This window comes from Micromonospora sp. DT228 (genome assembly GCF_049841595.1).
GTDB lineage: Bacteria > Actinomycetota > Actinomycetes > Mycobacteriales > Micromonosporaceae > Micromonospora.
In genome coordinates this window covers 405,069-460,999 of the sequence record NZ_JBNCKO010000003.1, presented here as the reverse complement: position 1 = coordinate 460,999, position 55,931 = coordinate 405,069, and the positions used below count along the sequence as shown (strand labels likewise).

Here is a 55,931-nt window from a genome sequence, read left to right as displayed (position 1 = left end):
TGGGATGGGACATCGGTTGGTAGGTGGCCATCGGCTGCCCGCCACTGAGCTGCGCGGTGATGTTCCGCGCCACGACCTCGGCGTGCTGCAACGCGTACGCGGCCATCTTGTCCTCTGCGACATCGGTGAGGTCGCCGATCGCGTAGACGTGTTCGAGGACGTCGTCGGGCCCACGCACATTGAGGGTCTCCGTGACGGCCACCTGCCCCTGCGGGGTGAGCGTCGTCAGTCGGCCGTCGCCGAGATAGTCACTGTTGGTCCGCAGACCAAAGGCACGGAACCAGATGTCGGCGGTGATCTCGTCGCCGTCGGTGGTGGTGGCCGTGACGGTCGCGGCCCGACTGGCCTCGGTCGTCAACGGTGCGGCCAGGCTGGTGCCCAGCCGCACCTGGATGCCCAGCTCGTCGAGCTGCCGGTGCAGGTCTTCGCGCAGTTCAGGCTCGAAGCCGGGCAGCAGCTGCTCGGCCGGATCGACGAGGGTGACGTGCTTGTCCGGCCAGACCTCCTTGATCTCACCGGCCAGTTCCAGTCCGACCGGCCCGGCGCCGAGGATCAGGACCCGTTCGGCGCAGGCCAACTCCTTGTTGGTCTGATGCAGGTCGTCGAGCGCCGCGTCGATGGAGTCGGCGTTGAGCCTGGCCGGGTAGGCGTAACTGGAACCGGTGGCCAGCACCAGATAATCCGCCGCTACCCGCTGACCCGAGGCCAGCGTGACACCACCGGAATCCACCGAGACCGCTCGGTCCCGGATCACCGTGCCCCGCGTGAGCACGGTGTCGAAGGGAAAGAAGATATTGCCTGCCCACTCGGGCCGGACCAGCGCCCGCAGCGCCCCGGCGACGTTGACGAACGCGTCCCGAGGATCGATGAGGACGACGTCGGCCACCGACTCCAGCGCCTTGGCGACCGCCGTACCCCCGTAACCGCCGCCGACGACCGCAACCGTACGACTCATGACTCAACTCCAACCGACAGGAACTTCCGCTCGACAGCTGTCGAGCGCCTCCCTTCACGGTCGTCAGTTGGCCGGGGCCCAGGGAGTCCGGACCGAGGCTGGTAGTGGCAGGGTCACCATCCGATCGGCCGGCATTGTTACCTTCGGATGGTGAGCAACAACGAGCTTGGGTTGTTCCTGCGCCTCCACCGGGAAGCGGTGACACCGGCCGAGGTGGGGCTTCCCGCTGGGCCGCGCCGTCGCGCACCGGGGCTACGCCGATCCGAGGTGGCGGCCCTCGCCGACGTGAGCGTCGAGTACGTCACGAGACTCGAACAGGGCCGCGACCGTCGACCGTCCCCGCAGGTGCTCGCCGCGCTCGCGAACGCACTCGGATTGAACGGGCACGAACGCGCCCACCTGCACCACCTCACCAAGGCGGCCGATCCCAGTTACAACTGCCGGGGCCGCAGCACCCCGAGCGGCGAGGTACGTCCGACCGTGCGGGCGCTGCTCGACCGTCTCGAACCCGCACCGGCGGTGCTGCTCAACCAGCTCAGCGACGTCCTCGCCCACACCGCCGGGTACGTGCGGCTGGTCGGTCCGATCGGTCTGCTGGACGCGACGCCGGCCAACCTCGCCCGGTTCATCCTCGGCGACCCCCGGGCTCGCGGCGCGTACCCCGACTGGGACCACCTGGCCGACGAACAGGTCGCCGCCCTCAAACAAGGCCCGTTCCGGGCCTACCCGCCGATGGCCGCCCTGGCCGACGAGCTGACCATCACGGCGGGCGACGCCTTCACCCGGCGCGTCGACACCGTGCCCAGCCTGCCGAAGGCCAGCGGCACCTTCCGGCTGGCCCATCCCGAGGCGGGTCTGCTCCGGCTCACGTACGAGACCCTCGATCTCCCGGCGGACGATGACCAGCGTCTGATCGTGTACCTGCCCGCCGATGCGGCGACCTCCGACGCGCTCGACCGCCTCGACAGTCGACACCCGCAGCCGCTCCGCCTCGTGGCCGGCTGACGCCGACCGCCCCGGAGCAGTCCGGGGCGGCCGGTGTCGAGACGCTCAGATCATCGTCTGGGACTTGGCCTCCATGTCGGCGGCGGCCTCCTCCTTGGACTCGCGGGTCAGCGGCTTGCCGCCCGGGGCCGGGGCCTCACCGCCGAGCGGGTCGGCGCCGCCGGTGGCACCCTGCGGGCCGGCACCCCGTAGCTGCGTGTTGGGCAGCGTCAGGGTGACCACCACCGCCACGATCGCGATCAGGCCGGCGGTCAGGAAGACCATGTCCAACGCGTCGACGAAGGCGCCCTGGATGGCCGCGCGGACCGGCCCCGGCAGGGCCAGGATGGTGGCCGGGTCGTTGATCGAGATGTTGGTGCCGCCACTCGCCGCCACCGCGGCCTGCTCCTGCGGCGGGAGCTGCGCGATCGCGCCGGGCAGCCGGTCGCCGAGCCCGCTGGCCAGCCGGGACGAGAGCACCGTGCCGAGGATCGCGACTCCGAACGAACCACCGAGTGACCGGAAGAAGGTCGCCGAGGACGTGCCGGCGCCCAGGTCGCGGACGGAGACCGCGTTCTGCACCGCCAGGATCAGCGACTGCATGCACAGACCCAGACCGATGCCGATCACCACCATGAAACCGAACGCCACCCAGAGGGAGGTGCTCACCTCCAGCCGGGTGAACAGGAACATGCCGACCAGCAGGGTCACCGAGCCGGCCACCGGGAACCACTTGTACCGGCCGATCCGGGTCATCGCTCGACCGGTCAGGATCGAGGTGATGATGATGCCGGCCATCATCGGCAGCATCAGCAGACCGCTGCGGGTCGGCGAGGCGCCCTTGACGATCTGCAGGTACAGCGGAATGAAGATGATCGAACCGAACATCACCAGACCGATGACGAGAAGTGCCGAGTTGGCCAGGGCGAAGGTGGCGCTGCGAAACAGCCGCAGCGGCAGGATCGGCTCGGCCACCCGGGCCTCCTGGAGGACGAAGAGCACCCCCAGCACCGCACCGACGACGAAGAGCGTGATGATCACACCCGATCCCCAGGCGTACTCGTTGCCGCCCCAGCTCAGCGCGAGCAGCAGCGAACTCACCCCGGCGACCAGCAGGCCGGCGCCGAGCCAGTCGATCGAGTGGTCCCTCCGTTCGAACGGGATCAACCGCATCACGTGGTAGCAGACCACGATGGCCAGGATCGCCAGCGGCACGTTGATGTAGAAGATCCACCGCCAGTCGGTCTCCGCGAAGTAACCACCGACCAGCGGTCCGGCCACCGACGAGATCCCGAAGACCGCGCCGAAAAGACCCTGGTAGCGCCCGCGCTCCCGGGGTGACACCACGTCCGAGATGATGGTGAACGCGAGCGTCAGCAGACCGCCGGCGCCGAGACCCTGGATGCCCCGGGTGATGATCAACTGGGTCATGTTCTGCGACAGCCCGGCCAGCAGCGACCCCACCAGGAACGTGCCGATCGAGAAGAGGAAGACCGGGCGGCGCCCGTACAGGTCGGCCATCTTGCCGTACAGCGGCGTCGACGCCGTCGAGGCGAGCAGGTACGCGGTGACCACCCACGAGTAGTGGTTGATCCCGCCCAACTCCCCGACGATCGTCGGCAGGGCCGTACCGACGATCGTCTGGTCGAGTGCGGCCAACAGCATGCCGGTCATCAGGCCGAACATGAGCAGCCGGATCTGCTGACGATTCAGCACCGGCGCGGCGGAGGCTTCGGTGGTCATGTGGCCTTCTATCCCGCACACCGCAGAACATGCGCCCAACCCCCAAAAAAACCCCTGCCCACACCCGCCCAGTCCCACCCCACCCCCACCCCACCCCACCCCCCACTGCGGGCGTTGATCATGAGGTTATAGCCACGACAGGAGGGCTATAACCTCATGATCAACGGGGGTCTCCGGGGGGAGTGGGGAGGGAGTCGTACGTCTTCGACTGGTCCAGGTGGTTGAAGGACTGGATGGTCCCGGGCTCGGTACCTCTCCTTTCCGGGGTTCTTCCGATTTCCCTCCCGCCTCCGAACGCCCGAAACGGCCCTCCCGGGCAGGAACGGCACGGTGCCGACAAAGCCGCAGGTCAGGCACCGGACAGGTTTGTCCCGGGGGGCGCTGGGGACCCGGGGAGGCATGGCAGGAGCAGCAGCGGAACAGCGCCGGCTCGCCACCGTCGTGGAGAGCTGGCTCGAACGCCCGGTCCTGATCGTCGGTGACGCCATGTTGGACGAGTGGCGGTTCGCCGACTCCGACCGCCTCTGTCGGGAGGCGCCCGCACCGGTCCTCACCCTGCGCCGACGGATCTCCGCCGCCGGCGGGGCCGCGAACACCGCGGTAAACGTCGCCGCCCTCGGCGGTCGGGCGGTGCTCGTGGCACCTGTCGGCGCCGACGTGGCCGGCGACGAGTTGCACGACTGTCTGGACCGCGCGGGCGTCTGGGACCGCACTGTCAACCAGCCCGGACGGCCCACGCCGGTGAAGCGGCGGATGCTGGCCGGCAACCAGATCCTGCTCCGCGAGGACTCCGGCGACCCGGACGACGCGCTCGACCCGGAGGGCGTGACCCGGCTGCTCACCGCCCTGAGCTGCGCCACCGAGGAGTTGCGCGCCGCCGCCGGTGGGGAGGCGCCAACCCTGGTGGTCTGCGACTACGGCCTGGGGGCGCTGCCCGCGCCGGTCCGCGCGTGGCTCGTCGAGCAACGCGAGCGGTACGCCACTGTCGCGTTGGACGCCCACGACCTGGCCGACTGGCGGGGCCTCGCGCCGACAGTGGTCACGCCCAGCTTCGCCGAGGCGACCCGGCTGCTCGCCCGCGCCGCCGGCACGACCCGACCGACCGCCGGCACCGAGCTGCACCTGGAGCACCCGCACGGTGATCCGGCCGATGGCCCGTCCGAGCTGACCGTGGGCGCGGCCCCCGGCGGGGTACGCGCCGACAACGTCAGCGAGAGCGCCGCCGACTGCCCGGGACCTGTCGGTGAGCCCACCCCGGGTGAGGACCGGGTGGCCCTCACCGGCGACGGGCTCAGCGTCACCGGCACCGGCGTCACCGTGAACACCCGGGCCGGGGAGGGCGTCGACCGGGCCGTCCTGGCGGAGTCACGCCTGGCTGAGCTGCGTGCCCACACGGGCGCCGACGTGGTCGCGGTGACCCTGGACACCGAGGGGGCGGTGGTGGGTGGCGCCGACGGGGAGCCGCGGCGCAGTCACAGCACACCGGTCCCGGCGAGCCACGCCGTGGGCGCCGGTGACGCGTACCTGGCGGCAATGACGTTGGCCCTGGCCGCCGACGCGCCACTGCCCACCGCCGCCCAGCTCGCCCAGTTGGCGGCCACCATCACCGTCTCCGACACCGGCACCTGCGTGTGCCGGCGGGAGGACCTGCTCACCGCGCTCGGCCAGCCGATCGAGACCAGGAACCATCCCGCCCTTGTCGGCAGCGACGAGTTGGACGCGATCGTCGCCGAGTACCGCGAGGCGGGACGGTCGGTGGTCTTCACCAACGGCTGCTTCGACGTGCTGCACCGGGGGCACGTGCGCTACCTGGAACAGGCCCGCGCGTTGGGTGACCTGCTGATCGTGGCGGTCAACTCGGACGGCAGCGTACGCCGGCTGAAGGGCCCGGACCGGCCGGTCAACCCGGTCGAGGACCGGGGCGCGCTGCTCGCCGCGCTCGCCTGTGTGGACCATGTGGTGGTGTTCGAGGAGGACTCACCCGCCGCGCTGATCGAGGCGGTCCGGCCGGACATCTACGTCAAGGGCGGGGACTACCCGCCGGAGCTGGTGCCGGAGGCGCCGCTGGTGCGCCGGCTGGGTGGCCAGGTGCACACCCTGGGGTACGTGCCGGACCGGTCCACCTCGGCGATCATCGAGCGGATCCGGTCACACAGCCAGGACCCGTCGCCGACCACAGGTGAGCGCAAACCCGACCCGTCGCCGACCACAAGCGAGCGGGAGCCCGACCCGTCGCTCAGCTCCCGTACCCAGGCGTCGTGAACCGCCCCCTGGACCTCGGCACCCCGGCGGAGTTCCGCACCGACCGGCTTGTCGACGTGCTGATCCCGACCCGGAACCGGCCCGCCGAGTTGGCTGTCACCCTGGCCGGTCTCGCCGCCCAGGACGGGGTGCCCGGCTTCGGGGTGGTGGTCAGCGACCAGTCCGACGGGGACCCGGCGTACGCGCATCCCGCCGCGGCCACAATGGTCCGGGCGCTGCGCCAGCGGGGTCACCCGGTGCTGCTGACCCGCCGGTTGCCCCGCCGGGGGTTGGCCGAACACCGGGCGTACCTGCTCGCCGCCTCGAGCGCCCGGTACGTCCTCAGCCTCGACGACGATGTCTGGCTGGAACCGGGGGCGCTGCACCGGCTGGTGACGGCGATCGGCGAGCTGGGCTGCGGCTTCGTCGGCAACGGCGTGCACGGGCTGTCGTACGCCGACGACAGGCGTCCGGACTCGCACGGGCACTACGAGGAGTGGGCCGGACCGCCGACGCCGGAGCGGATCCGACCCGACACCCCGGAGTGGAATCGCGCCCGCATCCACTCGGCGGCCAACCTGCTGCACATCACCGAGCAGTTGGCGTTGCCGCCGGGTGCGTGGCGGGCGTACAAGGTGTCCTGGATCGGCGGGTGCGTGCTCTACGACCGGGCCAAGCTCGTCGACGCCGGCGGCTTCGACTTCTGGCGTCGGGTGCAGGAGAAGCACCAGGGCGAGGACGTGGCCGCGCAGCTCGCGGTGCTGGCCCGCAACGGCGGTGCGGGCATCCTGCCCAGCGGCGCGTACCACCTGGAGTCCCCGACCACGGTCACGGACCGGGACGTGGAGGCGTGGGAGGTCGTCCTCGCCGACGAGGACACCCCGCAGCCGGCCTGAGACTAAGGGGTGAGCAGCTCCCGGGCCGCTTCCAGCACCTCGATCACCGGAATGTCGGCGACGAAGGAATCCCGGTGCGGGCACTCACCGTCGCCGGGCCGGTGCGGGTAGATGCCCGGTGTGCAGTCGACCCCGCAGACCGGGCAGCGCACGGTCCACGAGCTGATCGGCCGGTGCCGGCCGCGCAGCGGGCTGGCCCCGTTGATCAGGTTGCCCACCCAGAAGATGCCCACCGTGGGCGCGCCCACCGCGGCGGCCACGTGCAACGGTCCGGTGTCGTTGGAGATCACCAACGCGCAGTCGGCGTAGCAACCGACCAGCCCACCCAGGCTGAGGGTGCCCACCTGTGGGCGTACCGGCACCTGAGCCGCGGCGACCACCCGGTCCACCACCTCCCGCTCGGCGGGCGTGCCGGTGACCAGCACCTCGTAGCCGTCCTCGTGCAGCGCACGCGCCACCTCGGCGAAGTGCTCGGCGGGCCAGCGGCGGCGGTTGTCGGTGGCACCCGGGTGCAGCGCCACCCGGGGCCGGCCGGCCGGGCCGAGCACCTGGGCGGCCTCGGTCCGATCGGCGTCGGTCACCGCGAGCGTCGGCGTGATGGTGGTCGCCGGCGCTCCCACCAGCCCCACCACCTCCAGGTAGCGGATCACCTCGTGCTGGTAGTAGACGTAGCGCAGCCACCGGTCCAGCGGCGGCGCGTCGTCGGCGCGCAGGCCGACGGTCACCCGGGCGCCGAGGCGACTGATCAGCGGGTTGGAGTTGGCGCCGCCGCCGTGGATCTGCACCGCCAGGTCGAACCCGGTCGCGGCGGCCAGGAAGTCGTCGATCGACGACTCCGGCTCGCCCGGCTCGGGAGCACGGATGCCGGGCGCGGGCGGCACCACGAGCACCTGGTCCACCGGGCCGGGCCGGTCGCGCCAGAGCTTCGCGTGCCACGGCGCTCCGAGCAGCACGATCTCCGCCGCGGGGTACGCGGCACGCAACGCGTCCAACGCCGGCAGGGCGAAGATGAAGTCGCCAAGGGCGTTGGCGCGCAGCACCGCGATGCGCCGCACGTCGTCGACGCGCCCGGCCGTCGGGCCGAGCATGGACGGAGTGACCACGCAGCCCGCTACGTCCGGTCGACCTCGCCGGCGGTGTCCGGGCGGTGCAGCTCCCGGTCCGCGGCGGGGTCGGCCGCCATCGGCGTACCCGTGGAGAGGTCGCCGGAGCGCGGCCCGGTGCGGCCGACGGTGATGGTGCGCGGCGCGGGTCGGGTCGCCCGGGGCAGGCGGACCCGGAGCAGGCCGTGGTCCATGACCGCGTCGATGGCCTCCGGGTCGGCGCGCGACGGCAGGTTGATGCGGTATTCGAAGCCGCGGGTCTCGAAGCCGCCCGAGATGCCCTGGTCGGCGTTGACCTCCGCCTCGGAGCGGGCCCGTACGCACAACTCGAGGTCGTCCAGCTCGACCGCCACCTCCTCCGGCGCTACCCCGGGCAGCCGGACGACGACCTCCCAGCCGTCGGCGGTCTCGGTCAGCTCGACGTCGGCCGCATTGGCCCGGCCACCGACGAGTCGGCTCAGCTCGGCGCGCAGCGACTGCAACTCGCCCATCGGGTCCCAGCCCTGCTGCCGGCCGCCGCGCCAGCCCCGACCGAATCCGCCGGCCTGCTGCTCGCTCATCGCACCTCTCCGATCCGCTGGGTGGCCGTTGGCGGCCGTAGTGAGCTGGGCGCGTCCAGGCCGGCGTCGGCGTCGACGCCCACACCGAGCCGGTCGACCAGCTCGCCGCCCAGCCAGGCGCTGATGCCGAGGATCCCCACCGCGACCACCTCGATGGCGACGAGGGCGCCGCCCGCGGCCCGGGAGTCGGCATTGAGCCGCACGGCCCACACGGCGGCGAAGAGCAGGATCACCGCGACGTTGGCGGCGGCGTGCAGCAGACCCACCCGCTTGGCCCGGGTGCCGGTCGGGATGGCCAGCAGGTCGAAGGAGCCGGCCGCCGCCGCGAGGAGACCGCCGATCAGGCCGACGGTGATGTTCCAGTACGCGACCTCGCCGAGGAGGTCGGGGCCGCCGACGGTATCGACCACGTCGAACAGCACCGCCGTGGCCAGCAGCGCGACCGGGAACATGACGAGCATCGGATGGACTGGATGACCCAGTACCTTGAGTCGGCTCTCCATCTCCCGGCCTCCACTTGTCGGCGTCCTGCGGAACGGTCTCGTGCGGCGGGCGCGTCGGGTGAGGCCCTACCCCCGGCAACCGGGCACAAACCTCACCCTGGTCACGGCGGCCTAGGCTGACACCTGGCGGTGCCCGCCAACGGGTCAACGCCTGAGGGAGGATCACGTGACGGTGGAGATCACTTCGCACGAGGAACTGCGCGAGTTGCTCGGGGCACCAACCGCGCGGGCCGCCAACAAGGAACGCCAACGCCTGCACGAGCGGGACCGTGAGTGGCTCGCCGCGTCGCCGTTCTGCCTGCTGGCCACCGCCGGTGCGGACGGTAGTTGCGACGTCTCCCCCAAGGGCGACCCGGCCGGGTTCGCCCTGGTGCTGGACGACACGACAATCGCGCTGCCCGAGCGGCCGGGCAACCGGCGGGCCGACGGTTACCGCAACATCCTGGACAACCCACACGTCGGGTTGCTCTTCCTCATCCCGGGGCGCACCGACACGCTGCGGATCAACGGGCGGGCGCGCCTGCTCAGCGACGCGCCCTGGTTCGACGACATGGTGGTCAAGGGGCACCGGCCGGTGCTCGCCGTGGTGGTGGAGATCGAGCAGATCTTCTACCACTGCGCGAAGGCTTTCCTGCGGTCCGCGCTGTGGCAGCCGGAGACCTGGCAGCCGGACCTGCTGCCGTCCCGCCCCCGCCTGATCAAGGAGGTCGAGGCGCCGGTGGTGAGCCTGGAGGATCTGGAGCGGCACTACGGCCCGGAGTACGCCAAGAACATCTACACCTGATCCCGCCGCAGGACAGGAAGATCGTGCTCGACCTCAGTAGCCGATTCTCATCAGGTCGGGGCTGTCGTCGTCGCCCTGGCCCGACGGGGCTACGCGACTCCGGTTCGCGTGCCACGATCTCGGCCATGCGTCTTCCGTTCGGCCTGCTCGTCGCATCCGTCGCGGCCGGTCTGCTCTCGGCCGCGGCGGCGCTGCTCGCCACGCCAGCCGCGTCGATGCAGTTCGGCCTGGTCATGCTGCTCGCACTGCTCGGCTACGTCCTGCTCGATCGCGGTGCGCGCCGGGTGCGGTGGGCCGTCGCCGCCGGCATCGGGCTCCTTGCCGTGGTGGCAGCCATGAGACTGCACTGGCATCAGGAGCAGACCGTCGACGTGGGCTGGGTGGCGTATGGGCCAGCGGCGGCGGAGACGTCGATATTGGGGCCGTGGCGGGACTCGATCGACAGGCAACGGCTCGCCGCGCTGGGCCTGGCGCTCGGCGCTGTCTGTCTCGCGGCCGGCGTGTTGGCGCTGCCGTCCCGCGGCAGGCGACGGGGTGTGGCGACGGCAGTCCTCGCACTGCTGCTGATCGCCTGGTTCGGGTTGGACTCCATCCCCGAGTTCGTCGACCATCCACTGCCGGACCTGCTCGCGACGGTGTGGCCGGCGCTGCTCGCTGCCCTCGTGACCATGGGGGCGCTCGCGCTGTCCGGGTGGCGGACGGACCGCCGTTGGCTGCTCCCGGTGGGGTTGTTCCTGCTGTCCCTCGCAGCGGCCGACGCGTACTCGAATCTCGCCGGGTTGTGGTCGGGCTGGTGGGAGATGGCCAACCCGGGCCGGGACGCCTTCCTGCAACTGGGGATGGCGGTGAGCAGGTCCACGGAGGACACCCTCCAGGTGTCGTCGGCCGTGGAGACGGCGATCCCGCTCGCCGGGGTGGGATTGGCGGCCGTCGGCGCGCTACGCAGCTCCCGCGAGGTCACGGACCGGACGGGCTCCCTGCTGGAGGGCGACGAAGGCAACAAGCGCGAGGAGTAACTTCTTGCTTCTCCTCCCACCGCCGGTAACATCTCCATGTTTTGATCTACAACGGGGAGGAAGATCTACATGCGATGGAAGTTCCCGGCCGGCGCCCTGATAGCGCTGGCCTTTCTGGTTCCGGCGGCACCGGCGGTGGCTCAGGCTGGCTCGCCCGGGCTGAACGCGACCTGCCAGACGGTCGAACGCAAGGCGTACACGGATATTCGCAAGGCTGTCACCATCGATCTGGATACCGCCGACCTCGGGAAGCTGCGGCTGTTGGCCTATCAGATCCTGGACACGGCAAAGAAGGAGGAGCTGCCCGCCCTGCCGGACGCCATCGAGAAGGCGCTGGGCGGCACAACGGAAGAGCTCCGGGCCTTCCTCAAGTCGCGCATGCAGGATCTGTGGTGGGCAGCTCTGCGGATCTCGGTGGGCCAGTCGATGACGGGTGCTGGCGCCAACGTGAAGGACGCCGCGCAGACGACGCTCGACGCCGACTCCATCGACGCCCTCCTGGCTTACCTGAACGACGGCCTGTACGCCGCACGTGTGCGTGACTGCGCGGCGCAGCCCACGTCGACGCCGAGCGCGACGCCCAGTGCGACGCCGAGCGCGACGGCCAGCGCTACGACGTCAGTTGCACCGACCCCCACCTCCTCCGCCAGCCTGGGCGCCTCCGGCGGTGACGGTGGCGGGCTGCCTGTCACCGGTGCCAACACCATGACGGTGGCCAGCATCGGCGGCGCGCTTCTGCTCCTCGGCGGCGTGGGTTACCTGATCGGACGCCGACGCCGTTCCCGCTTCGTGGCATAGCTCGCTCGACGCGCCCGGCTCGACGCCTCGTCGGGCCGGGCGCGATCAGCGCCGGCGGATCGATCTGCCCGGATAGTCGGAAGCGCTGATTGATAGCGGCGGCGACCATCCGGTGAGCGATGGCCCATCCGCACAGTCCGTGGGTGCCGCTCCGATCAGTCGCGGTCGACGGCGGCGCGACTCCACTGCTCGCGCAATTCACCGAAGACCTGGTGGAATGCGGGGAACGTCTTCTTCACACATTCCGGATCGTCGAATTCGATGCCATCGGCACGGAGCCCGGTGACGCTGAAAGCCATGGCGATCCGGTGATCCGCATGACAATCGATAAGCGCGGGCCTGGGGCGGCCGGGCTGAATTTCGATCCAGTCGCGGCCCGTTGCCACCTCGATGCCCATCGCACTCAAATTCTTGGCGCAGGCTTCGAGGCGGTCGCACTCTTTCACGCGGGTGTTGTAGACGTCCTCGATTCGCACCGGGCCGTCGGCGAAGGGTGCGATTGCCGCCAGGGTCGGCATGGTGTCGGAGATGTCACGCATGTTCACTGTCGTCCCGGTGATCCGGCCGGTGCCGGTGACGGTTGTCCGGTCGCTGTCGATGGTCACGTCGGCGCCCATCCGGCGAAGGATGTCGACGAATCCGATGTCGCCCTGCATGACCTCGGTGCCGAGGCCTGCAACGGTGACGGAATTGCCGGTCAGGGCCGCGGCCGCGAAGAAGTAACTGGCCGTCGAGGCGTCCGGCTCGACGCGGTAGTCGCGCGCCGCGTACCGCTGCGGGGGCACCGTGAAGGTGTCGTCGTCCCACTCGACCGACACGCCGAAGTCGCGCATCATCCGGACCGTCATCTCCACGTACGGCCGCGACACCATGCCGGTGACCTGCACCGTCAGACCCTCGGTCATGGCCGGCGCGGCCATCAGGAGCGCGGTCAGGAACTGCGAGGAGATCGACGAGTCGAGGCGGAGCCGGCCACCGCGCAGCCGGCGGGCGTCGATGACGACCGGCAGGTGATCGTCACGGTCCTCGAATCGGAGATCGGCGCCGAGCTCCCGCAGCGCGGTGGTCATCGGCCCGACCGGACGCCGACGCATCTGCGGCGAGGCGTCGAACCGGAACTCGCCGTTGCCGAGGGCGCCGAGGGCGGGAAGGAAGCGGGCCGCGGTGCCGGCGTCGCGACAGTAGACATCTGCGGAACGGGAGGGCGGACCGTCGGGGTCGCCGTCGATGCTCCAGACCTCGTCGGTGTCGGAGACCCGGTAACCGAGCGCACGCAATCCGGAGCGGAACGCCTGCGTGTCGTCGGAATCCAACGCACCGGTCAGCCGCGAGGCGCCCTCCGCCATGGCCGCGAGGAAAAGCGCTCGAGCCGTGACGGACTTCGAGCCGGGAATCGGTACGTTCGTCAAAATTTTCTACCTCTACCCTCTCCCGCCGCCGGGAGAACGGCCACAGTCTACTTGCCCGTCGTCGTTCCCGGGGGCAGCGGGAGGGCGGAGAAGGCGGCAGTAAGAGCGGTTGCGGCATTGTCGGCATGAATACGAAACGGCGTGAGAGTTCGTGGAAATCGCGCTTGATTCAGGAGCCGGCGGCTCGCTGGCGCGCGACAAGAGACGCCATCATCCAGCGTTGTCTCCGGCGTGATCGGTCACTCCCCACACAGATGTGCGCGTGCGGAATGCCTGGCGCTCGTCATCGGCCGTGCCGGGACGAGCAAGCGGTGCTCAGGCGGGACGCCAATCGTCGTGGGCGTCGAACTCGCCGAAGGAAATCCTCGGTCCAGCCCAGGTCATGATCGGCGATCAGGCCGGTGACCTGGGCCTTTCAGTGGAGCCGCCTGACGGGATCGAACCGTCGACCTACGCATTACGAGATCAAGACGAGCGACCGGCGAACTGGGCGGTTGGGCTGCTGGCAGCGGAAACGGCACTCGACATCTCTCACCGCTCCCCGCCGTCCGTCGACCTCTTACGGACCAGACGCGGACCGCCTGCCCCGCTCGACGTTCATGCCGGGCCGATCCTCGTGGCTGTTGCTGGCGGATCGCGCTCAATCGGCCCGGACCCGGCCTCTGGCCCCGCCCTATCCTGAGTCTCGCGCTGCCTTCGCCGCAGCAGAACGGCTGACACCAGGTAGCCCACACCGACGACCGCCCACAGTGCGGCAAATGCCCAACGCCACGGCGTGGGGTCTCCGACGGCCACGACCACCCACCCGACGGCCAGGAGAAGCCAGACGCTTCCCCTTATGAAACCCTGCTTCGGCGTCTTTGCTGTCTGCCACCACGGGTTCTTGGCTGGCTTCATACAGGAGATTTTCGCACTCATCACGGGACCACGCCGCTCTGACCGGCCTCGGAATCAGAAGAAGATCGTAGATGGCTGGTCGGTTGGTTGCGGCCCTGGCCAGTTCGTCTGCTGCTGTCGCGTGGCGTCGGTGTGAAGGGACCGTCTTGGCTGTACGGATGGCTGTACAGCTACAGGCCGGAGTCCTCGCCTCGCAGTACCTCGACAGCGGCCACGACGTCCGTGACGGTGCGGTCGGGCGGCGTGAGTTCCGCCGGCCAGTCCTTCCCTCGGCTGACCCATAGCGTGGCAAGCCCTGGGCGGTGCAGCGGATGCTCGGGCACGCGTCGGCGTCGATGACGTTTGACGTGCACGCCGGGCCCTTCGGTGACGATCTGGACGCGGTCGCCAACCGGCTGGACGAGGCGGTCGCAGCACGGGATGCGGACTGTTTGCGGACTGGCACGTCCGGCGGCACTGTCGTGGACCTTGGGAAACGGCGAAGCCCAGGCCAATGACCTGGGCTTCCGTGCCGAGCCGCCTGACGGAATCGAACCGTCGACCTACGCATTACGAGTGCGTCGCTCTAGCCGACTGAGCTAAGGCGGCAACGATCAGCAAGTGTACGGCACCCCGTTGCCCGGCACCGAACGGGATACCCTCGCGCTCCCAGCGGCCATCAACCGGACAACGGGGACCAACCGGCCTGTTACCGGACAGCGTCTCGCCGAATCCGGTACTACGCTGCGGCGGGTGAGCGACGAACGCGACGACCACCGGGCTCCGGCGGCCGACGATCACCCCGACGGCGAGCGTGCCCGACCCCGGCCACGCTCCACCGATCCGCTGGAGCTGGGCTTCACCCCACGCAAGCCGGTGCCGTGGCTGGCGCCGTTCCTGCTGATCAGCACCGGCATCCGGACGCTGCTGGCGGTCCTCTTCGGCGCCTACCTGGACAAGCGCGAGTTGCAGAACGCCTTCGGCGACGACATCTTCCGCCAGGCGGGACCGGACGGCGGCCTCTGGCTCGACTACGTGGCCGACCTCGGTGACGGCTTCAATGCCACCTACTCGGTCGCGTACCTGCTGGCGCAGCCGGAGCTGACCGTGGACGGGCGCCGGCTGCCCCGGGCGCAGACCCTGGTGATGGGCGGCGACCAGGTGTATCCGTCGGCGGCCTACGAGGAGTACGAGAACCGGTGCAAGGGGCCCTACCAGGCCGCGCTGCCGTTGACCCCGCCCGACCGTCCCACGCTGTTCGCGGTGCCGGGCAACCACGACTGGTACGACGGACTCACCGCTTTCCTGCGGCTGTTCGTCCGCTCCCGGGACCGCAACTTCGCCGGCTGGCGTACCGGGCAGTCGCGGTCGTACTTCGCCGTGGAGTTGCCGGCCGGCTGGTGGCTGCTCGGCGTGGACGACCAGTCCGGCTCGTACCTGGACGACCCGCAGTTGGCGTACTTCGACGAGGTGGCCCGCCGGCTCGGCCCGGAGTCGAAGGTGATCCTGGCCGCGCCGTCGCCGACCTGGATAAAGGCCGCCGACAGTCCGGCGGCGTACGACTCGATCGACTACTTCATCCGAACGATCATCGACCCGACCGGGGCACGGGTGCGGCTGCTGCTCTCCGGCGACCTGCACCACTACGCCCGCTACGCCAGCCCGGACCGGCAGTTGATCACCTGTGGCGGCGGTGGGGCCTACCTGTACCCCACCCACAAGCTGCCGGAGCGCATCGAGGTGCCGCCGCGCGACACGCTGGCCCGGCGGGCCAGCCGCACCCAGCCGTACGACCTGGTGGCCCGCTATCCGGACGCGGCCCGCTCCCGCCGCTACGGCTGGGGCATCTTCGCCCGGCTGCCGTTTCGCAACCCTGGCTTCACCACGCTGCTCGGCATCCTGCACACCCTGCTGATGTTGGCGATGGCGGGCGCGACAGCGAACTGGGGCGACAGCAGCGACCAGCGGCTGTTCAGCGTCCCGCTGGTGTTGATGGTGCTCGTGACGGTGGTGGCGGCGGTGCTGTTCGCCAGGCCGCCCAACGCCAGCGGCAAGCGGCACGCCCGGCACTGGCTTCTCGGCGTCGGCCACGGGGTGGCCCAGGTGGCGCTGGCCGCCGGCGGCACCTGGGTCTGGTTGGCGCTGCCGTTCTACGAATGGCCGTGGCCGCTGCCGGCAGCCGCCGCGGCGGTGGTCTACGGGCCGGTGATCGGCCTGGTCGCCAGCCAGTTGGTGGCGGTCTACCTGCTGGTGGCGGGCTCGTTCGGGGTGAACGTCAACGAACTGTTCGCCGGGCAGGGCATCGAGGACTCCAAGTCGTTCCTGCGGTTGCGCATCGACCCGGACGGCACGCTGACCATCTACCCGATCGCGGTGGACCGGGTTTCCCGCGACTGGCGGGTGAACCCCGACCAGTCCCCCACGGCAAGCTGGCTGACCCCGGAAATCGCCCTGACCGCCCGCCTGTCCGAACCCCCGATAGTCCTGCCCTGATCGACGCCCGACCGGGATCAGGGGGTGTAGTGCTGGTCGTGGGCTTGGCGGGGGGCGCAGACGGAGGCGCGGGAGCAGGAGCAGCGCGAGCCGTCCGCGTCCAGGCGGACCGTCACCGCGTCGCGAGGGACGCTGTGGCCGACGACCCGGCCGTCGCCCTCCGGCGTGGAGACCCGGCTGCCGACCGCCGGGGCGGTCTCCTGGAACCTGGCGTACAACGGGTGCTCGTATTTGAGGCAGCACATCAACCGGCCACACGCACCGGAGATGCGCAGCGGGTTCAGTGGCAGGTCCTGGTCCTTGGCCATCCGGATGGTCACCGGCTCGAAGTCGGTGAGGAACGTCGCGCAGCACAGGTCGCGACCGCAGGAGCCGATGCCGCCCTGCACCCGCGCCGAGTCGCGCGCGGAGAGCTGGCGTAGCTCGACCCGGCAGTGCAGGGTGGCGCCCAGGTCACGGACCAGGGAGCGGAAGTCCACCCGGTGCGGGGCGGTGAAGTAGACGGTGCTGCGCTCGCCGCCGCCCTCGGCGGAGCCGAGCACGTGGTCGACCGCCACCACCTTCATCGGCAGGCCGTGTGAGCGGATCAGCCGTTTCGCGGCCACCTTCGCCTCGGCCTTACGACGCCGCAGCGCCTCGTCCCGGAGCAGGTCGTCGTCGCCGGCGAGCCCCACCAGCCGGGGAAAACCGTCGGTCTCCTCGGTGACCCACTGCGCGGCCCACACGCACTCCGCCACCTCGGGCCCGTCGTCGGTGGGCACCAGCACCTTGTCGCCCACCTGCGGACGCAACTCGCCGGGGTCGAGGTAGTAGAGACGCCCGTACCTGTTGAAGCTGACTGCGCAGAGCATCCCCATCCCCCCACCCTACGACGGATCACCGCAAAGAACGCGCCAGCCGATCCGTCGACTGCCATCCATGACCGTCGACTCGACCGATGGCGGGGCGGCCCGTCGTGCCGGTGCGCCTCGCCCGGACGGTTGAATCCGGACCCGGGCAGCAGACAAGCACGCCCCCGGCGGCGTTGAGTGAAGGCAGACCTGCGGGGGTGCAGGGGGAAGACCACGGCGTCGCCGTGGGCGCCGGCTCCGGTCCGACGCCCGTGCGCGACGCCGTGGCCTGTCCGAGCGGCTACCAGCCGACGCGGGTGGGTTGGTCGTAGTGCGGCCGGCCGTCCGCCGGCGGTCGCCACGCGGTCTCGGCGAGGCTCGGCGCCCACTGACGCAGCAACGTCTCCGCGCCGTCGTACGCGACGCAGAGCACCGCCAGCACCCGCGCGGCGATCTCCGCCGCGTCGGCCACACCCGGCCCGACCGGCCCGGGGCCTGTCGACGGGCCCGTGGCGGTGGCGGCGACCACGGCCACCGCCTCGGCCGAGCGCAGCACGTCGGCCAACGTCCGGGCCAGCGCGAGACGGCTGCCCTCCACCCAGTCGGCGAGCGCGTCGGCGTAACCGGCTGTGGATTCGAGTCGCCCGACCAGGCTGTCCGGCCCCTCGTCGAGGTGACGCAGCAGCGCGGCCCGTTGTTGCCCGTACGCGGTGGCGGCCGGGCCGGACCAGAGCACCGGGTCGGTGAGCGCGGCGGAGACGTCGTCGTACCCCCGGACCAGCCGGCGCACCGCGTGCCCGGCGCCGGCGAGCGGCGCGGGGTGCAGGTCGAGGAAGCCGCGGACCGCGTCGCCCGGTAGCACCTGCATCCGGCGCAGCAGCGGCCAGACGCGATGCCCCTCTCCGACGCCGGCGGCGATCAGCCGGTCCACCCGGCGCAGCAGGTCGAGGCCGGGTTCGGCGAGCCGGTCCAGCGCGTCCATCAGGGCTCCCCGGCGAGCCGGCGGCGGGCTGCCCGGTCGACCTCGGCATAGCGGTCGGCGGCTTCCCGCACCGCCGAGGCGGCGGTGGCGAGCCGACCGGCGGCGGTGCGGGCCTCCCGGGCCCGTTCGTCGGTGGCGATGACCCACTGCCGGTGCAGCGCGCGACCGATCTCGCCGGGGCGGCCCGGAGCGTCGGCGCCGAACGCGGCCTGAGCCGGGTCGCTGGCCGTGACGGTGTGCGCGATTGTGGTGAGCGTGGCGCTCGCCTCGTCCAGTCGGGCGGAGAGCGCGCGCAGTGTGTCCATCTCAGGCCCCCGCGAGCGGTCGGTAGGCGGCGAACGTCTCGTTGTGCAGCTTTTCCCGCGCCCACTCGGCGGCGTCGGCGGCCGCGGTGACCGCGGCCTGCACGGAGCCGGCGACGTCGCGTGGGTTGCGGGTGTGCAGTGGGCCGAGGAACCGGACGTGGGTGATCCGCCCCCCGGCGGTGACGACGACCTCGACCAGACCGTCCGGCGACCGGACGGTCACCTCGACGGTGGACACCGCCTGGTCGAACTCGGCCTGGAGCTGCTCGATCCGGCGGTATCGCCGCACCGCCTCCTCGATCCAGGCTTCGTCGATCTCCCCCCGTGGCATCGGCCGACTCCTCCCGGATGAGCCATAACTGAGCGTGCCGCCACCGTCACCACGGCACACCGGACCGTACCGCACCACAATCGGGCCTGTCGATGCCTGTGGACAACGCCGGTAGCTGCGGGTCAGCCCTTCCAGAGGGCGAGCATCATCGCCTCGACCGCGATCCGCGGCTTGACGTTCGCCTCGATCGCCGCCCGGCAGGCGAGCACGGCCTCCAGCCGGCGCAGCGACCCTTCGGCGTCCCATTTCTGCGCACCGGCGCCAGCCAGTGCGGCGGTGTCGGTGTGCACCGGGGCGACGGGCGCGCGCAGCGCCATGGTGAGCGCATCCCGGTAGAAGCCGGCCAGGTCGACGAGCGCTCGGTCGAGCGCGTCCCGCTGGGCGCGGGTGGCCCGCGACTTCTGCCGCTTCTCCAGCTCCTTGAGCTGGCCGGCGGCCCCCCGGATCGCGCCGGACGCGCCCCGGCCGGTGCCGCCCGCGCCGAGCGCGGTCTCCAGTGCCGCCCGCTCGGTCGTGTCGGCCTCGGTGACCGACGCCTCGGCTTCCGCTTCGGCCGCCTCGATCAGCGCCGACGCCGCGTCGAACGCCGCGCCGACGCCTGTCAACCGGCGCGGCACCGCGAGCACCGCCTCGCGCCGTTTGCGGGCCTCCGGGTCGCGGGCCAGCCGGCGGGCCCGACCCACGTGCCCCTGCGCAGCCGCCGCCGCCCACTGCGCCACGTCGGGCGCGATCCCGTCCCGACGGGCCAGCACCTCGGCCACCGCGTCGGCCGGCGGCTGCCGCAGGGGTACGACCCGACAGCGGGACCGGATGGTCACCGAGATGTCGTCCGGGTGGGTGGACGGGGCGCAGAGCAGGAAGACCGTACGCGGTGGTGGCTCCTCGATCGCCTTGAGCAGCGCGTTGCCGGCGGCCTCGGTGAGCCGGTCGGCGTCCTCGATGACCACCACCTGCCAGCGCCCGCCGGACGGGGTGCTGGCCGCCCGGAGCACAAGCGCGCGCATCTCACCGACGCCGATGGACAGCCCCTCCGGCACCACGAGTCGGACGTCGGCGTGGGTGCCGCCCATCGTGGTGCGGCAGCCGGGGCACTCGCCGCAGCCGGTGCCGTGCACGCACTGCAGGGCGGCGGCGAACGCCCGCGCGGCGACCGAGCGGCCGGAGCCGGGCGGGCCGGTGAAGATCCAGGCGTGCGTCATCCCGGTGGAGGGGTCCACCCCGCCGGAGGCGTCAGCGTCGGCGGACTCGGCCGGGTCGGCGGTGCGCGGCGCGGGTGCCCGGTCGGCCGCGCCGGCGCGCAGCACGGCCGCCGCGGCGGCCGCGGCCCGGCGCAGCTCGACGACCGCCTCGTCCTGACCGACCAGGTCGGCGAAGACGTCCGGCATCAGGTCTTGTGCTCCATCGTCACCAACTCCGCGTCGGATAACTCAGGTTGCACCGAGGTGTCCGGGCCCTGCGCCGGCCGCGGGTGCACGATGCCCCCCGGCTTGCCGAGCATCTCCTCGACCCGGCGGACGACCTGCCGGTTGATCTCGTCGACCGACCGGGACGCGTCGAGCACCAGGTAGCGCTTCGGATCGGCGGCGGCGAGGTCCAGGAACGCGTACCGGACCCGCTCGTGGAAGGCGACCGACTCGGCCTCCAGCCGGTCGGTGCCGGTGTTGCGCGAGGCCACCCGGGACAGGCCGGTCTTCGGCTCGACGTCCAGCAGCACCACCAGGTCGGGCTTGAGCCCACCGGTGGCCCAGGAGGAGAGCCAGGAGACCTCGTCGACGGGCAGCGTCCGGCCGGCGCCCTGGTACGCCAGGGACGAGTCGACGTACCTGTCGCTGATCACCACGCCACCGCGGACCAGCGCGGGCCGGACGACGGTGGCCACGTGGTGTGCCCGGTCGGCGGCGTAGAGCAGCGCCTCGGCGCGTGGTGACGGCGCGTCGTCGCCGGAGGTGTCCAGCACGAGCGACCGGATCCGTCGACCGACCCCTGTCGCCCCTGGCTCGCGGGTGACCACGACCTCGCGGCCGTGACCGCGCAGCCGCTCGGCGAGCGCGGTGAGTTGGGTGGACTTGCCCGCGCCCTCGCCACCCTCGAACACCACGAACAGCCCGGCGGAGACGAACGGCTCGGCCGGCATCAGCGGCCGACCCCGGATGGATCCCCACAGGTCGGCGAGGACCGGCACGCCCTTCTTGTCGTCCATCTGGCCGAAGGCGCTGATGCCGGCGAAGATGCCGGCGGCACCCGCGGCGAGCAGCAGCAGACGGGTGGAGGAGACGGAGATGCCGAGGTCGGCGATCGTCAGCTTGCGGGAGCCGCCGACGCCGACCAGCAGGCTGCTCAGCCCGATGGCCAGGATCAGCACCAGCCGGGTGCCGATCTGCACCACGGCGAAGACCCGGCCACGCACCTCGTCCTTGATCTCGCCGCCGAGCAGGGTGGTGCCGGCCAGGAAGGCCATGCCGGCACCGGTACCGACAAGCACCGCGCCGACGATCGCCATGGACAGGTGGATGGCGAAGGCGAGGGTCATCACGGCGGCGCTGGCCAGCACGATGCTCATGCCGAACCACCGCCGCCGGGACATCTCCTTGACGACCATCGGGCCGAGGCCGATGCCGAGGGCGAGGCCGATGAAGATGGCGCCGAAGAGCAGGAAGAAGGCGGCGTCGCCGGCGCCGAGCGAGGCGGCGAAGAACTTGGCCGTGCCGATCACGATGCCGCCGCCGGCGAACGCGCCGAAGATGCCGAGCACCAGGCCGCGGACGAGCCGGGTCTGGCCGATGTACTTCCAGCCCTCGGCGAACTGCCGGAACATGCTCTTTTCGGCACGCTCGGCCTCACCGCGTTGCGCCTGGCTGATCTCCTTGATCCCGAACGCCACCACGAGGGCGGTGGCCAGCCGGGAGAAGGAGTTGACCCAGAGTGCGAGTTGGGCGGGCTCCGCCCAGCCGAGGTCACCGCCGGGGACGAGGGCCCGGACGCTGCGGTCGAGCGCCGCGGCCACCAGCGCCGCGAGGATCGGGGTGAGGCCGTACGTGGTGATCAGCGTGAGCTGGTTGGCCGCCTCCAGCCGGGCGCGCGGGATCAGGTTGGGAACCGCGGCCTCCTTGGCCGGGATCCAGATCAGGGTGATCGACTCGATCAGGAAGGTGGCGACGGTCGCCCACAGGACCACGAGGCCGCCATTGGCGCCGGCCAGCGCCACGATCGGGATCGAGGCGAAGAGCACGAAGCGGAGCAGGTCGCAGATGACCATCGTCCAGCGCCTGTCGAACCGGTCGGCCAGCACACCGGCGATCGGCCCGAGCACCAGCGCGGGGAGCAGGCGGATCGCGATGACGACACCGAAGGCGGCACCCTTGGCGGTGCTGCCCTGGACCTGGGACGCGGCGAAGACCGACGTGGCCAGCAGGCCGAGCCAGTCGCCGAAGGAGGCGGCGCCGAGCACGATCCAGAGCCGCCGGAACGGCCTGATCCGCAGAACCGAGCGAATCGCCGCGTAACCGGACGGATCGACCTGGCCCGAGCTGGACTGGTTGGCGGCGTTCTCCGACTGCTCTCCCGAGCGCGACACGCCGTGCGACTCGCCGTCGTTCTGGCTTTCGATGGCCGTACCTCCACGTGCCGGCCCATCGCTGGGCGCCTCCGGTGGAACACTCTAGACCGGGTGGGAGCGGCCCCACCGATGACATTCTCCTGCTCGCTGAGCCTAGGCCGCCGGAGGCACCGGCCGCAGCCCGGACGTACGCGAGGGTATTTCGCATTTACCGCCGGACAGTTAGCGTGCACACGTGGCCATCGAAAGCGACAAACTTCGCGAGCGCCTGGATCGGGCGACCGCCCACCTTGACCCGCCCTACGCCGTGGTCGACCTCACCGCCTTCGACGCCAATTCGGCCGCGCTGGCCGATCGCGCCGCCGGCAAACCGGTCCGCCTGGCCAGCAAGTCGGTCCGCAGCCGGGACTTGATCAGTCGCGCCCTCGCCCGGCCCGGCTGGCAGGGTGTGATGGCGTTCACCCTCCCCGAGGCGATCTGGCTGGTCCGCTCCGGCGTCAGCGACGACGTGCTGCTCGCGTACCCGAGCGTGGACCGGGCGGCACTCGCCGAACTCGGCGCCGACCCGGCGCTCGCCGCCGCGATCACTCTGATGATCGACGGCACCGGCCAACTCGACCTGATCGACGACGTCCGCGCCCCCGGGCAACGTGCCGAACTGCGCCTCTGCCTGGACCTGGACGCCTCCTGGCGACCGCTGCGCGGGGTGCACGTCGGTGTCCGCCGCTCGCCCGTGCACAGCGCGCGGGCGGCCGGCGCGCTCGCCGCCACCGTCGCCGACCGGGCCGGCTTCCGGCTGGTCGGGCTCATGTCGTACGAGGCGCAGATCGCCGGCCTGGGCGACGCGCCGCCGGGGCAGACGCTGCTGGCGGGCGCGATCAGGCTGGCCCAGCGTGGGTCGTACCGCGAGTTGCTGGCCCGCCGTGGCGCGGCGGTGGCCGCGGTACGCGAGCACGCCGACCTGGAGTTCGTCAACGGCGGCGGCACCGGCAGCGTGGCCGCGACCAGCGCCGATCCCGCGGTCACCGAGGTCACCGCGGGATCGGGCCTGTACGGGCCGACGCTGTTCGACGCGTACCGCGCCTGGCGGCCCACCCCGGCGGCGTTCTTCGCCTGCGCGGTGGTCCGCCGGCCGACGCCGGAGCTGGCCACGGTGCTCGGCGGCGGCTGGATCGCCTCCGGCCCGGCGGCCGACAGCCGGCTGCCCCGGCCGTGGCTGCCGGCCGGGCTCAAACTGGTCGGCACCGAGGGTGCCGGTGAGGTGCAGACTCCGCTGTCCGGCGCGGCGGCGGCCACCCTGCGCGTCGGTGACCGGGTGTGGTTCCGCCACGCCAAGGCTGGTGAGCTGTGCGAACGGGTCAACGAGCTGCACCTGGTCGAGGGCGACGTGATCGCGGCGACCGTCCCCACCTACCGGGGTGAGGGGCAGGCCTTCCTCTGAGGCCCACGCCGGCTCAGGCCGGCTGGGCCGCCTCGGTCTGCCCGACCGCGGACCGGTCGCTGTCCGGGCCGTCGACCTGGCGGTGCAGGTATTCCCGGATCAGCGCCTTCGCCTCCAGCAGCACCCGCTCGTCACCGTCGGACTTCCGCCGGAACGCGAGCTTGATCAGCGCGTCCGCCGCCTCGACCGCGATCTCCAGGACGAAACGGAGCTTCGGCACGTCGGTGAGCCCGAAACGCTCGGTGAGCACCTGGGCCAACTGGTCGGCGATCACGCCGTTGTTGTCCCGCTGCTCGTCGAGCAGGTGCAGGTCGACCACGTCGCCGAAGTGCAGGGTACGGAAGCCGGGGACGGTGCGGTGCATCGTGATGTATTCGTCGATCCCCGCGTCGACGCCATCCCACCAGTGGGTCATCTTGTCGGAGGCGAACCGCTCGTCGAGGCGTTGGAGGTAGGACTCCATCGTCCGCAGCGTCAGCGCCTGCACGATCGCCCGTTTGTCCGGGAAGAACTGGTAGACCGACCCGATCGCCACTTCGGCGCGCTCGGCGAGCAGGGTCGTGGTCAGCCCCTCGTACCCCACCTCGTCGACGAGCTCGGCGCAGGCATCCAACATGCGCTGGACCCGCGCGACACTTCGACCCTGCACCGGAACGCGGCGCAGCGGCCCGGTCGTGGCGGCTGGTGTGGACACTCGGCGCCACCCCCCTTCGACGGATGAACATATCTCCACGTCACGAGTCCGTGACTACCGGTACAACGAGCGGATCGCAATTGCGGTATTTACCAGGCACAACGTTCCTGATATGAAGTCACTTCATATTCATGAATGAGGAGTGCGCATGGTCGTCACCGCACCGCTCGCCGCTGGATGGTCCAACTGGGCCGGCAACCAGCGTGGCAGCGCCACCGCGATCCTGCGCCCCGGCTCGCCGACAGATGTCGTAGAAGCCGTCCGGTCGGCCGCAGCCGACGGCGCCCGGATCCGGGTGACCGGCAGCGGCCACTCGTTCACCGCCGTCGCGCTCGCCGACGACCGCCGGATGGACCTGTCCGAGTTGGACACCACGGTCAGCGTCGACGTCGCGAACCGGCTGGTCACCGTGCCGGCGGGAATGACCCTGCACGCGCTCAACAGCCTGCTCGCCCGCCACGGCCTCGCGCTGCCCAACCTCGGCGACATCGACGCGCAGACGGTGGCCGGGGCGATCTCCACGGGCACCCACGGTACCGGAGCCGGCTACGGGTGTCTGTCCACCTTCGTCGAGGCGATCACCCTGGTCACCGGCACCGGCGAGGTGCTGCGCTGCTCGGCCGACGACAATCCCGACGTGCTCGCCGCCGCCCGGGTGTCACTCGGCGCGGTCGGCGTCCTGGTCGAGGTGACCCTGCGCTGCGTGGACGCCTTCGTGCTGCACGCCCACGAACGTCCCGCCGAACTGGCCGACGTCCTCGGCGACCTGCCCGCGCTGATCGGCGCACACGACCACGTCGAGTTCTACTGGTTCCCCTACACCTCGCGGGTGCAGGTCAAGACCAACGACCGGGTACCGGCGAACGACCGGCCGCTGCCCCGCTGGCGCGGCTGGCTGGACGACGACTTCCTGGCCAACAGGGTCTTCGCCGGCGCCTGCCGACTCGGCCGGGCCGTGCCCGCCCTCGCCCCGGGCATCAGCGCGGTCTCCGCCCGCGCCCTCACCGAACGCCAGTACACGGGCCGCTCCGACCGGGTCTTCTGCACCCCGCGCCGGGTCCGCTTCCTGGAGATGGAGTACGGCCTGCCCCGCGAGGCGCTACCCGAGGCGCTCGCCGCGCTCCAGCGGATCGTGGACGGCCTGCCGTTCAAGGTGCTCTTCCCGGTGGAGGTGCGCTTCACCGCCGCCGACGACATCTGGCTCTCGCACGGCTACGGGCGGGACAACGCCTACATCGCCGTGCACCAGTACGTCGGGATGCCCTACGAGCCGTACTTCCGGGCCTTCGAGAAAGTGGCCGCCGGACTGGGTGGCCGCCCACACTGGGGCAAACTGCACTATCGCGACGCCGCCTCGCTGGCCACGGCCTACCCCCGCTTCACCGACTTCCAGGTCATCCGCGACCGCCTCGACCCCGACCGCGTCTTCACCAACCCCCACCTAACCCACGTCCTCGGCGCCTGACGAAACCCCGGGCCAGAGATCTTGGCAGGAAAGCGCCCCGGGAGGGGCACATTCCTTCCAAGATCTCGCGGACCACTGTCACTCCGTGCTGGACGCGGCCTTGCGGGGGGTTGCCTTCTTGGCCGGGGTCTTCTTCGCTGCGGCGGTGCCAGCCTTGGCCGTCGTGGCCTTCTTCGCGGCCGTGGACTTGCTGGCCGCTGCCGTCTTCTTCGCCGCCGTGGCCTTCTTCGCGGGGGCCTTCTTCGCCGCCGCCTTCTTCCGCGGCGCCGGACCCTTCGCCCGCTTCTCCGCAAGCATCTCGGACGCTTCCTCGATGGTCAGCGCCTCCGGGGTCTGCGCGCGCCGCAGCGACGCGTTGACCTCGCCGTCGGTGACGTACGGGCCGAACCGACCGTCCTTGATCACCAGCGGCTTCTCGGTGGCCGGGTCCACGCCCATCTCGCGCAGCGGCGGCGCAGCCGCCCGCCGTCCACGGGCCTTCGGTGCGGCCAGCAGCGCCAGCGCCTCGTCCAGGCCCACCGTGAACATCTGGTCCTCGGACTCCAGCGAGCGGAACTCCTCGCCCCGCTTCACGTACGGGCCGTAGCGGCCGTTGTTGGCGAAGACCTCGACGCCGTCCGGCGCCACACCGACCAGCCGGGGCAGGCTGAGCAGCTTGAGCGCCTCCTCCAGGGTGAGGGAGTCCGGGGTCTGCGTCCGCAGCAGCGAGGACTTCCGCTCACCGCTGGACACGTACGGGCCGAACCGGCCGGACTTGAGCACGATCGGCTCGCCGGTCGCCGGGTCGTCGCCGAGCTTGCGCTCGCCGCTGCCGCCGAGGTACAGCTCGTGCACCTTCTCCGGGGTCAGCTCGTCCGGGGCCAGGCCCTCCGGGATCGGCGCCCGGTCGCCCTGGGTGCCGCCCTCCTCGCCCTCACCCGAGGCGGCCGCCGCCGGCTGTTCGCCGCCGGGCAGCTCCCGTTGCAGGTACGGCCCGTACCGGCCGACCCGGACGACGACCTCGCGGCCCTCGTCGTCGGTGAAGAGCGGGATGGAGTTGACGCTGCGGGCGTCGATGTCGCTCAGGTTCTCGGTGACCAGCTTCTTCAGCCCACCGGAACGGGCGATGTCCTGGTCACCGGCGCCGTTGGAGCTGCCGAAGTAGAACGCGGTGAGGAAGTCGACGGCGGCGTGGTCACCGCCGGCGATCTCGTCCAGCTCGTTTTCCATCGTGGCGGTGAAGTCGTAGTCGATCAGGCGCGGGTAGTGCCGCTCCATCAGCCCGATCACCGCGAACGCCAGGAAGGTCGGGATCATCGCCTGCCCGCGCTTGGTGACGTACCCCCGGTCCTGGATCGTCTGCATGATCGACGCGTAGGTGGACGGACGGCCGATGCCCAGCTCTTCCAGGGCCTTCACCAGCGACGCTTCGGTGTAGCGCGACGGCGGCTGGGTGTGGTGGCCCTGCGCGGCCAGCTCGTCGGCGGTCAGCGGCTGGTCCTTGACCAGGGTGGGCAGCCGCCGCTCGGCGTCCTCGGCCTCGGCGTTCTCGTCGTCGCTGGACTCCACGTACGCCCGCAGGAAGCCCGGGTCCGTGATCGTCTTGCCGGTCGCGCCGAAGTCGGCCTCCTCCTGCGAGGTGGAGACCGCCCGGATGCGCACCGACACGCTGGAGCCGACCGCGTCGGTCATCTGCGAGGCGATGGTCCGCCGCCAGATCAGCTCGTAGAGCTTGAACTCCTCGGCGGACAGCTCCTTGGCCACCTCGCCCGGGGTGCGGAAGTTGTCCCCCGCCGGGCGGATCGCCTCGTGCGCCTCCTGCGCGTTCTTCACCTTGCCGGTGTAGCGGCGCGGCTCCGGCGGAACGCTGCGCTCGCCGTACAACTCGACGATCTGCCGACGGGCCGCCGAGATGGCGGTCTCCGACAGGTTGACCGAGTCGGTACGCATATAGGTGATGTAGCCGTTCTCGTAGAGACGCTGCGCGGTGCGCATCGTCTGCTGCGAGGACAGGCGCAGCTTGCGGGCCGCCTCCTGCTGGAGGGTCGACGTGATGAACGGCGCGTACGGGCGGCGACGGTAGGGCTTCTCCTCGACCCGGGTGACGGTGAACGGCCGCCCGTCGAGTCGGGCCGCGAGACCCCGGGCACCGCTCTCGTCGAGGTGGACGACCCCGGCGCCGGGCTTCACCCGACCGGTGGTCGGCTCGAAGTCCTTACCGGTGGCGATCCGGTCGCCGTTCAGGGCGATCAGGGTGGCGTTGAACGCGCGCGGGCCCTCGCTGGCGTTCGTCACGGCGAGGGTGGCCAGGATGTCCCAGTATTCGGCGGTGCGGAAGGCCATCCGCTGCCGCTCCCGCTCGACCACGATGCGGGTCGCCACGGACTGCACCCGGCCGGCCGAGAGCCTCGGCATGACCTTCTTCCACAGCACCGGGGAGACCTCGTAGCCGTAGAGCCGGTCGAGGATCCGCCGCGCCTCCTGGGCGTCGACCAGATCGCGGTCGATCTCCCGGGGGTTGGCCACGGCCGCCTGGATCGCCGGCTTGGTGATCTCGTGGAAGACCATCCGCTTGACCGGGACCTTGGGCTTGAGCGTCTCGACCAGGTGCCAGGCGATCGCCTCGCCCTCGCGGTCCTCATCCGTCGCCAGGAGGATCTCGTCGACCTCCTTGGCCAGCTTCATCAGCTTGCTGATCTGCTGCTTGCGGTCGGCGGAGACGACGTAGAGCGCGTGGAAGCCGTTGTCCACGTCCACCCCGAGCCGGGCCCAGGGCTCCTTCTTGTATTTGGCCGGCACGTCGGCGGCGTTGCGCGGCAGGTCGCGGACGTGACCGAAGCTGGCCTCCACGACGTACCCCGGGCCGAGGTAGCCCGAGATCGTCTTGGCCTTCGCCGGTGACTCGACGATGACCAGACGGGTGGTTCCAGCTTCGCTTGGCACGTCTCTCCCCGACCTCACTCCTGCTCGTGGCCTGCCGGCGCCCGGACAGCGACCGCCTTCGACCCCGCCGTCACACCGGCGGTCCGGATGTCCAACGTAACGCGCCGCAAGCGTTTCGGGTTTCGCGGGCGGCAAACCGCCACCGCGCGACGGTCAACTCTCGCCCCGCCGCGCTCGGCACTGCCGGACGGCGCCACCGTACACCGTGGGCAGGGCTCGAAGAGGGTCACTGTGACGATGGCGGGCCCACAACCAGGCGCCAACCCGCCCGTTTTCCGCCCTGATGTCCCCGCGAGCTGTCCACCACCGGACAGACAGCCGCCGCGCCGCGGATCACCGCCCGACCGTGGTGAAGGGTCGGGGTCAGGTTGGCCAGGCGCCGGCCGGCGCAGCCCGGGGCGGGCGGCCGACCAGTTCGGCGAGCCGGGCCAGCCGGCGGCGGCCGGTGATCTGGTACGCCGGATCGCCCTCCGCTGGGCTGAGCAGCGTGCCGGCCAGCCCGGCCGCGGCGAGCGCGACCCCGATCGGCTCCCAGCACTCCCGGTCGTCCGCGCCGAGCCGCAACAGGAAGCCGCCGGGCGGCTCCGGCGTCCCGGCGGCGGCGAGCCACAGCCGCAGCCGCCGGCCGGTCAGGTGGAAGGTGGCCGGCGGGCGTTTCGCCGTACCGTGCAGCCAGGCGGCCGCGAGCGGCTTCAAGACCCGGGTGTACGACGTCCGCACGGCGTGTCGCTCGCCCTCGGTCGGCTCCCAGCTCGCCGCCAGCCCCCGCGACGCCAGTTCGGCGACGAGCACGTGCACCCGCCAGGCGGCGTCCACCTGCACCGAGAGCCGGGCGGTGCCGCCCATGCGGACCACCTCGCCCGGCCCGGCGAGCAGCCCGGCCAGGTCGGCGACCGTCGGCTCGGCCGCGTCCGCGCCGAAGAAGACAAGTTGCCGATCCGCCTCGGCGCCCTGGCTCGGCTCCCGTCTCGGCGGGGAGGGCTGAGCTGGGCCGCCGCGCCGCCGCGCCGGTGCGGGCGCGTCGGACTCGGGGGCGGGGAACAGCGCCGATGGCTCCGCCGCGGTGTCGTCGAGCCCACTCAGCGACACTCCGGCACCTCGTCGAAGGCTTTTTTCAGCTCCTCGGAGTTGAGCTTGCTGGTGTCCAGCGCGCTGGCGTCGTACTCCGTGTTGAGGGTCGCCACGGCGGCCCGCACGCCGTCGTAGAAGGCTGTCGGCTCGCCGGTGCCCAACCCGTCGATGGTGTCCCGGGCGCGGCCGTAGGCGTCCCGCATCTTCCCGAGTGAGCTGCGGAAACCGGCGGAGATGGCCTCGCCGTTGTCGGTCTCCGGGATGCCTGCCCGCTCCACCTTGCGGCGCGCGGCCTCACTTGCCTGCTCCGCCCCACCGAAGAGCCGCACCAGGTTCTCCTTGGCCTGCGCCGGCGTGGTCTGCGCGGTCATCTGCTCGTCAGTACTACTGGTCAGCTTGCTGATCTCGGAGCGCCACGGGGTGAGCGCGCCGCAGACCGACGCCGCCCAGGCCCGGGGGCTGGGGCCGCCGCCGCAGCCGGCGAGGACGACGACGATCGTGGCCAGGACCACCGTGAGCTTTCCGGCGGCAGACGCCTGGCACGTACGCATGCGTTGCAGCGTACGGCCTTTGGGTAGGTGTGGCACCGGGCCGGACGGCCGGGGTCCCCGGTCGACGCGGACGTCGACCGGGGACCCCGTGCCGGTGCCGGATCAGGCGTTGATCGTCTCCGGCCGGTGGTCGGTGCTGCCCGCGCCGGTGCTGCCATCAGCGTCGGAGTCGGACATCGCGATGCCCTTACGCTTGCTGAACACCACCGACGCCACGATGATCAGCGTCGCGACGAGCGCGATGCCGACCCGCAGGCCGACGTTGCGGTCGTCACCGACGCTGTACGCCACCACGGCGGGCGCGATCAGCAGCGAGACCAGGTTCATCACCTTGATCAGCGGATTGATCGCCGGGCCGGCGGTGTCCTTGAACGGGTCGCCGACGGTGTCACCGATGACAGTCGCGGCGTGCGACTCGGAGCCCTTGCCGCCGTACGCGCCGTCCTCGACCAGCTTCTTGGCGTTGTCCCACGCGCCACCGGAGTTGGCCAGGAAGACCGCCATCAGGGTGCCCGCCCCGATCGCCCCGGCCAGGTACGCGGCGAGCGCGCCGGGCCCGAGGCCGAAGCCGACCGCGATCGGCGCCAGGATGGCCAGCAGACCGGGGGTCATCAGCTCGCGCTGCGCGTCCCGGGTGCAGATGTCGACGACCTTGCCGTACTCCGGGCGCTGGGTGCGGTCCATGATGCCGGGCAGCTCACGGAACTGCCGGCGGACCTCCATCACGACGGCGCCGGCCGAACGGGACACCGCGTTGATGGCCAGCCCGGAGAAGAGGAAGACGACCGCCGCACCGATGATCAGGCCGACCAGGTTGCGCGGGTTGGCCACGTTCAGCGAGTTGAGGATCTCCAACCCGACGTCGCCCACGCCCGCGTCCGCGTACGCGGCCTTCAGCGAGTCGGTGTACGAGCCGAACAGCGCGGTCGCGGCGAGCACCGCCGTGGCGATCGCGATGCCCTTGGTGATCGCCTTCGTGGTGTTGCCGACGGCGTCCAGCTCGGTGAGCGTCCGGGCGCCGTGCTCGTCGATGTCGCCGGACATCTCCGCGATGCCCTGGGCGTTGTCGGAGATCGGCCCGAAGGTGTCCATCGCGACGATGACGCCGACAGTGGTGAGCAGGCCGGTGCCGGCCAGCGCCACCGCGAACAGCGACAGCGTGATGGAGCTGCCGCCGAGCAGGAACGCGCCGAAGACGCCGGCGCCGATGAGCAGCGCCGAGTAGACCGCCGACTCCAGACCGATGCTGATGCCGGCCAGGATGACGGTCGCCGCACCGGTCTGCGAGCTCTTGCCGATGTCCTGCACCGGACGCCTGTTGGTCTCGGTGAAGTAGCCGGTCAGGGCCTGGATCGCGGCGGCCAGCACGATGCCGATCACCACCGCGCCGATGGCCACGAACCGCGGGTTGCCGCCGGCGTCGGTGAGGCCGGCGTCGAACTCGCCGAAGGTCGCCGGCAGGTAGGCGTAGGCGGCGATCGCCACCAGCACGGCGGACAGCACCGCCGAGATGTAGAAGGCCCGGTTGATCGCGGTCAGCGCGTTGCGGTCGGAGGCGCGCAGCCGGGTGATGAAGACTCCGACGATCGCGACCAGGACGCCGATGGTGGAGATGATCAGCGGGAAGACCAGGCCCTCCTCGCCGAACGCGGCGCGGCCGAGGATCAGCGCGGCGACGAGCGTCACCGCGTACGACTCGAACAGGTCCGCGGCCATGCCGGCGCAGTCGCCGACGTTGTCGCCCACGTTGTCGGCGATGGTGGCGGCGTTACGCGGGTCGTCCTCGGGGATGCCCTGCTCGACCTTGCCGACCAGGTCGGCGCCGACGTCGGCGGCCTTGGTGAAGATGCCGCCGCCGACCCGCATGAACATCGCGAGCAGCGCGGCGCCGAAGCCGAAGCCCTCCAGCACGGTCGGCGCGTCACCCCGGTAGACCAGGACGACGAGCGCGGCGCCGAAGAGGCCGAGGCCGACGGTGAGGAAGCCGACCACACCACCGGTGCGGAAGGCGATCTTCATGGCCGCCTCGCGGCCACCTTCGCGCTCCCTCGCGGCGGCGGCGACGCGCAGGTTGGCGCGGGTGGCCAACCACATGCCCGCGCCGCCGATGAACGCGCTGAACAGGGCGCCCACCACGAAGAAGGCCGAGCGGCCGATCTTCACCGCGACCTCGCTGCCGTCGGTGTCGTGCACCGGCAGCAGGAAGAGCAGCACCACGGCAATGACGACGAAAATCGCCAGGGTACGGAACTGGCGGAGCAGGTAGGCCGAGGCGCCCTCCTGGACCGCCGCCGAGATCTCCTGCATGTTTGTGGTGCCCTTGCCGGCGGCGAGCACCGTCTTGGTAAGGGCGGCGGCGAAGGCGAGCGCCACAAGCGCGATCACCGCGGCGATGACGACGTATGTGACATTGCTTCCGGTAAGGGAAAGCCCGCCGCCGTCGGCGGCCAAGGTCTCGGACATCTGTGTCCTCCTGTTACCGAACAATCGCGCCGGTGAGTGGAGACGCACCGACCGACGCCTGGATGCGGATTTCGCAAGCGAGCGCCAACCCCGGCGGACCAGCGATGACCACCCATACCCGCTGGCTGCGGGATGGATCGCTTGCTGACAACCCGGGTACTGTAGCCCTCCGCAGTGTCGGAGGTCACACGCAGGTGCCACCGTGTCGCGATGATCTCCGTCGCTGTGTTATGAATCGAAATCTGATATAGGGCACGGTCCATGAAACAAAAAAGGGCCGCACCCCCACCGGGATGCGGCCCACGAAACGGTTTTGGGTCAGCGGCCGACCGGCCACACCATCCGCACCTCGGTGCCGATGCCCTCGTCGACCGGGCGCACCTGCAGGTCCTCGACGAAACCGGCGAGCAGCGCGAACCCGACGCCGGTGGTCAGCGCCTCATCGGTCAGCGACTCGTTCGCCAACTCGTCCGGGGGCAGCGCGGTCAGGCCGATGCCCGCCTCGATCGGCGCCCGGTCCACCACCCGCACCGCGTACGAACCGCCGTCGGACATCTCCACGAGCACCGGGTCGGCCAGGCCGTACTGCCGGTGCAGGGCCACCGCGCGGGTGCACGCCTCACCGATGGCCAGGCGTACCTCGTCCAGCAGGTCCTCCCGGACCCCGGCGCGCCGTGCGACGGCGACGCCGACCAGCCGGGCGGTGCGCACGTGCACCGGGGCGGGGGAGAACGAGAGCTTGACGGTCGCCATCACGCGCCGGCGCCCGCCGGGTCGGCGCTGATCGCCGCGTCGACCGTCGGGTGCAACGGGAACACCTGGTCCAGTGCGGTGATCCGGAAGATCTTGAGCAGCGGCTCCTTGTCGCAGACCAGGGCGAACGAACCGCCGGCCGAGCGGAGCCGCTTGAGCGCGCCGACGAGCACACCAAGCCCGGTGGAGTCGAGGAAGTCCACCCGGTCGAGGTCGACGACCACGTGTCGGGCGCCACCATCGATCAACTCGAGGAGTCGTTCGCGGAGCCGGGGCGCGGTGTAGACGTCCACCTCACCACCGACCTCGAGCACCGTGTGCTCACCCTCGGTGCGGGTAGCCAGCGACAGCTCCATCGGTCCTCCTCGCCAGAGCCGTAAACTCTCGTGGGCATCTAACCACTACCGCCGGTGCGGCCTGCGGACGCCAGCGGAGGCTTCCCCTTACCCCCGGGCCCGACTTTTCATCTCCGAACACCAGTGCGAGAGTGCAGGGCGTGACCTCCAACGACTTCAGCTCGGCGCGGCACACGCCGCGCCATGACCTGGAGTCGTCGCCCGCGGCCACCGTATCCGCTGGTCCCGGCCCCGGGCCAGCGCCGGCCGACCTGCTGCGCCGACTCCGCGCCCGGGGCGCCGGCGACCCGGTCACCCACGTCGAGCGGGTGCCGGCCCGCGCCGGGGTGCCCGCCCCATGGCCGTCGTGGGCGCCGGCGGAACTGCGCGCGGCGTTCGCCAAGCGCGGCGTGATCGCGCCCTGGCAGCACCAGGCCGAGGCCGCCAACCTGGCGTACGAGGGTCAGCACGTGATCGTCGCCACCGGCACCGCGTCCGGCAAGTCACTCGCGTACCAGCTGCCGGCCCTGGCCACCCTGCACGCCGACCCCCGGGCGACCGTGCTCTACCTGGCGCCGACAAAGGCCCTCGCCGCCGACCAGTTGCGCGCCGTCGCCGCACTGGAACTGGAGGGGGTACGCCCCGCCTGCTACGACGGGGACACTCCGCGCGCCGAGCGGGAGTGGATCCGCCGGCACTCCCGGTTCGTGCTGACCAACCCCGACATGCTGCACCACGGCATCCTGCCCGGTCATGCCCAGTGGTCCGGTTTCCTGCGCCGACTCGCGTACGTGGTGATCGACGAGTGTCACACCTACCGGGGCGTGTTCGGCTCGCACGTGGCGCACGTGCTGCGGCGGTTGCGTCGGCAGTGCGCCCGGTTCGGGACCACCCCGGTCTTCGTGCTCGCCTCGGCGACCTCCGGCGACCCGGCGACCGCGGCCGGACGGCTGACCGGCCTGCCGGTGACGGCGGTCACCGACGACGCGTCGCCGCGCGGCGGGGTGACCTTCGCGCTCTGGGAGCCGCCGCTGCTGCCACCCGACACCGACTCCGGTTCCCCGGTGCCCCCGCAGGCGACAGGCGAGCACGACGACCTCCACCAGGTCCGCCGGTCGGCGCTGCGCGAGACCGCGGACCTGCTCGCCGACACGGTCGCCGAGGGGGTACGCACCCTCGCGTTCGTCCGTTCCCGCAAGGGCGCCGAGGTCGTGGCGGCCAACGCACGCCGGTCACTCGACGACGCGGTGCCGGGGCTCGGCGACCGGGTGGCCGCCTACCGGGGCGGCTACCTGCGTGAGGAGCGGCGCGAGCTGGAACGGGCGCTGCTGCACGGCGACCTGCTCGGCCTCGCCTCCACGAACGCGCTGGAACTGGGCGTGGACCTGATCGGGTTGGACGCGGTGCTGATCTGTGGATACCCCGGCACCCGGGCGTCACTGTGGCAGCAGGCGGGCCGCGCCGGCCGTTCCGGGCAGGAAGCCCTCGCCGTGCTGGTGGCCCGGGACGACCCACTGGACACCTATCTGGTGCACCACCCGGAGGCGATCTTCGGCGCTCCGGTGGAGGCGACGGTGCTCGACCCCGCCAACCCGTACGTCCTGGCGCCGCAACTCGCCTGCGCCGCCGCGGAGGCGCCACTCACTCCGGCCGACCTGGTGCTCTTCGGCGACGGGGCGAAGGAGGCCGTCGACCAACTCGTCGCCGCCGGGGCGTTGCGGCAGCGACCCACCGGCTGGTACTGGCGGCACCGGGAGCGGCCAGAGGTGGATCTGCGCGGCGAGGGCGGCGCCCCGGTCTGCGTGGTGGAGTCGTCGACCGGGCGGCTGCTCGGCACGGTCGACGGCGGCTCCTCGCACTTCCTGCTCCACCCCGGCGCGGTCTATCTGCACCAGGGCGTGTCGTACGTGGTCGACGACCTCGACCTCGCCGACGGGTGCGCGCTCGTGCACGTCGAGGAGCCGGACTGGTCCACCCACGCCCGCGACGTCACCGACCTGTCCGTGGTGTCGGTGCGTTCCTACGTGGACGCCGGGCCGGTCGGCATGTTCCTCGGCGAGGTGGACGTGACGAGTCAGGTCGTGTCGTACCAGCGGCGACGGATCGCCACCGGCGAGGTGATCGACACCCGGCCGCTCGACCTGCCCGCCCGGGAGCTGCGCACGGTGGCGGTCTGGTTCACCCTGTCGCCGCAGTCGTTGACTCTCGCCGGGGTGCAGCCCGCCGACGTGCCCGGTGCGCTGCACGCCGCCGAACACGCCGCGATCGGCCTGCTGCCGCTGATGGCCACCTGCGACAGGTGGGACATCGGCGGCCTCTCCACCGCCGTGCATCCGGACACCGAGGCGCCGACCGTCTTCGTCTACGACGGGCATCCGGGTGGCGCGGGGTTCGCCGAGCGGGCGTACGGGACGGCGTCGGCGTGGCTGCGGGCCACCCGGGACGCGATCGCGGAGTGTGGTTGCGAGACCGGTTGCCCGTCCTGCGTGCAGTCGCCGAAGTGTGGCAACGGCAACAATCCGCTCTCCAAGCCGGATGCGATCCGGGTGCTCGACGTGGTGTTGGCGAACCTGCCCGACTGAGCGGGTTGCATGAATCGGCATGGCACTGGGCACAATGTGTGGGAGCGCTTCCATCGATCTCTTTGTTGCTGATCGCCCCCCGTGCCCGAGGAGGAGCCGTGGCCGACACCATCGCCGAGACCGTCGACCTGCTCTACAGCATCGACCAGGATCAACTCACTCTCGACCAGCAGATCGCGCTCGGGGCCGCGCTGGCCACCCTGGCTCAGGCCGAACGCCTGGAGCAGATCAACGAACGGCTGCGCGTCATCCACCAGGTCCTCAACACCTGGGCGCTGCGCGCCGCGACCACCACCGACGGGCGCTGACCACCCCTTTCACCAGTACGGGCAACGGAATGCTGGGGTAGTCGTCCGACGGCCCCCGACGGCTACCCAGCATCGTGCGATCGTCGATGGCAAGGAGCGCGACAGTTGTCGGGCTGTGCGAGACTCCGGCGGACCCAACCCCCTGAGGAGCTCAGATGCAGTCCGACACCTTGCAGAACCAGCACCAGTTCCACGTCCGTCAGCGACTGCGCATGATGGTCAACCAGTACGAGGTCCGGGCGGTCGCTCCGGACGGCACCGAGGGTGAGCTGATCGCGTTCGCGCAGCAGAAGCGGCTCGCCTTCAAGGAGCAGGTGACGATCTACGCGGATGACTCGAAGCAGCAGCCCCTGCTCGGTTTCAAGGCCCGCCAGCGCATCGACCTCGGCGCCACGTACGACGTCACCGACGCCGCCGGCAGCGCGATCGGCCTGTTCCGCAAGGACTTCGCCCAGTCCCTGCTCCGGTCCACGTGGCACGTCGAGCAGGCCGGCCTGCCGCAGGTGACGGGCCAGGAGCGCAGCCTGCCGGTGGCTCTGCTGCGCCGGTTCGTCGACTCGCTGTCGTGGCTGCCGTACCACTTCGACTTCACCGCCGGCGGCCAGCCGGTCTTCACCGTGGTCAAGAAGTGGGGCCTGCGCGACAAGTACATCGTCGAGGTGCAGCACCCGCAGATCGACCGCCGCCTGGTCATCGCCATGGCCGTCGCCCTCGACGCGCTCCAGGCTCGCTGACCCGTCCGGCCCACCCGCTGCTCGGCCGCTGACCGGGACAAGGCACTGCGCCCTGGTCCCGGCCAGCAGGCCGTCCGGCAGCCACCGCGACGTCCGCCGGTGCGCGAGCGGCCGGCCCGCGGCCCCGTCCGCGGGCGCGGCCCCCAGCCGCAATCGCCATCAACCGCGCACGGGGCCGGCGCGGGCCGTCGATGTGGCGACCCAGGTCAGCCCGGGAAGTGGCGTGAACGCCACCTCGACGGTCACCAGCACGTCCAGTCCGTCGAGGCGGCAGTCGACCGTCCGGCCAGCGTTGCGGCTGGCGATGTCGGCCGCGAGCGCGCAGGCCATCACCTCACCGTCGAGCGGGTGGCCTGCTCCCGCCAGCGCGCCGAGATCGGCTGCCACCGCTGCCTTCTGATCCGCGAGCTGAGCTGCGGCGATGGCAGCGACGAACGTGCCGAACAGCAGGAAGACCAGGCCGATCGCCAGCACCAGGACCGTCGCGCCACCGCGCTGCGCGTCCGGCAGGCCGTCGTCGAGGCACGCGGAGTCGGGGTTGTGAGTCCGTCGCACCGTCAACTCCTCTCGGCGGCGCCGGGTTCCACGGCTGCGACCGCGGTGGCCACGACGGTGATCCGGGGGAGCCGGCCGCCCAGCGCCCGGACGGGCGCACGTACCGTCGTCCGCACCTGGTTGCCGTCGACGGACACCGACACCTCCGCTCCCGGCGGTGCCGCACGCTCGCCTTCGGCGCTGCCGTCCGCGCCGCGAGCGGCGGCCAGCGCGGCCTCCCGGGCCGCGTGCAGGCAGCCCGCCTGGGCGCTGACGGCATTGACGGCGGTGAGGCCGGTCAGCAGGAGTAGGAGCAGCGCCGGCAGGCCGGCCGCCAGTTCGGCGGTGAACGACCCTCGGTCCCCGTCGGCGGCCCGCTCGACGGCGCGGACTCTCCACCCGCCGAGCGCCCGCTCGGGAATGCCTGGCCTCCGATCGCGGCCAGCCTGCCGGCGCCCGGTCACTTCAGCGCCCGGTCGATGACGGCGGTCAGCGCCGACTGGACGTTGCCGGAGGTCAGCACCTTCAACAGGATCCCGGCGAAGGCGACCGCGGCGAGCGTGCCGACGGCGTACTCGGCCGTGTTCATACCGGCGTCGCCGCGCAGGCGGGCGATGAGTTTGCGCATGGCTGTTTCCCTTCTCGATGGGTCAGAGCACGTCGCCGAGGACGGCGACGATCACCGGCACCAGGCCGGCGAGAATGAACGCCGGCAGGAAGCAGAGCCCCAGCGGCAGGACGATGAGCACACCCGCCCGACGGGCGGACGCCTCGGCAGCGGTGGCCCGGTCGGCACGTAGGTCGTCGGCGAGCCGGGTCAGCGCGCCGGCCAGGGCCGCGCCGCTGTTCGACGAGCGCAACGCCGCTGCGGCCAACCGCTCGGCGCCGGGCACCCCGTCCAGCGCCGACCATGCCTCCGACGGGCTACCGCCGAGCAGCAACGTGCGGCCGGCCCGGGCCAGCCGCGCGCTGAGTGGCCCGTCCAGGGCCTCGGCGACGGCCAGCACCGAGCGATCCACCGGAGCGCCCGCCCGCATGGCGGCGGCCAGCAGGTCGACCGCGAGCGGTAGGTCGACGGCTTCCTGCAGCCGCCGCCTGCGCACGCCCGGTGACTCGATCCGCCGCAGCAGAAAATCCAACAGGAACGCGGTGGGGACCGCACCGAGCAGACCCAGCCAGCCCTCGGCGACCACGGCGACGGCGAGCCCGCCCAGCGCTGCGGCGAGGCGGATCGCGTCCGGCCGCCGCCCAGCGGCTGGGCCGCGTCGGCGTGCCGGACTTCGCGACATCATCCGACCCGCCCCGGCGTCGCGCCCAGCCGTTCCGTCCAGAGGAGGCCCACGACCTGCAGGGCGACCGCGACGACCGCACAGACCCCGCCGACGCCGCTGTGCAGCAGCACCGCCACCGGGTCGACGCCAATCCCGTACCCGAGCAGGATCCCGCCCACCGGCAACGCGGCCAACAACCAGGCCGTGGCCCGGGCACCGGCCGCCTGGGCCGCCGCGGCAGCCAGGCCCCGGTCGGTCGCCCGAGCGTCGGCCTCGATCCGCTCGACGAGTTCCGCCAGCGGCGCGCCCGTCCGGTCGGCCAGTCGCACCGCTGCTGCCGTCAGCTGACGCAGCCGGTCGGACCCGTCCCACCGATCGGTGGCGGCCTCGAGCGCGCGCTGCACGGGCAGGCCGGCCCGGAGGTCCGCCGCGAGGCCACACAGTTGGTCCAGTCCGCGTCGCCGCCTTCGCTCGGCACCCCGGTTCACTCGCCAGCGCAACACGGCCCGCCCGGCCAGTGCGGCGTACCCGCCCAACGCGACCGCCGCGACCGGGCCGCCGACCACCGCACCCACGCCACCAGCCAGCAGGCCGACCAGCGGCAGCGCCCGCCTCGACGACCGTGGAACCCCTCCCCGCGCAGCCGCAGTCGGGGCACCTGTCGACTCGACGAACCGGTCGGCCCGGCGAACGGCACCCCCGCCTCCCTCGGCCGTCACCGCTGCGGACGTGCTGCCCGGGCTGTCCGCCGCGGCGCCGTACTCAACTGTCGTCACCGCACCGGGAGCGTCGTCCCGGCGGTTCACCCCCACGTCGCCGTCGATCGTCATCTCGGCCACGGACGTGCCACCCCGTCCTTCGGCATCGGGGAGCCTGGACTCGTGCCCGGTGGTGGCGGCCGGGCGGCGGGGATCCCGACGGGTCGGCGGACGTGTGGGACCTACGGGACGGGCGGACCCCACCGACCCGCCCGTCGCCCCGGGCCAGCCCGCGCCGCCGGTGACGTCCCGGCTGGGCCAGCCGAGGGCGGTCGGCCTGCCGCTGCGACCCGCGGTGGTCAACGGCCGGCACGGCATGCCGATCGCGCCGCCCGGGATCGGTGGGTCGTCGGGCCCGTCGACCGGCCCGTCCGGCGTGCGGCCGAGCTCCCGAATCCACTCCAGAAGCGCGTCGTCGGGATCGGCGCCGCCACTCCCCCGTCCCGTCGTCAGCACCCGTCGTCGGCGCGCGCGGATGCTGCGCACGGGCCACGCCACCAGGGCCGCGGCGACCAGCAACAGCGCCGCCACCAGCATCGTCGGCCCGGTCATGCCGGGCCTGCCGACCCGGGCCACGGCTCGCTGAGGATCGGCGGCACCGCCACCCCGCGCTCCCGGAGCAGCGCGCCCAGTGGGCGGGCGGCCAACCCGAGGCCACTGCCGCGTACCCAGGCTGGCACCACTGTCACCAACCGTTCCGGCCCGTCGGGCAGGAGCAGGCAGACTGACTCCAGGACGCGTCCCCGGTCGCCACGCCGCACCTGGAACAACACCTGCAACGCGGCGGCCACCTGGGCGTGCAGTGCGGCGCGCGGCAGCCCACCCAGCATGCCCAGCGCCTCCAGCCGGGCTGGCACGTCGGACGGCGAGTTGGCGTGCAAGGTGCCCGCGCCCCCGTCGTGGCCGGTGTTGAGCGCCGCGAGCAGGTCGACCACCTCACCGCCCCGACACTCCCCGACCACCAGGCGGTCCGGACGCATCCGCAACGCCTGCCGGACCAGGTCGCCGAGGCTGACCGCGCCCGAACCCTCCACATTGGCGGTACGCGCCTGGAGCCCGACCACGTGCGGGTGCCCCGGACGTAGCTCGGCGGCGTCTTCCACAAGCACGATCCGCTCGGTGGCGGGGACCATCCCCAACAGCGTGTTGAGCAGGGTCGTCTTGCCCGACCCCGTGCCCCCGGTGACCAGGTACGCCAGGCGGGCAGCCACGACGGAGGCGAGCAGTGGTGCCACCGGTCGCGGCACGGTCCCGTGGCGGACCAGCTCGTCGAGAGTGAACGGCCGGTGTCGGAAGGTCCGCAGGGACAGGTAGGGGCCCTCGGTCGCCACCGGCGGCAGCACGGCGTGCAGTCGGGTGCCGTCGGGGAGCCGGGCGTCCGCGTACGGGGAACCGTCGTCGAGCCGCCGGCCGGCGCTGGCGATCAGCCGCTGCGCCAACCGGCGGACGTCCTCGATCGAGCCGAACGGGACCGCGACCTGCTGCAACCCCGCACCGCGGTCGACCCAGACCCGGGTCCCGTTGACGAGGACGTCGGTGACCTCCGGGTCGGCGAGCAGCGGGGCCAGCGGCCCGGCGCCGACGAGGTCGTCGTGCACCCGGTCGGCTATCCGCAGCACGGCGTTGTCGCCGAGCACCGCGGCGGTTGGCTCGGCCCGTACGGCGGAGACGATCGCCGCCGCGGTGACCGGGGTGGTGGCGGCGGCGATCCGCTGCCGCACCCGTGCGGCGAGGGTGCCGTCCTGCGACCGGCCGGTCATGCCGCACCCGATGCCGGGACACCGGTCAGGTCGGTGACGATCCGCTGGCAGAGTGCGGCCAGCGGGCCTTTCCCCGCAGCAGCAGGCGCCTCGCCTCGTTCCAGCCCGCGGCACAGACCCGGCTCGGGGCGCAGCGCGCCAGCCAGCGGCAGGCCGAGAGCCCGTGCCACCTCGGTGGCGCGTAGTCGGCCCGGAGCGGGCCCGCGCACCACCACCGAGAGCGCGGCGCAGTGCGGGGCAGCCGCGGCCACCACGCGAGCGGCCGCGGCGGTGGCACGCAACTCGGCGGGGACGACGACGAACGCCTGGTCCGCCGCCTGCAATGCCACCACTGCGGCGTCGTCCAACTGTCGAGGCACATCGACGACCACGAAGTCCCGACCACGCCGAGCGGCGTCGACGGTCGCCGCCATCGCCGCCGCTGGCAGCGCCAGCATCTCGCCGCGATCCCAGGAGAGCACCACCAGATCACCCCTGTTGGGCAGGGCCTGCACCAACGCCGGGGCGTCCACCCGCCCGTCGGCGCTGGTGAGCGACGGCCAGCGCAGCCCCTCCAACTGCTCCCAGCCCAACACCAGGTCGAGGCCGCCCCCGAGCGGATCAGCGTCGACAAGCAGCGTGCGCAACCGGGACCGAGCGGCAGTCACGGCGAGGCCACCAGCGAGCACGCTCGCCCCGGCACCGCCCCGGCCGCCGAACACCGCGACGATCCGGGCGCCGGCCTCGTTGGGGCGGTCCGCGCCCTGCTCGGCGAACCGATCCACCAACCACGGCTCCGCGGTGGGCAGCATGGCGACGTGCTCGGCCCCGATCAGCTCGGCAATCTGCCAGCCGGGGTCGAGCTGACCGGCTCGGCCGACAAGCACCAGCCGGGGCCGCTGTGGCAACCGGGCACGCAGACACGACTGAGCCTGGTCGGCGCCGAGCAACACAAGCGGAGCCGGCTGCCAGCGAGTACGGGCGGCCGCCGGGTCGCGGGCGAGCTCCACCTCGGCCCCGCCGGCGGCGGCGAGCCGGAGCAGATCATCGAGCAGATCGTGGTCGCCGGTGACCACCAGCGGAAGCCGGCGGATCGGCGGAACCGAGGTACGGGATGGCATCGCGGCCTCCAGCGGTCGGGCTCTGGTATGCCGCCGACCCTGCTCGGAAACCGCCCCGCAAGCCGCCCCGACCACGTCACCTGTGGACAACCACGCGGGCTGTGGACAACGCCCGCCGCGACAGTTGATCTGCTACGCGCGCGGCCTGTCCGTCACCGCACGAGCTGCTCGGCAACGCAACGAGGCCGCTCCTTTTCGGGAGCGGCCCGTCGACGTGGTCGATGCGGATGGATGATCGTCCGGTACGGACGGACCCGCGCCTGCGGCAGCGAGCCGACCTCCGACGCCGACCCGGCAGATGAGATCCCGGCGACGGCGACGTGGCCAGCCCGACCCTCATATGTTCAGCGGACCGCCGTTACGCAGGGCGTCATCCTTGATCGCGATGAGATTCGCGGACACGTACGAAATGTTGTGCGTCTTGTGCCACTCACTCGGAAAATACGTGACCAGACGCGACGTCTGGAAACGGCACCTAATTTCAGGTACGAACCGAGAATAGTTGGCGTCCGTGAAGTACCAGAACGAGTTTTCGTTGTAGAACGCCACATGCGTCGGGTCCTGGTAGGCACCTCGGCCATCCGTGCTGGGCGTCAGCGACAACAGCATCCCGTTCGGTGCGAGCAACCGGTAGAGCTCATTGAACAGCGCGATTTTGTCCGGGATGTGTTCCAGGAAGTCGGCGGCCCGAATGACCCCGACGCTACCGTCCGGGAGATCGACTCCCTTGGTTATGTCGCAGACCATGTCGACGCCCGACCCGTCGTGGTAATCCAGGCCGAGATAGCCTTCCGGCTTGTTGTGGGCGGCCCCCAGATCCAGCGCCAGGAGCCCCTGCCGCCGCGACCATGCCAACGCGTTCTGCTGAATGTTCCGGTCGTAGATCTCCACCGTACGCTGCTGGATGCGGGCGTTGACATCCGGAATGCGCTGCGTGTTCTTGGGATGCATGCGCTGCAGGTAGAGGCATTTCTGGATGTGATGGAACTCGCTCACCTGGTACATCCGAGCCATGAGGTCGGCATCGTCCGCGACATCGAGCGACTCGTCGTATCCGCCGACCTTCTCGTAGATGTCCCGGCGGAAGGCGCGCACGTGGTTCGGTGCGTACCAGATGTAGCTCACGTTGTGGGGTGTCGGCGGCAACGCCCGACAGACCAGCACCTCGCGGCCGTCGACTTTCTCGTCGTAGTGCCGCCAGCCGAACGAAGTCGAGAAACGGTCCTCACAGCGGCCGCCGTCCTCCTGGATCTGCGCCGTGTCGCTGTAGACGAACCCCACCTCCGGGTTGGCGTCGAAGGCGTCGACGATCTCTTGCAGACAGTCGCTGCTGAGCAGGTCGTCGTCGTCGAGCTCAACCAGTATGTCCCCGGCGGCCTCAGCGCAGGCGTACCTCTTCACGGCACCAACACCGTCCAGATTGTCCTGGACGACGAGCCGGATCCGATCGTCGTGCCTCTCCGGCCGCCAACGAGACCCCTGGTTGAGAATGACCACCCATTCCCAATCGGTGAAAGTTTGCGCAGCCAGCGAACGGAAACATTCGTCGATGAAACGGGTGCGGTTGCTTCCCGTGAAGACCGTCACGCGCGGTGTGTGCATTGAACCACTCACCTACCCGCCGGAGTCGAGGATCGAGCGGTCGGGGCCGCGCGGTACTTTGCTGGCACGGAAGAGGTGAGCCCCTTGTCCAGTCGGACCGCGGCCTTGAAGGCGTCCCGTGCCGCCCGGTCGTCGCCGGTCTGGGACAGCAGAATACCCAACCGAAGGTAGGCGGTTGACGACTTGTTGTCGATCGACACCACCTTGCGGTAGATGTCGATCGAACTGGTCGGGGCTTTGCCTTCCAGCGCGATCGCCTTGTTGAAAAGGGCGGGCTTGTAGTTGCCGTCGGCCGCCAATGACTTGTCGTAGTTGTTGACCGCCTCGTCGGGCTGGTTACGCGACTGGGCGATGAAGCCCAAATTGAACCATGCGAACTTGTTGTCGGCCTCGGCCGCCAACACCTTCTCGAAGGTGGTCTTCGCCGCGTCGAAGTTGCCGGCTTGACCCTGCTCGACCCCGAGCTTCAACAGGTCCGCCGGAGCGGTCCCGGTGGAGGCGTCGCCGTTGGCCTTGTCACTGTCGCCCGAGTTGCTCGTCTGCGGCTTCTCGGCAGGCTTCTCGCTGCATCCCGCGACTCCGGTCAGCAGGACCGCACCACAGGCAAGTGACCCGAAAATCTGACGCGTACTCATTTGTCCTCCGTGACGGTAACGGGGCGGCCCGACTCGCTGTTCGGCCGGTCGGAATTGCTACTGTTGGCCGCCGTCCGGCCCGACGAGTTGCCGGCCACACCGAACGGCAACGGCGCGCCGAGTTCAATGCAGGACACCCAGATGTCCGCGCCGCCGCCGGTGAACGTGAACTGGTAACCGCTTGTCGAAAGCGGCTGGATCAGCACTGGATTTACGCCTGCGCCCGAAAGCTGGTATCCGGTTCCGACGGCGATGTCTCCGGGATCACAGCCGAAATTGACGGGAGTGTCAGCGATCACGGTCAACGGGCCCTGAATGTAGGCGCCCTGGATACCGTTACCCGCTAGTCCCTGCGCGCCCTGGGCACCAGTGGCACCCTGCGGTCCGGGTACGCCCTGGAAACCCTGAGCGCCCTGAGTGCCCGTGTCGCCCTGGGCACCTTGAGCGCCCGTGTCGCCCTGGGCACCCTGGGCACCCTGAGCCCCTTGGAAACCCTGGGCGCCTATCCCGCCTTGAGCGCCGGTGTCACCCTGAGGCCCTTGCGCACCCTGCAAGCCCTGGGCACCTGTGATGCCCTGGACTCCCTGCACGCCTTGAGCGCCAGCATCACCCTGCGCACCCTGGAGACCCTGAAATCCCTGCGCACCCGCGTTGCCCTGCGCCCCCTGGGCGCCGGCGTCGCCCTGCGCACCTTGAGCGCCCTGAGCGCCGGCATCGCCCTGCGCACCCTGCAGACCTTGAGCGCCCTGGACCCCGGCGTCGCCCTGACCACCCTGAGCGCCCTGAACGCCGGCATCGCCCTGCGCACCCTGCGCACCTTGAGCGCCCTGAACGCCGGCATCGCCCTGCGCACCCTGCAGACCTTGAGCGCCCTGAACCCCGGCATCGCCCTGACCACCCTGAGCGCCGGTGTCGCCCTGCGCACCCTGAGCTCCGGTATCGCCCTGAGCACCTTGAACGCCCTGCGCGCCGGTCTCCCCCTGGACACCTTGGGCGCCCTGAACGCCAGCAACGCCCTGCGCACCTTGAACGCCGACCTCGCCCTGCGCGCCCTGAGCGCCCTGGAAACCTTGAGCGCCTTGGACCCCGGCGACTCCCTGAGCACCTTGGGCACCTTGAATTCCAGCATCACCTTGCGCGCCCTGAGTCCCCTGCGCGCCCTGAGTCCCCTGCGCGCCGGTCTCGCCCTGAGCACCTTGAGCGCCCTGAACCCCCGCCTCACCGGGAGCGCCTACGTCACCCTGAGCACCCTGAAAACCTTGAGCACCCTGAACTCCAGCAACGCCCTGCGCACCTTGAACGCCGACCTCGCCCTGCACGCCCTGAGCACCCTGGAAACCTTGAGCGCCTTGAACACCGGCGACTCCCTGAGCACCTTGAGCACCCTGAACGCCAGCATCACCCTGAGCGCCCTGAACGCCAGCATCACCCTGCGCACCTTGAACGCCGACCTCGCCCTGCACGCCTTGAGCACCCTGGAAACCTTGGGCACCTTGAACACCGGCGTCACCCTGAGCACCTTGAATTCCAGCATCACCCTGCGCGCCCTGGGCACCTTGAACACCTTGAACACCAGCATCACCCTGCGCACCCTGAACGCCAGCATCACCCTGCGCACCTTGAACGCCGACCTCGCCCTGCACGCCTTGAGCACCCTGAGCACCTTCAGCACCCTGGGGACCACCCTGGACGCCACCCTCGCCCTGCACGCCTTGCGCGCCGACCTCGCCCTGAAAACCTTGAGCGCCCTGAACTCCAGCGCCGCCCTGCGCACCCTGGAGACCTTCAGCGCCCTGCGCGCCCTGAACGCCGGCCTCGCCCTGTACGCCCTGAGCACCTTGAGCGCCTACGTCACCCTGAAAACCTTGAGCGCCCTGAACGCCGACATCACCCTGCGCACCTTGAACGCCGGTCTCACCCTGCACGCCCTGCGCGCCGACCTCGCCCTGAAAACCTTGTGCACCCTGAACCCCGACCTCGCCCTGCGCTCCTTGAGAGCCCTGAGCGCCAGCATCGCCCTGCGCACCCTGGAGACCTTCAGCGCCCTGCGCGCCCTGAACACCAGCCTCGCCCTGCGCGCCAGCATCGCCTTGCACACCCTGGAAACCCTGAGCACCCTGAACACCAGCCTCGCCCTGCACGCCCTGAGCACCTTGAGCGCCCTGAACCCCCGCCTCGCCTTGAGCACCTACGGCACCCTGGAAACCTTGGGCACCCTGGAAACCTTGGGCACCCTGAACGCCAGCATCACCCTGAGTACCTTGAACACCGGCGTCGCCCTGCGTTCCTTGAGCACCCTGAACACCGGCCTCACCCTGCGCCCCAACAGCACCCCGAGCGCCTACATCACCGTTCGCACCCTGGAAACCCTGAGCACCCTGAGTACCGGCCACACCCTGCACGCCCTGAGCACCGGCATCGCCTTGGGCGCCTTGAGCACCGACGTTGCCCTGCGCGCCTTGGGCACCGGCATCGCCCTGCGCACCTGAGGCGCCGGTCTCGCCTTGAGCGCCGGTGTTGCCCCGGGCACCCTGGAAACCTTGTGCGCCCACGTCACCCTTCGGGCCCTGAGCACCGGTGTCGCCCTGGGGGCCTTGAGTGCCCTTGCCTCCATGCGAGTCGTACGGATGCTTGCCCCCGTCCTTTCCACCCCACGGGCCCTGCCAGCCCTGCGGGCCACAGTCCGTTGGCGTGTCAGGGTGCTGGTCCGACGAGTCAGGACCATCGGCGTCCAGGCGGACGGTCGACCAGGACAACGGCCACCCGCCGTACTGGCCGAGCGGACCGGGCGTACCGATGTGGGCGCCCCGGACGGAGGACGTCACTTCCTCGGGTTGCGCTGCGGCTGCGGGCCCGCCCGTCATCCCGACTACCAGCAGGGCAGAACTCAGCCCTGACGCGGCGCGGCCATGCTTGAGGGCGCGCTGCAGCCGTCGGTCGTTGTTCATGACCCCTCCAGAGAGCCACTCCGGACACACCCAGAGCTACATGACAGTGACTTACCGATACTTCACGGCGAAGTGCAGCGTATTCGACCGATTAAACCCTTGAAGACGGTTTAGCCACATATAGCCGTTTGCCGAAAGTAGATATTCGTCATGATTCAGCGAGACGGTGGCAGCGCGTAGCTCCACTCCGGACCGCTTTCCGAAAGCGAGGTCATGTTCGATCACGTGGATTGCGGGCGTCGGATACCGCTCGATCGTGACCACGGCGATCGACTGGCAGGGCATCAGCGCGGGATGCCGGCAGTCGACGCTCCCCCGCTTGAGGGAAGGCACTGGCCTCTACTGGGGAGGAGCGGCGCCCCATCGGCCCGGACCATCGGCCTATGACTGTCGATGTGGCGTCGCGTGGCCCCGGTCCGGACGGGCTGGTTGTCGACCGAGCGCGGCGTGCGCGGCTGACCCGGATGGTGATCGGCTACGGGGTGGTCGCCGCGGTGCTGCCGTACCTGTCACTGAGGTGTTGTGGATCGGCGGGGTGATGGTCGGCGTGCCGGAGGGTTCGCCGGCGCGTGGCGCGGACTTCGTCGCACCGAACATCGTCACCGCGGCGATGGACGTCGTGGCGATCCTTGTCGCGGTGGCGTTCACGCACCGCTGGGGGCTGCGGCTGCCGGCGTGGCTGGTGCTGGCGCCGGTCTGGGTCGGCATCGGGCTGCTGACCCCAGCCGTGCTCGAGGTGGTCAACGGCGCGCTGGCCGGCAAGGTGACAGGTGGCCGCGAGGTGAGTCTCATCGGTGGCCTCGTGGCCCCCTGGACCTATGTGGTGGTCTACACGTCGTTCGCGTTGCAGGGCGTGCTGTTGTCTGCCGCCTTCCTCGGGTACGCGGGGTCGCGCTGGTCGTACCTGTTCGACCGGCCGTCGGCCAGCGGGTCCGGCGCGACCCGTGGCCTACAGGTGGTGCTTGCCCGCGCAGGTGGCGCGGCCGCTGCGGCGATCGCTGTCGCGCACCTGGTGCTGGCGTTCGCGCGGAGGGCGCGTTCGTGGGCGCCTACCAGGAGGGTTGGGAGTACACGGCTCGTTCGGGTGAGGTGGTGAACGCGGTGATGGCGGCGTCCGCTGCCGCCGGCGTGCTGCTCATGCTGCGCCAGTCGTTCGGCGGCAATCGCACGGCGGCGCGGGTGGGGTTGGCGCTCACCTGGGTCGGCACGGGCGCGATGTTCGGGTACGCGATGCTGACCCCCCTGGCGGTGGTCCTCGGCGCGCCGGAGTCGGACAACGTCACCGCCCTGAACGGGCTCACCCAGTTGGGCGCGCTGCTCGCCGGAGCGGCCCTGGCGATCACCGCCGTCCTGCATCTCCTGGAACGTCGACCCGGCGGCCAGCACCCCGCGATCGCCGGGGGCACGCCGTGACGGCGGCGAACCGCTCCGACCGGGTCCGGAACCGGGATCGGTACGGCTCCGCCGCCGTGATCGTCACCGGTGGTCTGGCCGTGCTGACGCTCATCTGCGCGACAACCGGGAAGGGCTACCCGTTCGGACCGAACGACCCGGTCGACGACATGTCGCTGATCCGGGCCGTTCCGCCGGGAGTCGGCGCGGCACTACTGGCAGGCATCCTGATCGGCGCGATGCTGATCATGCTCGGGACGGCGGGGCGTCGCGCCGCACGTCCAGGTGGTGTCGCTCGGGCCGCCATGCTCGTAACGGGGTATGCGGCGGTGGTCGTCATGCTGTTCGTGGTGCCCGACATTCGGCTCCTGGCCCTGGTCGCCTACCTGCCGATGCTCGTACTGGGCGCGCCCTTCGGCTGGCCGGACGTCGACTACAGCTCGATCGTGACCACGACGATCGCCTGGCAGGGCGTCAGCGTCTCCGCGGGACTGCTGGTGGCCATCCGGTTGGTGCGCTGGCAGCGCGACAGTCGGGGCGCCTGCGTCTCCTGCGGCCGGGTGCCCACCCGTACCGCCGGATCATCTTTTGACGCGGCCGCTGTGGGTCGATGGGCGACCGCCGTCGCGGTCGCCGTGCCGTTGCTGTTCGCGGCTACCCGGTACGCGTGGATGGCCGGTGTTCCCCTCGGTATCAGTGACGCCGCGATGCGACATCTGCTGGAGACCGACGGACGTTGGCGTGGTGGTGCCCTGGCGGACCTTCGCCGTGGTGGGCGCGGGGCTGACGTTGGGGCTTGTGCAGCGCTGGGGAGAGGTGTTCCCTCGGTGGGTCGTGCGGTTCGGCGGGAGGCCGGTGCCGACACGCCTGGCGGTGATCCCGGCCATTGTGGTTGCCGCGCTCGTCATGTCGGCCGGGCTGGGTCTGGTGAGCAACACCGACATCTTCTTCGGCGAACTCGGGGCGCAGCCGTGGCTGGTCGGGATTCACGTGCTGTGGCCGATATGGGCCGCCGCGCTCGGGGTCGCGGCCTACGCCTACCACCTTCGCCGCCGCGAACGATGTGCCATCTGCGGCGTCGGCGACAGCGAGCGGTAGCCGGAGCGGTAAGCGTTCTTCAGGAGCGACACGGTCGCTGCCGGCCGAGACCTGTGACAGCCGTTGTACCTTCGCGGCCATGAGTCAGGGCCGTAGGAATGGCATTTGGCGCCAGCGACGACCGGTCAGCGAGGATGAGCGCGCTGCGGCGGTGGAGGCTTACCGCGTGGCGGTCTCCCGACTGCAGCACACCGCGTATCGGAACCTGCGGCAGAGCATCGCGAACGCCACGATCTTCGTCGCGGCCATGGCCACCTGGATGATCTTCATCAACCAACCCACGCCGACGACGTTCCCCTGGTACGCGATCTCGATCCTGGGTGGCGCGTTCGGCCTGGCCACGTACGTCATGCGAGAACCGCGGCCGAGGCGCTTCGTGCTCGCCGCCGCAGTCGTCCTCGCCGCCGTGGGCATGACCGGCATCCTCCTCACGGACTAGCCAGACCCGGCCGCTGCCGCTGCCGCTGCCGCTGCCGCTGCCGCTGCCGCTCTAGCATCAGCGCCGTGATGGAACTGGACCTTGATGTCTTCGCCGAAGCCGTCACCTCCCATGCCAGCCAATGGAACGACGCAGGCGTGCACTGGAAACTGCACCGCGGCCCCACCCGCGACAAGTCAGCGGCCTGGATCCTCTGCGCCACCAAAGACCGCGAGGCCCAGCTGACCGTCTGGACCAGCGGCGAAGCCGAACTGGACCTCGCTGATCCCTCCGCGGGCACCGTCATCAGCACCCATTACGACATGTCGACCATCGCCGACCTCACCGCCTGCCTCGACGAACTCACCCACCGGCTGACGTCGGCTCCTTCCGGGACCTGACCAAACCCAGAGGAACGTCCCGGGGGGAGCAGTCAGCGCGTCAGGGGGACTCGCCGGGCACGGACCGTGCGGTGGCTGATGCGCCACCCGCTGTCGCCGCGCACGATCGTGTCCTCGTAGGTCACGCTGCCGATGCTGCCGTCCGCGTTGATGCCGATGCCCTTCGACAGTACGTGTACACGGTCGTCGGCTAGCTCGGTGAGCACGATGTTTGTGACGTGGTGAGCGACGGGGTTCCCCTCACCCAGAGCGAGCGCGGTGTCCCTCAGCATTTCCAGCCCGACGAGCACGCCGCCGCCAAGGTCGGTGACGTCATAGGCCACGTCCGCGGTGAACAGCTCGTGCATCCGGTCGAACTCGCCGCTGTCGGTCAGGTGGCCGTGCCGGTTGATCAGGTCCGTGATGGCCGTGCGGTCCTCGGCGGTCAGTGTCATGGCGTCCTCCACCGGCTCTACCGGAAAGCTCCCCACTTATGCTTGGTACCCTAATCGGGGAGTTCCCCACTTGGCAAACCTGGAGTTACGGATGGCGTCGAACGCGGACAACCCGACGATTCCCGGGCGTGGGCGCAGGGCGGACGCCACACGCAACGCCGAGCGGCTGCTCGCCGCGGCGCGCGAACTGGTCGACGAGTCCGGGTCTGAGGTCGCCCTCGACGAGGTGGCGCGGCGGGCCGGCGTCGGCAACGCGACCCTCTACCGGCACTTCCCAACCCGGGGCGACCTGCTCGTCGCCGTCTATGCCGACGAGGTAGCCGCGCTGTGCCGACAGGGCGCCGACCTGCTCGGCGACCCGTCGCCCGCAGACGCACTCTTCACCTGGCTGGACGCGTTCGTCATCCACGTCGCGACGAAACGCGCGCTCGCCCTGGCCGCCACCGAAGGCCCCGGCACCCGCCGGACCCGACTGTTCGACAAGTGGCATGAATCGATGCGCTCCACGGCGACCAACCTGCTGCGCCGCGCACAGGACGCCGGCACCGTACGGCCCGATCTCACCGTGACCGATCTGCTGGCCATCGGCAGCGGTGCCGCTCTCACCGGCACCAATGTGGCGCACGCGCAACGGCTCGTCGGGCTGCTGCGCAGCGGTGTCCAGGTGGACAGGGACGGCACCATCAGGTGAGGAGAGCGAGCCCCTCGACCTGGGATCAGCGGCGTTGGTCGCGCGCGCTTCGGGATGCATCAATTCGGTACGGTCGCCGGATGGACAATGCCCGGCCATCGCGGCTGCCCAGCACACTGCTGTTCATCGCCATGTGCCTGCTCGGCATCTGCGCCCTGCCGTCCGCGGCGTTGTTCGTGCTCACTGGCACCGTAGGAGGCTCAGACCTTGCTCCCAGCCTCGCGATCGGAGCGCCGGCGCTGATCGCCTACCCCGTTGCGGTGTGGCTGTGGCTGCGCGCCAGAAGGCAACCCAAGGTGGGGCGGGCGTGGGTCCTTGCCGGACTCGGATTCGTGCTGATCGTCGGCAGCTCGGTTCCGCCGGTGACGATCTTCGGCGGGCTGATCGCCGAAGAGCGGCGGGAAAGTCAGCCGGGTGGACGCGGCTACCGGGGTTGAGTGGCCCAGGTCTGTTGTCATTTCGGTCTGGGCGAGGAGCCCGGCGACGAGGAAGGTGCGGGCGGTCGCGGCGTCACTGGATCGGGCGGCGCGCTTTCGCCTCGACCGGCCGGCCCGCGCGGCGGGCCTTCGCCTGGTCGGAAGCGCTCCCGGACAAGGGACGACCCCCGCCGGGGGGAAAGTGACCTGACGTAGTAGCGAGCGTGATCAAGCGCCGTACCGCGTGGTCAGACGCGTCGGTCGTGCCGGCTAGCATGATCGAGTGTCGCCGGACGGTACGGCGTTCGCTGACGATCCGCTGACTCCCCTCTGACGCGCTGCGGGCGTCCGAGGACGGCCGGAGGCCGCCCGCAGGGCGGGCCGCGAGCGCGACGACACTGATGTACGGTGCTCAGGCGGATAGGGCCGAGCTGTAAATCCGTCGCGAAAGCTACAGAGGTTCGAATTTTCTACCCGCCATCAGGGACTGACAAGGCCTCTGACCTGCGAAAGCGCAAGTCAGGGGCCTTAATCGCCTCCCAGCCCCGTTGACCGCTGTTGGCCTTGATCGTCCGGCTGATCGGGCACGCAACGGGCACGGGACGGCGTATGTGCGGGACTTCAGGGGAGGCCCAGCTGTGGAGATCGTGTCCACCCCCCAGCACCGGACGTTGACCTTCGTTCACGCCTGCAACCGGTCGGGCTATCGTCCAACGCTGGAGGAGGTCAAGCTCTGGTTCGACGAGCCGGCGGCGAACGTCACGACGGAGATCACGGCGCCTGGGCTTCTGGCCATGCTGGAGGGGATGCAGAAAGCGTTCTCGCAGGTGCAGCTTTCGCGAGAGGTCGCCAGGGAGCATCCAGTCGACCACCTGGTCCGAATCAAGTGGCTTGAGGCGTCTGATGATCGCCTGCGGTTGACCAGGCTGGGTGAGGCCCTACTGACCGATATTCAGCGCGGCGAGGAGGCGGAGGATTCGCCTGTCGTGGTACTCGAAACCACGGACAGGTTCGCCTACGCCCGCCTGATCGGAGAGATCGCTAGGCTCGGGGATGCGTTCCTCGTAGACCCCTACTTCCGTCTGCCGCAGCTTGCGACGATCCTCGACTCGACTCGTCTCAAGCGCGTGCTTATCTCGAAGCAGTACAAGGGCAGCAAAGAAGCTCGCGACGAGCTGGCAGTAGCGCTTGCAGCTGTTGATCCGGAGCGGAATATCCAGATCCGTGCGACCGCTGCCACCACCCTGCATGACCGCCTGGTCGTGGCGGACTCCGGGGACGTGTACATGCTTGGCGCATCTCTGGGCACGATCGGTAAAGCAAACACGGCCTTCATGAAGGTGCCGGAGAAAGGCGCCGCCGCTCTCAAGCAACTCGCGGAGGACCTCTGGGATGCCGCGGAGCCGGTGTTACTAGCGTCTGCGGTGAAGGAAGAGAGCGGGCAGTAGGGCGTGGATCTCCTCGTCGGGCAGTCGTAGACCGTCCAGCCTCCCCGGACGGGGACAAGGTGGAGCGCCCTACCGGACGAACGACATTGGCCCCGTCCGGGGAGGCTGGTAGCCCTTGTGGTGCCCGGCGAGGTGAGCCGCGCTGGCATCTCTGAGGAGGGTCGGGGTTCGGGGCGGAGCCCCGAGGTCTTCAAGGTCTTGTCGTCCGTCATCGTGGCCGGCCGGCCCGGCCGATGCCGGCCGGAGGTCGCCAGCAGGCCGGGACCGGGCCGGCGCGGCCCGCTTGCGGGCCGCCTTGATCCTAAAGAGACTGTTTCGGCAGTGGTATCGCCCATCACCCGCCGGATCACAGTGCTAATCGCACGCTTTGTGGAGTCGTTCGACCGCGACAAAGATCTGCTGTTCAGGGCCATGCCGGCTCGATCGCCACTCAGCAAGTAGGGGTCGGACGGCATCGACCAGCCCGGAGAGTTCCTGGTCAGTTGCCGGCTCGGGCAGTGCGTCAAGCGCCGCCACTGCGACCACGGTCGCCTGATACCGGTAAGCGTTCGTCGCTGTGTCTTGCCAGCCGGGCGAGTGGCGCCACTCCTGCACACGCTGGTGCACCTCGGCTGCGGCGGTCCGGATGACGGCCGCTTGCTGGCGAGGTGTGAGTTCGGTGCGGGCGTCAAGGCGGTCGGCGGGCTCCTGCGGCGGCGTGTCGGCGTCGCGCATGGCGGCGATCGTACCGGGGCCATGATCGGAACTGCTCGCCCGCGTGCTGCGCGACGATGGCGATCAGCCGGCGGTGTCGTTCCACTCCGGGGCAAGGATCGAGTAGAGCTGGGAGTCACGCCAGGCACCGTTGGTGAAGACGTGATCGCGCAGCCGGCCTTCGTACTGCATACCGAGCCGCTTGGCAACGCCGATGGATGGAGTGTTGTCGGGGCCGACAGCTGCGGTGATGCGGTGCAGCTTCAGCTCTCGAAAGCCGTAGTCAACGATGGCTCGGGCTGCGTCGGTAGCGTAGCCGTGGCCCCAGTGATCCGCTCCGATGGCATAGCCCAACTTGGCGGCCTGGTGCCCGGTGAGCCCGAGTCGGGCGAAGCCGATCATGCGGTCCGAGGTGTCGGCCACGGCCAGGTAGTACTCGTTACGCGGGTCGAGCTGTGCGCGGCTCACCGCTCCCTCAACCATGGCGACGGTGGCGGCCTGGTCGCGGCTGTCGAACGAGAGCCACCGCGTGACCCGGTCGTCACCGACGATCGCCAGAGCGTCGGCCGCGTCATCGGGTCGCAGCTCGCGAAGAGTGATGACGCGGCCGGGGATGGTGATCGGGTACATGTGCTGATGCTGCCTTAT

At 70.9% G+C, this 55,931-nt stretch carries 56 protein-coding genes and 1 tRNA gene (2 of these 57 cut by a window edge); 22 read left to right on the top strand and 35 right to left on the bottom strand.

The features are described from left to right. Positions 1-955, bottom strand: partial view of an NAD(P)/FAD-dependent oxidoreductase gene (locus ACLQ29_RS08900; RefSeq protein WP_425771132.1) — the 5' portion only. 155 nt of this gene lie to the left of the window's left edge; 955 of the gene's 1,110 nt are visible here — the first part of the coding sequence; it begins with the start codon at positions 953-955; its stop codon lies beyond the left edge, outside the window. A 147-nt stretch (positions 956-1,102) separates the two neighbouring features. On the opposite strand from ACLQ29_RS08900, the gene ACLQ29_RS08895 reads away from it, so the two are divergent. After that, positions 1,103-1,960, top strand: a complete 858-nt coding sequence (locus ACLQ29_RS08895; RefSeq protein WP_425771131.1) for a helix-turn-helix domain-containing protein — start codon at positions 1,103-1,105, stop codon at positions 1,958-1,960. 45 nt (positions 1,961-2,005) lie between these two features. Here ACLQ29_RS08895 and ACLQ29_RS08890 read toward each other — a convergent pair whose 3' ends face one another. Continuing rightward, positions 2,006-3,682, bottom strand: coding sequence for an MDR family MFS transporter (locus tag ACLQ29_RS08890; RefSeq protein WP_357251784.1), 1,677 nt, complete (start codon positions 3,680-3,682; stop codon positions 2,006-2,008). 399 nt (positions 3,683-4,081) lie between these two features. On the opposite strand from ACLQ29_RS08890, the gene rfaE2 reads away from it, so the two are divergent. After that, positions 4,082-5,944, top strand: a complete 1,863-nt coding sequence (rfaE2, locus tag ACLQ29_RS08885; protein ID WP_425771130.1) for a D-glycero-beta-D-manno-heptose 1-phosphate adenylyltransferase — start codon at positions 4,082-4,084, stop codon at positions 5,942-5,944. Beyond that, on the top strand, positions 5,941-6,819 hold the full coding sequence (locus ACLQ29_RS08880; RefSeq protein WP_425771129.1) for a glycosyltransferase family 2 protein: 879 nt from the start codon (positions 5,941-5,943) through the stop codon (positions 6,817-6,819). The genes rfaE2 and ACLQ29_RS08880 overlap by 4 nt, the downstream gene beginning before the upstream one ends. Positions 6,820-6,821: 2 nt before the next feature. Here the strand turns inward: ACLQ29_RS08880 and ACLQ29_RS08875 are convergent, their stop codons facing one another. The 3 genes from ACLQ29_RS08875 to ACLQ29_RS08865 are packed head-to-tail and all read right to left on the bottom strand — an operon-like array spanning position 6,822 to position 8,985. Next, positions 6,822-7,922, bottom strand: a complete 1,101-nt coding sequence (locus ACLQ29_RS08875; RefSeq protein ID WP_425771128.1) for a glycosyltransferase family 9 protein — start codon at positions 7,920-7,922, stop codon at positions 6,822-6,824. An 8-nt stretch (positions 7,923-7,930) separates the two neighbouring features. Beyond that, complete coding sequence (locus ACLQ29_RS08870) at positions 7,931-8,482, bottom strand: Hsp20/alpha crystallin family protein (RefSeq protein WP_425771127.1); 552 nt, start codon at positions 8,480-8,482, stop codon at positions 7,931-7,933. Then, on the bottom strand, positions 8,479-8,985 hold the full coding sequence (locus tag ACLQ29_RS08865; RefSeq protein ID WP_425771126.1) for a DUF2231 domain-containing protein: 507 nt from the start codon (positions 8,983-8,985) through the stop codon (positions 8,479-8,481). Before ACLQ29_RS08865 ends, ACLQ29_RS08870 begins: the two co-directional genes overlap by 4 nt. 166 nt (positions 8,986-9,151) lie before the next feature. Between ACLQ29_RS08865 and ACLQ29_RS08860 the strand changes: the two genes are divergently transcribed. The 3 genes from ACLQ29_RS08860 to ACLQ29_RS08850 all read left to right on the top strand — a co-directional run bounded on the left by ACLQ29_RS08860 (position 9,152) and on the right by ACLQ29_RS08850 (position 11,583). Beyond that, positions 9,152-9,769, top strand: a complete 618-nt coding sequence (locus ACLQ29_RS08860; RefSeq protein ID WP_425771125.1) for a pyridoxamine 5'-phosphate oxidase family protein — start codon at positions 9,152-9,154, stop codon at positions 9,767-9,769. Between the two features lie 125 nt (positions 9,770-9,894). Then, positions 9,895-10,785 carry an aminopeptidase gene (locus ACLQ29_RS08855; protein ID WP_425771124.1) on the top strand — a complete coding sequence of 297 codons (891 nt, stop codon included), beginning with the start codon at positions 9,895-9,897 and terminating at the stop codon, positions 10,783-10,785. 69 nt (positions 10,786-10,854) lie between these two features. Continuing rightward, positions 10,855-11,583: an LPXTG cell wall anchor domain-containing protein gene (locus tag ACLQ29_RS08850; RefSeq protein WP_425771123.1), complete on the top strand. Its 729-nt coding sequence runs from the start codon at positions 10,855-10,857 to the stop codon at positions 11,581-11,583. Positions 11,584-11,738: 155 nt separating this feature from the next. Here the strand turns inward: ACLQ29_RS08850 and aroA are convergent, their stop codons facing one another. After that, positions 11,739-12,992: a 3-phosphoshikimate 1-carboxyvinyltransferase gene (gene aroA / locus ACLQ29_RS08845; protein WP_425771122.1), complete on the bottom strand. Its 1,254-nt coding sequence runs from the start codon at positions 12,990-12,992 to the stop codon at positions 11,739-11,741. 1,411 nt (positions 12,993-14,403) lie between these two features. After that, a tRNA-Thr gene (locus tag ACLQ29_RS08840) sits at positions 14,404-14,477 on the bottom strand. A 144-nt stretch (positions 14,478-14,621) separates the two neighbouring features. Between ACLQ29_RS08840 and ACLQ29_RS08835 the strand changes: the two genes are divergently transcribed. After that, complete coding sequence (locus tag ACLQ29_RS08835) at positions 14,622-16,361, top strand: metallophosphoesterase family protein (protein WP_425771121.1); 1,740 nt, start codon at positions 14,622-14,624, stop codon at positions 16,359-16,361. 17 nt (positions 16,362-16,378) lie between these two features. Here the strand turns inward: ACLQ29_RS08835 and ACLQ29_RS08830 are convergent, their stop codons facing one another. From ACLQ29_RS08830 to tmk, 6 genes are all read right to left on the bottom strand, one after another. Continuing rightward, complete coding sequence (locus ACLQ29_RS08830; protein WP_425771120.1) at positions 16,379-17,218, bottom strand: PSP1 domain-containing protein; 840 nt, start codon at positions 17,216-17,218, stop codon at positions 16,379-16,381. Between the two features lie 274 nt (positions 17,219-17,492). Next, positions 17,493-18,173: a hypothetical protein gene (locus ACLQ29_RS08825; protein WP_425771119.1), complete on the bottom strand. Its 681-nt coding sequence runs from the start codon at positions 18,171-18,173 to the stop codon at positions 17,493-17,495. Next, positions 18,173-18,478, bottom strand: a complete 306-nt coding sequence (locus ACLQ29_RS08820; RefSeq protein WP_393365711.1) for a hypothetical protein — start codon at positions 18,476-18,478, stop codon at positions 18,173-18,175. The genes ACLQ29_RS08825 and ACLQ29_RS08820 overlap by 1 nt, the downstream gene beginning before the upstream one ends. Before the next feature lies 1 nt (position 18,479). Further along, entirely contained in the window at positions 18,480-18,809 is a 330-nt protein-coding gene (locus ACLQ29_RS08815; RefSeq protein WP_355027350.1) for a YbaB/EbfC family nucleoid-associated protein, read from the bottom strand. Between the two features lie 122 nt (positions 18,810-18,931). After that, the gene (locus ACLQ29_RS08810; RefSeq protein ID WP_425771118.1) at positions 18,932-20,194 is read right to left on the bottom strand and encodes a DNA polymerase III subunit delta'; all 1,263 of its coding nucleotides are present in this window, start codon (positions 20,192-20,194) and stop codon (positions 18,932-18,934) included. Then, positions 20,194-22,284 carry a dTMP kinase gene (gene tmk, locus ACLQ29_RS08805; protein ID WP_425771256.1) on the bottom strand — a complete coding sequence of 697 codons (2,091 nt, stop codon included), beginning with the start codon at positions 22,282-22,284 and terminating at the stop codon, positions 20,194-20,196. The genes ACLQ29_RS08810 and tmk overlap by 1 nt, the downstream gene beginning before the upstream one ends. A 316-nt stretch (positions 22,285-22,600) precedes the next feature. On the opposite strand from tmk, the gene ACLQ29_RS08800 reads away from it, so the two are divergent. Then, positions 22,601-23,806 carry an amino acid deaminase/aldolase gene (locus tag ACLQ29_RS08800; protein WP_425771117.1) on the top strand — a complete coding sequence of 402 codons (1,206 nt, stop codon included), beginning with the start codon at positions 22,601-22,603 and terminating at the stop codon, positions 23,804-23,806. Positions 23,807-23,819: 13 nt separating this feature from the next. On the opposite strand, the gene ACLQ29_RS08795 is transcribed toward ACLQ29_RS08800, so the two are convergent. Further along, positions 23,820-24,422 carry a TetR family transcriptional regulator gene (locus tag ACLQ29_RS08795; protein WP_425771255.1) on the bottom strand — a complete coding sequence of 201 codons (603 nt, stop codon included), beginning with the start codon at positions 24,420-24,422 and terminating at the stop codon, positions 23,820-23,822. A 226-nt stretch (positions 24,423-24,648) separates the two neighbouring features. On the opposite strand from ACLQ29_RS08795, the gene ACLQ29_RS08790 reads away from it, so the two are divergent. Then, positions 24,649-25,965: a D-arabinono-1,4-lactone oxidase gene (locus tag ACLQ29_RS08790; RefSeq protein ID WP_425771116.1), complete on the top strand. Its 1,317-nt coding sequence runs from the start codon at positions 24,649-24,651 to the stop codon at positions 25,963-25,965. A 78-nt stretch (positions 25,966-26,043) separates the two neighbouring features. Here the strand turns inward: ACLQ29_RS08790 and topA are convergent, their stop codons facing one another. The 6 genes from topA to ACLQ29_RS08760 all read right to left on the bottom strand — a co-directional run bounded on the left by topA (position 26,044) and on the right by ACLQ29_RS08760 (position 34,081). Further along, a complete protein-coding gene (gene topA / locus ACLQ29_RS08785; RefSeq protein ID WP_425771115.1) occupies positions 26,044-28,887 on the bottom strand; it encodes a type I DNA topoisomerase in 2,844 nt (947 codons plus the stop codon). A gap of 363 nt (positions 28,888-29,250) precedes the next feature. Continuing rightward, the gene (locus ACLQ29_RS08780) at positions 29,251-29,976 is read right to left on the bottom strand and encodes a hypothetical protein (RefSeq protein ID WP_425771114.1); all 726 of its coding nucleotides are present in this window, start codon (positions 29,974-29,976) and stop codon (positions 29,251-29,253) included. Beyond that, positions 29,967-30,509: a hypothetical protein gene (locus ACLQ29_RS08775; RefSeq protein ID WP_425771113.1), complete on the bottom strand. Its 543-nt coding sequence runs from the start codon at positions 30,507-30,509 to the stop codon at positions 29,967-29,969. The genes ACLQ29_RS08780 and ACLQ29_RS08775 overlap by 10 nt, the downstream gene beginning before the upstream one ends. 102 nt (positions 30,510-30,611) lie before the next feature. Beyond that, on the bottom strand, positions 30,612-32,972 hold the full coding sequence (locus ACLQ29_RS08770; protein WP_425771112.1) for a sodium-translocating pyrophosphatase: 2,361 nt from the start codon (positions 32,970-32,972) through the stop codon (positions 30,612-30,614). Positions 32,973-33,290: 318 nt separating this feature from the next. Next, positions 33,291-33,728 carry an ATP-binding protein gene (locus tag ACLQ29_RS08765; protein WP_030334228.1) on the bottom strand — a complete coding sequence of 146 codons (438 nt, stop codon included), beginning with the start codon at positions 33,726-33,728 and terminating at the stop codon, positions 33,291-33,293. Further along, positions 33,725-34,081, bottom strand: coding sequence for an STAS domain-containing protein (locus ACLQ29_RS08760; protein ID WP_357404550.1), 357 nt, complete (start codon positions 34,079-34,081; stop codon positions 33,725-33,727). The genes ACLQ29_RS08765 and ACLQ29_RS08760 overlap by 4 nt, the downstream gene beginning before the upstream one ends. A 131-nt stretch (positions 34,082-34,212) precedes the next feature. Here ACLQ29_RS08760 and ACLQ29_RS08755 point away from each other — a divergent pair, with 131 nt between their 5' ends. The 3 genes from ACLQ29_RS08755 (at position 34,213) to ACLQ29_RS08745 (ending at position 37,684) form a co-directional block, all read left to right on the top strand. Continuing rightward, positions 34,213-36,642, top strand: a complete 2,430-nt coding sequence (locus tag ACLQ29_RS08755; RefSeq protein ID WP_425771111.1) for a DEAD/DEAH box helicase — start codon at positions 34,213-34,215, stop codon at positions 36,640-36,642. A gap of 98 nt (positions 36,643-36,740) precedes the next feature. Beyond that, on the top strand, positions 36,741-36,950 hold the full coding sequence (locus tag ACLQ29_RS08750) for a hypothetical protein (protein WP_425771110.1): 210 nt from the start codon (positions 36,741-36,743) through the stop codon (positions 36,948-36,950). A gap of 155 nt (positions 36,951-37,105) precedes the next feature. Continuing rightward, positions 37,106-37,684 (top strand): hypothetical protein, encoded by a 579-nt coding sequence (locus ACLQ29_RS08745; protein WP_425771109.1) that lies wholly within the window; start codon positions 37,106-37,108, stop codon positions 37,682-37,684. A 159-nt stretch (positions 37,685-37,843) separates the two neighbouring features. Here the strand turns inward: ACLQ29_RS08745 and ACLQ29_RS08740 are convergent, their stop codons facing one another. The 10 genes from ACLQ29_RS08740 to ACLQ29_RS08695 form a co-directional block, all read right to left on the bottom strand. After that, positions 37,844-38,239 (bottom strand): Rv3654c family TadE-like protein, encoded by a 396-nt coding sequence (locus ACLQ29_RS08740; RefSeq protein WP_425771108.1) that lies wholly within the window; start codon positions 38,237-38,239, stop codon positions 37,844-37,846. 2 nt (positions 38,240-38,241) lie between these two features. Continuing rightward, positions 38,242-38,640, bottom strand: a complete 399-nt coding sequence (locus ACLQ29_RS08735; RefSeq protein ID WP_393367054.1) for a TadE family type IV pilus minor pilin — start codon at positions 38,638-38,640, stop codon at positions 38,242-38,244. 38 nt (positions 38,641-38,678) lie between these two features. Next, positions 38,679-38,846 carry a DUF4244 domain-containing protein gene (locus tag ACLQ29_RS08730; RefSeq protein ID WP_081883916.1) on the bottom strand — a complete coding sequence of 56 codons (168 nt, stop codon included), beginning with the start codon at positions 38,844-38,846 and terminating at the stop codon, positions 38,679-38,681. A gap of 22 nt (positions 38,847-38,868) precedes the next feature. Continuing rightward, complete coding sequence (locus ACLQ29_RS08725; protein ID WP_425771254.1) at positions 38,869-39,507, bottom strand: type II secretion system F family protein; 639 nt, start codon at positions 39,505-39,507, stop codon at positions 38,869-38,871. Beyond that, positions 39,507-40,799, bottom strand: coding sequence for a hypothetical protein (locus tag ACLQ29_RS08720; RefSeq protein WP_425771107.1), 1,293 nt, complete (start codon positions 40,797-40,799; stop codon positions 39,507-39,509). The genes ACLQ29_RS08725 and ACLQ29_RS08720 overlap by 1 nt, the downstream gene beginning before the upstream one ends. Next, positions 40,796-42,007: a TadA family conjugal transfer-associated ATPase gene (locus ACLQ29_RS08715; protein ID WP_425771106.1), complete on the bottom strand. Its 1,212-nt coding sequence runs from the start codon at positions 42,005-42,007 to the stop codon at positions 40,796-40,798. Before ACLQ29_RS08715 ends, ACLQ29_RS08720 begins: the two co-directional genes overlap by 4 nt. After that, on the bottom strand, positions 42,004-43,107 hold the full coding sequence (ssd, locus tag ACLQ29_RS08710) for a septum site-determining protein Ssd (protein ID WP_425771105.1): 1,104 nt from the start codon (positions 43,105-43,107) through the stop codon (positions 42,004-42,006). The genes ACLQ29_RS08715 and ssd overlap by 4 nt, the downstream gene beginning before the upstream one ends. A 336-nt stretch (positions 43,108-43,443) precedes the next feature. Beyond that, positions 43,444-44,694, bottom strand: a complete 1,251-nt coding sequence (locus ACLQ29_RS08705) for a glycosyltransferase (protein WP_425771104.1) — start codon at positions 44,692-44,694, stop codon at positions 43,444-43,446. A gap of 23 nt (positions 44,695-44,717) precedes the next feature. Then, a complete protein-coding gene (locus ACLQ29_RS08700) occupies positions 44,718-45,344 on the bottom strand; it encodes a tetratricopeptide repeat protein (protein ID WP_425771103.1) in 627 nt (208 codons plus the stop codon). Next, complete coding sequence (locus ACLQ29_RS08695; RefSeq protein WP_425771102.1) at positions 45,341-45,649, bottom strand: hypothetical protein; 309 nt, start codon at positions 45,647-45,649, stop codon at positions 45,341-45,343. Before ACLQ29_RS08695 ends, ACLQ29_RS08700 begins: the two co-directional genes overlap by 4 nt. Positions 45,650-45,829: 180 nt before the next feature. Between ACLQ29_RS08695 and ACLQ29_RS08690 the strand changes: the two genes are divergently transcribed. The 4 genes from ACLQ29_RS08690 (at position 45,830) to ACLQ29_RS08675 (ending at position 49,705) form a co-directional block, all read left to right on the top strand. After that, positions 45,830-47,833 carry a hypothetical protein gene (locus ACLQ29_RS08690; RefSeq protein WP_425771101.1) on the top strand — a complete coding sequence of 668 codons (2,004 nt, stop codon included), beginning with the start codon at positions 45,830-45,832 and terminating at the stop codon, positions 47,831-47,833. Between the two features lie 842 nt (positions 47,834-48,675). Further along, on the top strand, positions 48,676-48,831 hold the full coding sequence (locus ACLQ29_RS08685; RefSeq protein ID WP_425771100.1) for a hypothetical protein: 156 nt from the start codon (positions 48,676-48,678) through the stop codon (positions 48,829-48,831). Next, complete coding sequence (locus tag ACLQ29_RS08680; RefSeq protein WP_425771099.1) at positions 48,828-49,388, top strand: hypothetical protein; 561 nt, start codon at positions 48,828-48,830, stop codon at positions 49,386-49,388. The genes ACLQ29_RS08685 and ACLQ29_RS08680 overlap by 4 nt, the downstream gene beginning before the upstream one ends. Then, the gene (locus tag ACLQ29_RS08675; protein ID WP_425771098.1) at positions 49,385-49,705 is read left to right on the top strand and encodes a hypothetical protein; all 321 of its coding nucleotides are present in this window, start codon (positions 49,385-49,387) and stop codon (positions 49,703-49,705) included. Before ACLQ29_RS08680 ends, ACLQ29_RS08675 begins: the two co-directional genes overlap by 4 nt. A 412-nt stretch (positions 49,706-50,117) precedes the next feature. Here ACLQ29_RS08675 and ACLQ29_RS08670 read toward each other — a convergent pair whose 3' ends face one another. Beyond that, a complete protein-coding gene (locus ACLQ29_RS08670) occupies positions 50,118-50,252 on the bottom strand; it encodes a hypothetical protein (protein ID WP_425771097.1) in 135 nt (44 codons plus the stop codon). Between the two features lie 173 nt (positions 50,253-50,425). Here ACLQ29_RS08670 and ACLQ29_RS08665 point away from each other — a divergent pair, with 173 nt between their 5' ends. The 3 genes from ACLQ29_RS08665 to ACLQ29_RS08655 all read left to right on the top strand — a co-directional run bounded on the left by ACLQ29_RS08665 (position 50,426) and on the right by ACLQ29_RS08655 (position 51,601). Next, a complete protein-coding gene (locus tag ACLQ29_RS08665) occupies positions 50,426-50,782 on the top strand; it encodes a hypothetical protein (RefSeq protein ID WP_425771096.1) in 357 nt (118 codons plus the stop codon). A 166-nt stretch (positions 50,783-50,948) separates the two neighbouring features. Beyond that, positions 50,949-51,221, top strand: a complete 273-nt coding sequence (locus ACLQ29_RS08660; RefSeq protein ID WP_425771095.1) for a hypothetical protein — start codon at positions 50,949-50,951, stop codon at positions 51,219-51,221. Positions 51,222-51,289: 68 nt separating this feature from the next. Then, positions 51,290-51,601, top strand: a complete 312-nt coding sequence (locus ACLQ29_RS08655; RefSeq protein ID WP_425771253.1) for a hypothetical protein — start codon at positions 51,290-51,292, stop codon at positions 51,599-51,601. Positions 51,602-51,633: 32 nt separating this feature from the next. Here the strand turns inward: ACLQ29_RS08655 and ACLQ29_RS08650 are convergent, their stop codons facing one another. Then, positions 51,634-52,035: a nuclear transport factor 2 family protein gene (locus tag ACLQ29_RS08650; protein ID WP_425771094.1), complete on the bottom strand. Its 402-nt coding sequence runs from the start codon at positions 52,033-52,035 to the stop codon at positions 51,634-51,636. Between the two features lie 91 nt (positions 52,036-52,126). Between ACLQ29_RS08650 and ACLQ29_RS08645 the strand changes: the two genes are divergently transcribed. The 3 genes from ACLQ29_RS08645 (at position 52,127) to ACLQ29_RS08635 (ending at position 54,590) form a co-directional block, all read left to right on the top strand. Beyond that, positions 52,127-52,726 (top strand): TetR/AcrR family transcriptional regulator, encoded by a 600-nt coding sequence (locus tag ACLQ29_RS08645; RefSeq protein ID WP_425771093.1) that lies wholly within the window; start codon positions 52,127-52,129, stop codon positions 52,724-52,726. Between the two features lie 80 nt (positions 52,727-52,806). Beyond that, the gene (locus ACLQ29_RS08640; RefSeq protein WP_425771092.1) at positions 52,807-53,163 is read left to right on the top strand and encodes a hypothetical protein; all 357 of its coding nucleotides are present in this window, start codon (positions 52,807-52,809) and stop codon (positions 53,161-53,163) included. Positions 53,164-53,780: 617 nt separating this feature from the next. Next, on the top strand, positions 53,781-54,590 hold the full coding sequence (locus tag ACLQ29_RS08635; protein WP_425771091.1) for a hypothetical protein: 810 nt from the start codon (positions 53,781-53,783) through the stop codon (positions 54,588-54,590). 354 nt (positions 54,591-54,944) lie between these two features. Here the strand turns inward: ACLQ29_RS08635 and ACLQ29_RS08630 are convergent, their stop codons facing one another. The 3 genes from ACLQ29_RS08630 to ACLQ29_RS08620 form a co-directional block, all read right to left on the bottom strand. Beyond that, positions 54,945-55,304: a hypothetical protein gene (locus ACLQ29_RS08630; RefSeq protein ID WP_425771090.1), complete on the bottom strand. Its 360-nt coding sequence runs from the start codon at positions 55,302-55,304 to the stop codon at positions 54,945-54,947. 63 nt (positions 55,305-55,367) lie between these two features. Next, positions 55,368-55,913: a GNAT family N-acetyltransferase gene (locus ACLQ29_RS08625; protein ID WP_425771089.1), complete on the bottom strand. Its 546-nt coding sequence runs from the start codon at positions 55,911-55,913 to the stop codon at positions 55,368-55,370. A gap of 14 nt (positions 55,914-55,927) precedes the next feature. Then, positions 55,928-55,931, bottom strand: the final stretch of a protein-coding gene (locus ACLQ29_RS08620) for a hypothetical protein (RefSeq protein ID WP_425771088.1). 1,307 nt of this gene lie beyond the right edge of the window; only the last 4 of its 1,311 coding nucleotides appear in the window; the start codon falls outside the window, past its right edge; its stop codon occupies positions 55,928-55,930.

Coding starts and splice junctions, on each gene's coding strand:
- ACLQ29_RS08895 (WP_425771131.1), top strand. CDS start 1,103: ATGGTGAGCAACAACGAGCTTGGGTTGTTCCTGCGCCTCCACCGGGAA.
- ACLQ29_RS08890 (WP_357251784.1), bottom strand. CDS start 3,682: ATGACCACCGAAGCCTCCGCCGCGCCGGTGCTGAATCGTCAGCAGATC.
- rfaE2 (WP_425771130.1), top strand. CDS start 4,082: ATGGCAGGAGCAGCAGCGGAACAGCGCCGGCTCGCCACCGTCGTGGAG.
- ACLQ29_RS08870 (WP_425771127.1), bottom strand. CDS start 8,482: ATGAGCGAGCAGCAGGCCGGCGGATTCGGTCGGGGCTGGCGCGGCGGC.
- ACLQ29_RS08865 (WP_425771126.1), bottom strand. CDS start 8,985: ATGGAGAGCCGACTCAAGGTACTGGGTCATCCAGTCCATCCGATGCTC.
- ACLQ29_RS08855 (WP_425771124.1), top strand. CDS start 9,895: ATGCGTCTTCCGTTCGGCCTGCTCGTCGCATCCGTCGCGGCCGGTCTG.
- ACLQ29_RS08850 (WP_425771123.1), top strand. CDS start 10,855: ATGCGATGGAAGTTCCCGGCCGGCGCCCTGATAGCGCTGGCCTTTCTG.
- ACLQ29_RS08830 (WP_425771120.1), bottom strand. CDS start 17,218: ATGGGGATGCTCTGCGCAGTCAGCTTCAACAGGTACGGGCGTCTCTAC.
- ACLQ29_RS08825 (WP_425771119.1), bottom strand. CDS start 18,173: ATGGACGCGCTGGACCGGCTCGCCGAACCCGGCCTCGACCTGCTGCGC.
- ACLQ29_RS08820 (WP_393365711.1), bottom strand. CDS start 18,478: ATGGACACACTGCGCGCGCTCTCCGCCCGACTGGACGAGGCGAGCGCC.
- ACLQ29_RS08815 (WP_355027350.1), bottom strand. CDS start 18,809: ATGCCACGGGGGGAGATCGACGAAGCCTGGATCGAGGAGGCGGTGCGG.
- ACLQ29_RS08810 (WP_425771118.1), bottom strand. CDS start 20,194: ATGCCGGACGTCTTCGCCGACCTGGTCGGTCAGGACGAGGCGGTCGTC.
- ACLQ29_RS08795 (WP_425771255.1), bottom strand. CDS start 24,422: ATGTTGGATGCCTGCGCCGAGCTCGTCGACGAGGTGGGGTACGAGGGG.
- ACLQ29_RS08790 (WP_425771116.1), top strand. CDS start 24,649: ATGGTCGTCACCGCACCGCTCGCCGCTGGATGGTCCAACTGGGCCGGC.
- ACLQ29_RS08775 (WP_425771113.1), bottom strand. CDS start 30,509: ATGCGTACGTGCCAGGCGTCTGCCGCCGGAAAGCTCACGGTGGTCCTG.
- ACLQ29_RS08770 (WP_425771112.1), bottom strand. CDS start 32,972: ATGTCCGAGACCTTGGCCGCCGACGGCGGCGGGCTTTCCCTTACCGGA.
- ACLQ29_RS08760 (WP_357404550.1), bottom strand. CDS start 34,081: ATGGAGCTGTCGCTGGCTACCCGCACCGAGGGTGAGCACACGGTGCTC.
- ACLQ29_RS08745 (WP_425771109.1), top strand. CDS start 37,106: ATGCAGTCCGACACCTTGCAGAACCAGCACCAGTTCCACGTCCGTCAG.
- ACLQ29_RS08730 (WP_081883916.1), bottom strand. CDS start 38,846: ATGCGCAAACTCATCGCCCGCCTGCGCGGCGACGCCGGTATGAACACG.
- ACLQ29_RS08725 (WP_425771254.1), bottom strand. CDS start 39,507: ATGTCGCGAAGTCCGGCACGCCGACGCGGCCCAGCCGCTGGGCGGCGG.
- ACLQ29_RS08720 (WP_425771107.1), bottom strand. CDS start 40,799: ATGACCGGGCCGACGATGCTGGTGGCGGCGCTGTTGCTGGTCGCCGCG.
- ACLQ29_RS08715 (WP_425771106.1), bottom strand. CDS start 42,007: ATGACCGGCCGGTCGCAGGACGGCACCCTCGCCGCACGGGTGCGGCAG.
- ssd (WP_425771105.1), bottom strand. CDS start 43,107: ATGCCATCCCGTACCTCGGTTCCGCCGATCCGCCGGCTTCCGCTGGTG.
- ACLQ29_RS08700 (WP_425771103.1), bottom strand. CDS start 45,344: ATGAGTACGCGTCAGATTTTCGGGTCACTTGCCTGTGGTGCGGTCCTG.
- ACLQ29_RS08685 (WP_425771100.1), top strand. CDS start 48,676: ATGACTGTCGATGTGGCGTCGCGTGGCCCCGGTCCGGACGGGCTGGTT.
- ACLQ29_RS08655 (WP_425771253.1), top strand. CDS start 51,290: ATGGAACTGGACCTTGATGTCTTCGCCGAAGCCGTCACCTCCCATGCC.
- ACLQ29_RS08650 (WP_425771094.1), bottom strand. CDS start 52,035: ATGACACTGACCGCCGAGGACCGCACGGCCATCACGGACCTGATCAAC.
- ACLQ29_RS08645 (WP_425771093.1), top strand. CDS start 52,127: ATGGCGTCGAACGCGGACAACCCGACGATTCCCGGGCGTGGGCGCAGG.
- ACLQ29_RS08640 (WP_425771092.1), top strand. CDS start 52,807: ATGGACAATGCCCGGCCATCGCGGCTGCCCAGCACACTGCTGTTCATC.
- ACLQ29_RS08630 (WP_425771090.1), bottom strand. CDS start 55,304: ATGCGCGACGCCGACACGCCGCCGCAGGAGCCCGCCGACCGCCTTGAC.
- ACLQ29_RS08625 (WP_425771089.1), bottom strand. CDS start 55,913: ATGTACCCGATCACCATCCCCGGCCGCGTCATCACTCTTCGCGAGCTG.